Genomic DNA, 52,959 nt, shown 5'->3' on the forward strand with positions numbered 1-52,959 from the left:
AGGAGGACCTCGGGCCTGAAGCCGCTCATCTCGGGCTGGTGCGGCTCGAAGTAGAAGACCGGCGGGGCGCCGATGATCTCGCCGGGGCCGGGGTAGCCGATGGCCTGGGCCAGTACGCGGGCCTCCAGCGCCATCCGGTTGGCGGCCGGATGGTCGCCGTTGTACGGATCCTCGGTCGGGTGCGTGAGCACGACGTCCGGCTGGGTGGCGCGGTAGACCTCGACCAGCTTGTCGGTCAGTTCCTGGGAGGCGAGCAGCGGGTAGTCCCCTGCGTCGAAGAAGAGGACCTCGGCGCCGAGGGTGTCGGCGGCGCGCTCGGCCTCGTCCCGGCGGATCGCCTTGATCTCGTCCAGCGTCCTGCCCTCACGCCAGGCCTTGGCGGACTCGCCGCGCTCGCCGAAGGTGAGGCACGCGATGGTGACCTTCTCCCCCCGGGAGGCGGCGAGGGCTATGGCTCCGCCCGCCCGCCACACGAAGTCCCCGGCATGCGCGGTGATGACGAGTGTCGATCGTGGGGTGTCGGGCGCCTTGCCGTGCGTCATTGATCAAATCTCCTTGGTGGACAGGCCGATCGCCCCCACCCCACGGCGTCATTCGCGCAACGCGGCGATCACACCCTCGAGGTGGGCGCGGACGGCCGCTTCGGCCGCCTGCGGGTCCCGGGCCCTGATCGTCTCGATCATGGCCAGGTGCTCGCTCAGGGACTGCTGCGGACGCCCCGGTCGGAGCGCCAGCTGGAACCGGTGGCGCACCAGCTGGGCGTTGAGCCGCTCCAGGAGCTCCACGGCCACCGGCTGGTCGGAGAACTCCCTGATCCTGGTGTGCAGTTGCTGGTTGAGCTCCGAGTAGGTCACCGGCTCGCCGTCGGCCACGGCCTTCGACATCGCCGTGCCCAGATCCGCCAGCTCGCTCAGCTGCTCGTCGCTGGCCGCGACAGCCGCCTTCGCCGCGCACAGCCCTTCGAGGACCATGCGGCACTCGGTGATGGCGACCGCTTCCTCCACGGTCACCAACCGCACCCGCGAGCCGCGGTTGCGGATCCGCTCGACCAGTCCCTCCGATTCCAGCTCGATCAGCGCCGCCCGGACGCTGGCCCGCGTCACACCGAACTGCTCGGCGAGTTCGTTCTCCACCAGCCGCTGAGCCGGTGCCATCTCGCCGCGCAGAATCGCCTGCCGCAGCTGCGCCAGTGCATGCTGCTTGGCCTGCTCTCCGGTGCCCGGACGGGCTTCCTTCGGCATGCGTGCCCTCCCTGAGTGAGTGCCTGTCGAAGCTAAATCTAGGGCAACAGGATTGTCAACAATTTTGTTCTCCATATTGCCGAGGTGCTTCGGTGACGGACTTCCGCCAGGTGGCGGTGTGAGGTCGGCAGGTGAGGGCGTCAGGCGCGCGACGCGAGGATGCTGATGGCGTTGGCGGCGACGACGGCCGCGATGGCGGCCCACTCGACCCACCCCAGGCTCTGCCCGAGCACGATCCACCCGACGACGGCGGCGAGGACGGGGTTGACGCTCATGAAGAGCCCGAACGCCCGCGCCGGTACGCGGCGCAGGGTGAGCAGGTCCGCGAGGTAGGGAACCGCCGAGGAGAGGACTCCCGCGGTGACGGCGTACGCCACGGACCCCGCGGTCGGCGGATGCGCGACGACGACGAGGATGCCGACCGGCAGGAACATCAGAGCGGAGAGCCCGGCCGCGGCCGCCGACCCCTGAGCCCCGGGGATGCGCCGGCCGACGGTGCGGTTGAGCAGGATGTAGGACGCCCAGCAGACGGCGGCCAGCAGGCCGAGGCCCATCCCGAGGCAGTCGGCGGAGGGCTGAGGACGCATCAGGGTGACGACGCCCGCCGCGGCCAGCGCCGCGCAGCAGGCGTCCAGCCGGCGGCGGGAGGCGGCCAGGGCGATGCTGAGGGGGCCGAGGAACTCCAGGGTCACCGCCAGCCCGAGACCGATGCGGTCGATCGCGCTGTACAGGGACAGGTTCATCGTTCCGAACACCAGAGCCAGCAGCACCACAGGCCACCACTGATGCCAGGTGAACGTGCGCAGCCGGGGCCGGCCGACGGCGATCAGGACGATCGCGGCGACGTACTGGCGTACCGCCACGACACCGACGGGTCCGAGCACGGGGAAGGCGAGGGAGCCGGTCGCGGCGCCGATCTGGTTGGACAGGCCGCTGCCGACCATGGTGGCGACACCGGCGAGGCGCTTTCCACTTCCACCCGTCTCCCCAGACTCCGGGGACTCCGGGGACGAAGGCACCCGGGCGGTCCGGTGCGTTGAGGCTGCTGAGCGTGCGGGCGCAGGATGCATGCCACCGATCGTGAGACCACACGGCTCTTGCACAAAATGCATTGTCCGAGGCATCTATACGCTTGAGTCATGGATGTGGAGCTACGGCAGTTGCGCTGCCTCGTCGCGATCGTCGATGAGGGCGGGTTCACGGATGCCGCCATCGCGCTCGGGGTCTCCCAGGCAGCCGTTTCCCGTACGCTCGCCTCGCTCGAACGCGCTCTCGGGGTACGGCTGCTGCGGCGGACCTCACGCGAGGTGACACCGACGGGGACAGGGCTGCGCGTGGTCGCGCATGCCCGGCGGGTGCTCGGCGAAGTCGACGACCTGGTCCGGGAGGCCACCTCGGGTCATGTCCGTCTTCGCCTCGGCTACGCCTGGTCGGCGATCGGCCGCCACACGCTCCCCTTCCAGCGCCGGTGGGCGGACACACATCCGGAGACGGACCTGCAGTTCGTACGCGTCAACTCCGCCACGGCCGGCCTGGCGGAGGGTGCCTGCGACCTCGCCGTGGTACGCAGGCCGCTGGACGACCGCCGCTTCGGCTCGGCCATCGTGGGCCTGGAACGGCGCCTGTGCGCCATGGCCGCCGACGACCCGCTGGCCCGGCGCCGCTCGGTCAGGCTCGCCGACATCAGCGGGCGGAAGCTGGTGATCGACCGGAGGACAGGGACCACCACCACGGCGCTGTTCCCCCCGGACTCCGAGCCCGCGACCGAGGAAACACACGATGTCGACGACTGGCTCACCGTGATCTCCACGGGCCGGTCCGTGGGCATCACGGCCGAGTCCACCGCGAACCAGTATCCGCGCCCCGGCATCGTCTACCGGCCGGTGCGCGACGCCGAGCCCATCGCCGTACGGCTCGCCTGGTGGCGGGACGACCCGCACCCCGCCACACAGGCCGTGATCGAACTGCTCACGGAGCTCTACCGCTAGGCCCTGTCGTCAAATTCCCGTCGTCGCCAGAGGAAGCCTGATGGTCAAGGTCGTGGAACCGGGACGGCTGCTCAGCTCCAGGGTGCCGCCATGCGCCTGCACCAGTGACCGCGCGACCGCCAGGCCCAGCCCACTGCCGCCGCGGTCGCGGCTGCGGGCCTTGTCGACGCGGTAGAAGCGGTCGAAGACCCGCTCCTGGTCGGCGGCCGGGATACCCGGTCCTGTGTCGGAGACCCGCACCACCGCCGCCCCGTGCGAGACGGACATCTCCAGAGACACCTTCGTGCCGGCCGGGGTGTGCACGGCGGCGTTGGTGAGCAGGTTGTCCAGCACCTGCCGGATGCGCAGGGGGTCGAGACGCAGCCTCACCGGTTCCGGACCGGCCGCCACGGACAACGGATGGTCCGGCCGGCCCGCGCGGAACGCGTCCGCCGCCTGGTGCACCAGCTCCACCAGGTCGGTCTCCTCCAGACGCAACGGCGTCTCCACCTCCGCGGCGTCCAGGCGGGCGAGCAGCAGCAGATCGTCGAGGAGGACGCTCATCCGGGCCGCCTCGGCGCGCAGCCGGGCCAGGTGCTTGTCCCGTTCCTCGGGCGCGTTGGCGGCCGCGTACTGGAACAGGTCCGCGTAGCCGCGCACCGACATGAGGGGTGTGCGCAGCTCGTGCGAGGCGTCGGCGACGAACCGGCGGAGCCGCTGCTCGGCCTCCGTGCGCACGGCGAGCGATTCGTCGATGTGTTCCAGCATGGTGTTGAACGCGGTACGCAGCTCCTCGACCTCCGGCCCGCCCCTCCCGCCGTCGGCACGCACCGGCAGCCGGGCCGCAGAGTCGGTGAGGTCGTGCGAGGTGATGTCGTGGGCGGTGTGGGCCATGTCGCTGAGCGGCTTCAGGCCGCGCCGCAGCATCGCCCGCCCGAACACCACCAGGGCCAGCAGCGCGAGCCCGAAGGCGACGGCCTGGAGCGTGATCAGCTGCCGCACGGTGGCGTCGATGTCGTCCATGGGCGCGGCGCTGACCAGGACCACACCGGGCTCCACCTCGCAGGCGCGCAGCCGGTACACGCCCGCGCCCTCGAGGTGCTCGGTGCGCAGGACCTCGGTACCCGCGGCGGTCTGCGCCCTGGCGATGGCGGTGAACTCGGCGACGTCCTCCGGCAGGTCGGTGGCGTCCTCGGGCTTGCGGAGCACGGGGGTGCCGTCGGTCACGTCGTACACGGCGTAGTACCAGCGGTAGTACTTCTTTCCCGCGAGGGTGCCCTGCTCCTCGATGTTCTTGGACTGGGCGACCTGGGCCAGCGTCAGCTGCTGATTGAGCTGGGCCGACAGGTAGTCCCGCATGTACGTCGTCAGCGCCGTGCCGACCACGGCGAACACGACCAGCGCGAGCACGCCCAGGCCCAGGGCGAGCCGGGTGCCCAGGCGCAACCTGCCGTAGGTCTCCCGCAGGCGCCTGATCACTCGGCGGCCTGTCGTACGACGTATCCGAATCCGCGGACGGTGTGGATCAGCGGCGGGCCGCTGTCGTCGAGCTTGCGGCGCAGGCGGCTGATCACCAGCTCCACGACGTTCGAGCGGCCGCCGAAGCCGTACTCCCAGACGTGGTCGAGTATCTGCGCCTTGGTGAGCACGGTCGGCGACTTGCGCATCAGGTAGCGGAGCACCTCGTACTCGGTCGGAGTGAGCGTGAGCAGCCGGTCGCCGCGGCGCACCTCGCGGGTGTCCTCGTCCATGGTCAGATCGGCCACTTTCAGTACGGACCGCTGGAACCCGGGGCCCGTGCTGCGCCTCAGCACGGTCCGCAGCCGGGCCATCAGCTCCTCCACCGCGAACGGCTTGACCAGGTAGTCGTCGCCGCCCCGCGTCAGGCCCGCGACCCGGTCGGCGACGCCGTCGCGCGCGGTGAGGAACACGACGGGCACCATGGTCCCGGACCGGCGCAGCCGGTCGAGCACGCCGAACCCGTCGATGTCGGGCAGCATCAGGTCGAGCACCACGATGTCCGGACGGAACTCGGCGGCCAGGCGCAGCGCCTCCTCGCCGGAGTACGCGGTGACCGCGTCCCAGCCCTCGTAGCGGGCGACCGTGGCGACGAGGTCGGCGATGGGCGGGTCGTCGTCCACGACGAGGAGTCGTACTTTTTCCACCCGCTCATAGTGCTTCATGCGGCTCGCGACGCCAGACCCGCCTGCCTGCCGCTTTCACATCGATACGCACTTGAAAGCCCGGCGACAGGCAACCGACAGCTCCCGGCAGCGAAGCTCGGTGTACGAGGACCCGATCAAGGAGTTGCCGGCCGTGACGACCGTCGAATCGCCTCCCGCTCCGCCTGCGGCGATACGCCCCAGGGTGGTGGCCCGCACCGGCCTGTACGCCGTGCTGGCCGCGAACGCGGCCACGGTGGCCGTCTTCTTCGTCCAGGCCGGATTCGCCGGCTCGAACGCCCTCATCCTGCTGGGACGGCTGGCCGGGCTGTACGGCGCGCTCCTCATGGCCTTCCAGTTGCTGCTCGTCGCCAGACTGCCGTGGCTCGACCGCCGCATCGGCATGGACCGGCTGACCTCCTGGCACCGCCGGGTCGGCTTCGGTCTGCTGTGGACCCTGGTGACCCACGCGGTGTTCATCACCTTCGGCTACGCGCAGGCGTCCTCGCTGGGGCCTGTGGACGAGTTCGTGGAGCTGGCCACGACCATCGAGGGCGTACTGCGGGCCATCGTCGCGCTGGTGCTGATCATGCTGGTCGGCGCGGTGTCGGCGCGCTTCGCCCGGCGCAGGCTGGCATACGAGACGTGGCACTTCATCCACCTCTATACCTACGTGGCGGTGCTGCTGGCGTTCACGCACCAGGTCGCGGTGGGCACGACCTTCACCACGTCGCCCGCCGCCACCGCGTACTGGTGGGGCCTGTGGGGCGTGGCGCTCGGCTCGGTGTTCCTCGGACGGGTGGCGCTGCCGCTCTGGCGGAACCTGCGGCACCAGCTGCGCGTCTCGGCCGTCGTACCCGAGTCCGACAACGTCGTGTCGATCTACATCACGGGCCGAGACCTCGACCAATTGCCCGCGCGGGCAGGCCAGTTCTTCCTGTGGCGGTTCCTGACCCGGGACCGGTGGTGGCAGGCCAACCCGTTCTCGCTGTCGGCCGCGCCGGACGGCAGGACGCTGCGGCTGACCGCGAAGACGGCCGGAGACGGCACCGCGGCCCTGCGGCACATCCCGGTGGGCACGCGTGTGTTCGCCGAGGGCCCGTACGGCGCTTTCACCACCCTGCACCGCACCCGCCCCGACACCCTGCTCATCGCCGGCGGCGTCGGCATCACGCCGATCCGGGCCCTGCTGGAAGAGCTGCACGGCCACGCGGTGCTGGTCTACCGGGTGGCGAGCGACCGGGACGCGGTGCTCTACGGCGAGCTGCTGGAACTCGCGGCCGCCAAGGGCGCCGAGCTGTACCTCGTCACGGGCCCGGCCACGCCGGACAAGCTCGGGCCGGAGGCGATCGCCCAGCTCGTGCCGGACGTGCGCGACCGCGACGTCTTCGTGTGCGGCCCGCCCGGGATGACCGGCGCGGTGCTGCGCACCCTGCGCGACCTGGGAGTGCCCAGGCAGCAGATCCACTTCGAGCGCTTCAGCCTGGCGGGTTGAGAGGGACATCGTGAAACGAGCACTGCCTGTTCTCGTCCTGACCGTCGCGGGCCTGATCCCGGTGTGGCGCTACGCACCGCCCACCAGTACGACGACCACCGAGGCCGCCGAGCCCGCCCCGACGCCCTCGTCGTCCTCGTCGTCCTCGTCGTCTTCGCCTTTTTCGTCCACTTCGTCCTCGGCCTCGCCGTCCGCCTCTTCGTCACCGTCCGCGTCGGCCGCCGCCTCGCAGGTCGTCAAGGGCAGCACGGTCGACACGTCGAAGGGCGCCGTGCAGGTGGAGGTGACCTTCACAGGCGACAAGATCAGTTCGGTGCGGATGCTCCAGCAGCCGAACCACCCGCAGACCACTGCCGCCGTGCCGAAGCTGATCGAGGAGACGCTGCAGGCGCAGAGCGCCGACATCGACACGGTGTCCGGCGCCACGATCACCAGCGAGGGATACGTCCAGTCGCTCCAGGCCGCCATCGACGCGAAGGGCGCCTGACGTGCGGCGCGTCGAGCACCTCATGGGATTCCCCGTGTCGCTGCGGATCGACGACGATGACGTCCCCGAGGAGGCGGTGGACTCGCTGTTCGCGTGGCTGCGCGAGGTCGACGGGCGGTTCAGCCCCTTCAAGCCCGACAGCGAGGTGTCCCGGCTGGACAGGGGCGAGCTGGCGGCCGGTGATCTGAGCGCGGATCTGGTGGAGGTCCTCGGTCTCTGCGAGCTGTACCGCGTCGCGACCGGCGGTGCGTTCGACGCCCGGTTGCCGGGCCGGGGCCTGGACCCCTGCGCGGTGGTCAAGGGCTGGTCGGTGCAGCGGGCGGCGGAGCTGCTGACGGCCGCGGGAGCCAACCGGTTCTGCCTGAACGCCGGCGGTGACGTGATCACTGCCGGCGGTCCATGGCGGGTGGGCGTGCGGCACCCGGAGCGGGCCGACCGGCTGTGCACGGTCCTGGAGATCACCGACGGCGCGGTGGCGACCTCCGCCCGGTACGAACGAGGCGACCACATCCTCGACGGGCGCACCGGCCGTCCGGCGACCGGACTCCTCAGCCTGACCGTCGTGGCGCAGTCGCTGACCGAGGCGGACGCGACCGCGACGGCGGCTTTCGCCATGGGCGCCGAGGGCATCGAATGGGCCGCCGCGAGGGAAGGGTGCGAGGTGTTCGCCGTGGATGCCGAGCGCCGTGTCGTGCGCACCCCGCGGCTCCCCGTCGCCGCCTGATCGCTCTCACTCGCGTCGCGCCCGGCCGGTGGAGAAATCCGGTCGACGGATGACCCGCCATCAGACTGTGATGGTGCGGCTGCCCGCCGATCGGAGCGGGCCGACGCAGGAGCGCCCTTGACGACGGAGAAGACCGCCGAAGCCCGTCCCGCGATCGACGCCGCACTGGCCAGGCGCCTGGTCGACACGCAGTTCCCGCAGTGGGCCCAGCTGCCCCTGAAGCTGCTCGACCCGGCCGGCTCGGACCATGTGATCTACCGGCTGGGCGAGGAGCTGTCCGTCCGGCTGCCCCGCCACGCCGGGGCCGTCATGCAGGCCCGGAAGGAGTCCGAGTGGCTGCCCAGGCTCGCCCCGCATCTGCCCCTGGCCATTCCGGTGCCGGTGGGAGTGGGTGAGCCCGACTTCGGCTATCCGTGGCAGTGGGCGGTGGCTGGACGGTGAGGTGGCGACCGTCGAGGCACTGGCCCACTCGACCGAGGCCGCCGTCGAACTGGCGGGGTTTCTGACCGCGCTGCAGCAGTTCGATCCCGAGGCCGTCCCGGCCATGGCCATCCGCGACGACCTCACCGCGGGGTCCCTGGCGGACCGGGACCTCTCGACCCGGGCCGCCATCACACAGGTTGACGGTGTCTTCGACACCGCGGCCATGACCGAGCTCTGGGACGCGGCGCTCAGCGCCCCCGGCTGGGATCGCCCTCCCGTCTGGTTCCACGGCGACTTCCACACCGGAAACCTGCTGACCGTCGACGGCCGGCTGAGCGCCGTCATCGACTTCGGCGGGCTCGGCATCGGCGACCCGGCCCCCGACCTGATGATCGCCTTCACTCTGATGTCGGCCGAGAGCCGGGCCGCCTTCCGCGCCGCGCTCGGCGTCGACGACGCCACCTGGACCCGGGGCCGGGGCTGGGCCCTGACCACCGGCCTGAACGCCTACGTCAGCTACGCCGCGGTCAGCCCCCGGGTCGCCGCGCAGACCACCCGCCAGATCACCCAGGCCCTCATCGACCGTGCCTGAGGCGTCGATTTGCGACGGCCTCGCCGGGCGGCCGTCTGATCTGCGACGACGCCTCGCGGGTTTTTCTCAGCGGTAACACTCAATGCAGTCCGGGGTGTTGCTCACCCCAGAAGTGCATGCAAAAGTGTATTCGTTTCTTGGGGAGTGCGTTCTTCGGAGGTCTCAGTGGGAGTACTGGACGGGCAGGTGGTGGTGTTCACCGGCGCCGGATCGGGCATCGGGCGCGCCGTCGTCACGCGATACGCGGCCGAGGGCGCGCGCATCGTCGCCGTGGACGTGTCCGGCACGGTGAAGGAACTCGCTGACGAGCTCGGCGACGCGGTCGTCCCGGTGGTCGCGGACGTGCGGTCCTGGGAGGGCAACGTGCAGGCGGTCGCCGCGGCCACCGGCACCTGGGGCCGAGTCGACGTGTTCGTCGGCAACGCCGGCATCACCGACGCGGCCCGGCCGCTGGAGGACATCCCCGGATCCCAGCTCACGGCCGGTTTCGAGGAACTCTTCGGGGTGAACGTCCTCGCCCCGCTGCTCGGCGTGCGGGCGGCTCTGGACGAACTGGCCCGCTCCCGCGGCTCGGTTATCCTCACCGGCTCTTTCGCGGGGGCCAACGCCGCCGGCGGCGGGGTTCTCTACACCGCGTCCAAGCATGCCGTGCAGGGGCTGGTGCGCCAGCTCGCCTACGAACTCGCCCCGGACGTACGGGTGAACGGTGTCGCTCCGGGTGTGGCCCCGACCCGGCTGAAGGGCACCGCCGCACTCGGGCAGTCAGCGACCGACTCGGTGCTGGACGGCACCCGTGAGGTGCTGCCGCTGCAGGAGATACCGGGTGTCGACGCCTACAGCGGCATCTTCACACTGCTCGCATCCCGCTCCCAAGCCGCCGTGATGACGGGGACGATGGTCACTGCGGACAGCGGGCTGTCCATCCGCGGCCTCGCCCGGCCCGGCGGCCGGGTCGGTCGGGCGGACGCGTCCGGCGGGGAGCGCCGGTGACCGCCCCGCAGCTGTTCGGGCGCGTGGCGGTGGTCACCGGCGCCCGGCGAGGCATCGGCGCAGCGATCGCGGCGGTGCTGCTCGACCACGGTGCGACGGTGGTCACCAGCGGCCGCGACGAGGCGCAACTCGTCGAACAGGCAGAGGTGTTGGGCAAGCGCGGACATGTGATCCCCTGCGCGGGGGACCTGCGCACCGCGGAAGGCCGGGCGCGGCTGCTGGAGACTGCGGGCCCGGTGGACATCCTGGTCAACAACGCCGGGGGCTTCACCCACGCCTCGACGACGCTCGGCTCGACGCCCGAAGACTGGGCCCAGCAGATCGAGGTCAACCTGACCGTCCCCTTCCTCCTGTGCCAGGCCGTGCTGCCGGGCATGGTCGAGCGGCGGTGGGGCCGCATCCTCAATATCGGCTCGGTGGTCGCCTCGGCCCCGCAACTCGGCAACGCCATCGGGTATGTGGCGGCGAAGTCCGGGCTGGTCGGTTTCACCCGGCAGCTCGCCGCGGAGGTGGCCGGGCAGGGCGTGACCGCCAACGTGCTCAATCCGGGGACCGTGAAGACGGAGCACCTGGAGGAGTACTTCGCCGCCTCGGACACCGTCTCGGAACGGACCCTCAGCTCGGCGATCCCGGTCGGGCGGCTGGGGCGCCCCGACGAGATCGCCGCCCTCGTCCCGTACCTGGTCTCGGAGGCGAGCGGTTTCCTCACCGGTTCGGTGATCGACATCAACGGAGGAGCGATCCATGCGTAGTGCCGTACAGGACGGGCGTAGCGCCGCGGAGGACGGGCGTGGTGCCGCACAGAGCGGCCCGCTGCCGCTGGCGGGGAAGGTCGCCCTGGTCACCGGGGGCGCGGCCGGTGTCGGACGGGCCGTGGTGCAGGGATACGTGGAGGCGGGTGCGAAGGTCGCCGTACTCGACCGCGACGCGGACCGCCTCGGCAAGGTATGCGCGGAGTTCGGCCCCGACGTCCACGGCACGGTCGGATCCGTGGAGAAACTCGCCGACAACCAGCGCGCCGTCAGCGAAGCGCTGGAGGCGTACGGCCGCCTCGACGTCTTCGTCGGCAACGCGGGCGTCGGAGCGGGCAACCTGCCACTCGCCGAGGTGCCGGCCGACCGCCTGGAGGCGGCGATCGACGAGATCTTCGCGATCAACGTCAAGGGCTATCTGCTCGGGGCCCGCGCCGCCCTCGCCCCGCTGCTGCGCACCAAGGGCAGCATGATCTTCTCCTGTTCCCTGGCCAGCTACCGCGCGGTCGACGACGGCGTCCTCTACGTCTCGACCAAGCACGCCAATCTCGGCATCGTGCGCCAACTGGCCTGGGAGTTCGCGCCGCACGTGCGGGTCAACGGCGTCGCGATCGGCGTGGCCCGCACCCGTATGGAGGGCCTGCACAGCCTCGCCCAGGAGACGGTCGACGCCGTCCTGCCGGGCGCAGAGCAGGTCATCCCGCAGGGCTTCATCCCCGAACCGGAGGACTACGCGGGCGCGTTCGTCTTCCTCGCATCGGACGCCGCCCGGGTCGCCACCGGCGAATGCCTGTGGGCCGACAGCGGGTTCGGCGTGCGCGGCATCGGCAGCCCGGCCGGAGGAAGGGAGCTGCTCGCCGACGCGGTGGAGCTGTGATCACGGCCGCGCGAGCACCCGTCCGCTGATCGCCGACGTGCGCTGGGCTGCCCGGTTTCCGCGATGTGCCGGGCAGCCGTCCGGCATGCCCTCACACCGCCGCTCCGAAGCTTGTTTTCCCTGGTCAAAGGCTTGTTTCCGGCAGGGAAATTCCTCTGCACGACCATTGACGCGACTTCCGTCAGCCGCGAAGTATTCATTTCTGCATACATTTTCGTGTGCACTCTCCGATCCCTTCTCCCTTGGAGCGAGCATGTCGCTGGCCCAGGAAGTCTCCCCGTGCCCGCTGCGGACCAGATCCACCGACGATCCCGACGTCGTCGCCGAGCAGCGGGCCGACGACTACAGCAACCATGTGGTCCCGCTGACCGCCCGTCTCGGGCGCTGGCAGCTGACGATGTCGTACTGGTCCCTACTCAGCGCGATGGTCTGGCTGTTCTACGGCGCGCTGGCGGCCAGCCTGTACGGAACGGCCGACGCTCTGATCGCCATCGGCGTCTCCGTCGTGACCTACTCACTGATCAACGCCGTGTTCACCCGCTGGGGCCTGCGCAGCGGCCTGAACAGCACCCTGCTGTCGCGCCGGATGTTCGGGGTGCTGGGCGCCTCGCTCACCGCGCTGCTCATCGCGGCCAACACCACGTACTACGCGGTCTTCGAGAGCAGCACGCTCGCTGTCGCGTTCCACCACTACACCCCCGGCTGGGACATCCGGATCTGGTACGCGATCATCGTGGCCGCCATGCTGCCGCTGATGCTCGGCGGTGTGCAGACCTGGATGGCGCGGCTCAACGGCGTCCTGCTGCCGCTGTACATCGCGGGCATCATCGCCGCGGTCGTGGTCGCCGCCGTCCGCTTCCCGGACAGCTCGCACTGGCTCTCCTTCGGCGGTGTCGTCCCGCCCGAGGCGCGAGCCCTGCCCGGCTGGCTGCTCGGTGCCGTCCTCTACATGGGCATCTATCTGTGCATGCCGACCACGGTGGACTTCGCGCGGTTCGCCAAGGTCGAGGACGACGGCTTCCACCGCAACGTCACCTTCGGCTGGCTGTTCTACATCTGGCTCTTCGCGGCGAACGGTGCGGCCGGCATCTTCCTGGTCCGCGCCGCGATCCCCGACGAGCCCACCGCCGAGACGGGCGTGGTCCAGGCGATCCTGGCGAGCCTCGGCGTGGCCGGACTCATCCTGATCGTGGTGTCGCAGGCCCGGATCAACAGCCTGAACTACTACCAGGCGTCCGCGAACTGGGAGCGGCTGATCACCAACCTGACCGGCATCCGGCTCAGCCGCATCCCGCTGGTGGTCGCCACCTCAGTCGTCGTGTTCCTGCTGATGCTCACCGACGTCTTCAGCTACCTGCAGAACGCGCTGACCTGGCAGGGCGTGTTCCTGGTCAGCTGGGTCGGGATCGCACTCACGCACTATGCGCTCGTACCCGAGGACCGCGCCGCCGGGCCGGAGTTCCGCGCGCTGCGGCTGCCGCGGGTCACCTGGGGACTCGGGGCGTGGGTGCTCGCCTCCGCAGTCGGCATCTACCTCGTCGAGGCACCCGGCGTGCCCGCGGTGCTCACCGGTGCGGCGCAGTTGGTCGCACTCGTGGTCAGCGCCGCGCTGTACGCGGTCGTGGTGAAGCTGCGCCCCGTGGTGGAGCACGTCACCGCCGACCCGCGCGGCGAGGTGATGGACCCGGCCGCCACCTGGGCCGAGTGCCACCGCTGCGAGAAGGCGTACGTGGTCCTGGAGATGGACCGCGAGCCGGCCGCCGGCGGCGCACCGGTCTGCGACGCCTGCGCCACGGCGAGTCTCGTCCCCGGACGTTCCTGACCCTCCCGAAGACCCGTCCGACGGTCCTCCCGAAGACCTTCGCGAAGGCCCGTCCGACGACCTGCACGAAGATCTGCCCGACTTCACAGGAGAGGTACTCATGGCTTTCGACAGCCTGTTCCGCCCTGGCAACATCGGCGGCCTGACGCTGCGCAACCGTGTCGTCAAGTCACCCAACACGACCGCCACGTCCAACGCCGACGGCACGGTGAGCCGGCGCACGGTGAACCACTACCGGCGGCTCGGCGAGGGCGGGACCGGCCTCGTCATGGTCGAGTACACCTACGTCGACGACGATGCCAGCAAGTCCATCCACGGGCAGCCCGGCGCGAGCAACCAGAACCAGGTCGCGGGGCTCGGCTGGCTCGCCGACGAGGTCCGCTCGACCGGCGCGGCGATCGGCCTGCAGCTGGTACACGCCGGGCGGCAGCGCTTCCTGGGCACCAGCCCGATGAAGTCCGCGTCGTCCTCGTCCTGGAACGTGGCCGAGATGCCGTTCGGCGTCGTCCCCACCCCGATGACGGTCGACGAGATCGCCGGTGTGGTGCGCAGCTTCGGTGAGGCGGCCGCGCGTGCGTACGCGGCGCGGTTCGACCTGGTCGAGATCCACGCCGGCCACGGCTACATGATCACGAACTTCCTGTCCCCGCACACCAACGACCGCACCGACGACTACGGCGGCTCCTTCGAGAACCGCGCGCGGATCCTGCTGGAGATCGTGGACAGCGTCCGCGCACACGTGCCGCGCAGCTTCCCGCTGAGCGTGCGGCTCTCGGTGAGCGACTACGAGCCGGACGGCATCGTCATCGACGAGACGGTGGAACTGTGCCGGCTGCTGGAGCAGCACGGTGTGGACGTCATCCACGCCTCGGGCGGGCACCACGCCAAGCAGGAGTGGGAGGCCAGCTCCTGGTACATGCCGCGGCAGCCGCACCGCTGGGGCTGGGAGAAGATCAAGCCGGCGGTGTCCATCCCGGTGATCGCTTCGGGCTCGCTGGTCACTCCTGAGATCGCCGACGACATCCTGTCCTCCGGCAGCGCCGACTTCGTCTCGCTCGGCCGCGCCATGCTGGCCGACCCCGAGTGGACCAACAAGGCGCGAGAGGGCAGGCAGCTGGAGATCGTGCCGTGCATCCGCTGCAACGACGGCTGTCTGGAGCGGGGACTCGACCAGAAACGCAGCGTGGGCTGCACGGTCAACCCGGAAGTGGCGGAGGAGGGCCGGTTCCCGCTCGGCACGGCCCCGGCCGTGAAGCGCGTGGCGGTCGCCGGGGGCGGCCCGGCCGGGCTGCGCGCGGCCGCGGCCCTGTACGACCGCGGACACTCCGTCGTCCTCTTCGAACCGGGCGAGCTGGGCGGGGCGTTGAACCATGCCCGAGGGTCCACCGTGAAGCAGGATCTCGCCGGGCTGCGGGAGCACCTGGTGCACGAGGTGACCCGGCGCGGGATCGAGGTCCGTCCGGTGGCCGCCGACACCGCTTCTCTCAAGGACGGGTTCGACGAGGTCGTGGTCGCGACCGGAGCGCCGCAGCGTACGTTCGACGGTCCGGTCGCCGACGCGGCTCTCGTCGTGCAGCCCGGCGACATCTCGGCCCGCGGCGAGGACCTGGCGGGGCGCCGGGTCGTGGTGGTCGGCGGTGGCTTCCAGGGCTGTGAGTCGGCGCTGCGTCTGGCCGAACTGCCCGGTACCACCGTCCTCGTCCTCGAGCGCGGCGAGCAGCTGATGCGCGGGGACGAGGTGAAGTACGACGCACTGGTGCTGCCCGGCCGGCTCGCGGAGGCGGGCGTCGAGGTGCGCACCGGTTGCGAGGTCGTCGCAGTCGAGGACAAGGGCGTGCGCGTGCGCGGTGCGGACGACTCCGAGGAGACCGTCGAGACGGACGCGGTGGTGCTCGCCCTCGGCCGGAAGCCGTCGACCGGTACCTTGGCGGCCGAGATCCGCGAGGCGGGCGTGCCGGTCGCGACCATCGGCTCGGCGGCGGTGCCGGGCCGGGTCTACGACGCCCTGCACACGGCGTACTTCACGGCCCGCCGGATCTGACGGGCCCGTAACCGAGAGCGGGTTGTCCGCTGGATCGCGCCTTTCGAGGAACGCGGTGACAGTCCCCCGGCCCGGCACTGCCGGGCCGGGGGCGCTCCACGTTCGTCCATGGGGCGCGGGAACACACCAGTACCACCGAATCACGCACTCCCCGACGCCCGGCGGGAGACGATCGTCCTGGTACTCGGGGTGGGCTTCCCGGGTACCGCAGGTACGAGACCACAGGACGGCCGGCCGACCCCCGCCGTACCGCCAAGCTCGCCGAGGAGGACGTATGACCACCCTTGCCGATCCGGTTCCCGGCGGGCGTCCGGGCGATGTCGCCCGGGCCACATCGCTCGGCGCGGAGCTGTCCGGACGCGGCGTGCACGGCATCGTGCTGGCCTACGTCGACACCGCGGGCATCTGCAGGGTGAAGACCGTCCCCACGGCCCGGCTCGCCTCTGCGGCCGCCTGGGGTGTCGGCATGTCGCCGGTGTTCGACACGTTCCTGGCGAACGACTCCATCGTCTCGACCGATGTGCTCGGCTCGCCGGACGGCGATCTTCGCCTCTACCCCGATCTCGACGAGTTGGTGGTACTGGCCGGGCAGCCGGGCTGGGCGTGGGCCCCGGTCGACCGGATCACGCAGGAGGGCGAACGGCACCCTGGGTGCAGCCGCACCTTCCTGCGCCGGATCGTCGCGGACGCGGCCCGCCACCACGGCGTCACATGCAAGGCGGGCATCGAGGTCGAATGGGCCATCGGACAGGGATCGGCGCCCGGTGACGAGTTCGTCCCCGCGACCTCGGGTCCGGCCTACGGCGCCACCCGGCAGGTCGAACTGAGCGACTACACCGCCGAGTTGATGGCCGCGTTCGCGGCTCAGGGCGTGGACGTCGACCAGATCCACCCCGAGTACGCGGCGGGTCAGTTCGAGATCTCGGTGGGCTCGCTCGACCCGGTGGCCGCGGCGGACCGGAGCGTGCTGGTGCGGCAGACGATCCGCGCGGTGTCGCAGCGCCACGGGCTGAAGGTGTCGTTCTCCCCCGCTGTCTTCGCCGAGGGCGTCGGCAACGGCGGCCATGTGCACCTCTCGGCCTGGCGCGACGGGGTGAACCTGCACTCGGGTGGTGACCGCCGGTACGGCATGACGGCGGAGGCCGAGTCGTTCGCCGCCGGCGTGCTGGACCACCTGCCGGCTCTCACGGCCGTGACCGCCCCGAGCCCGGCGAGCTATCTGCGGCTCAAACCCTCGCAGTGGGCCGGGGTGTTCACCGCCTGGGGCCGCGAGACGCGCGAGTCGGCAGTCCGCGTCATCACCGGCACGGCGGGATGGCGCGACCAGGCGGCGAACCTGGAAGTGAAGCCGGTCGACCTGGCAGCCAACCCCTATCTCACGCTCGGCTGCATCATCGCCACCGGGCTCGACGGAATGGAGTCGTCCGCGCCGCTGCCCGAGGAGATCACCGGGGATCCCGCGCGGTTCGGCGCCGAGGAAGCGGCGGCCCGGGGCGTGCGCCGCCTGCCGACGTCGCTGGACGAGGCCGTGGAGGAGTTCCGCAAGGACGAACGGCTCCGCACCGCCCTCGGACCGGTCCTGGCCGACGCCGTGATCGCCGTGCGCCTCGGGGAGACCGCGGCCGTGTCCGGCCTGGCCGACGAGCTCGTGGCAGCGGCCTACCGGTGGAAGTACTGACCCCGTGAACACCCCGTCATCCGCAGCCGGGCCGGTACACGAGGCCCTGGCGGGCCTTGTTCTCGTGGACCACCACTGCCACGGAGTCGTCACCGCCGATCCGGGCCCGGAGCGGTTCGAGTCGCTGATCACCGAGGGTGAGGCCTGGCCCGGCAGCGGAATCAGCTCTTTCGACAGTCCCGTGGGCGTGGCCATCCGCCGGTACTGCGCTCCCGTGCTGGGCCTGCCACGGCACGCGCCCGCCGCCGAGTACCTGGCGCGGCGGGCCCAACTGGGCTGGCGCGAGGTGAACCGGAGGTTCGTCTCCGCCGCGGCAACCGGCGTGTTCTGCGTGGACACCGGGTACACCCCGGACCGCCTCACGACGCCCGCCGAACTCGCCGCCTCAGCGGGCGGTGCGGCCGCCGCGTACGAGGTCGTGCGCCTGGAAAGCGTCGCCGAGGCCGTGGCGGACGAGGGGGTGGAACCGGGCGAGTACGCCGCCGTGTTCCGCGCGGCCGCACAGGCGGCCGTCGAGCGGCCGGGCACGGTGGCGGTGAAGTCCGTGGCCGCCTACCGCACGGGATTCGACATCGACCCCAGCCGGCCTTCGGACGCGGACGTCACCGAGGCGGCGAGGCGCTGGCTGCACACCGGGGAAGCCGTGACGAAGACGCACGGGCCCGCGGCGGAGTCACCTGTGCCCCACCGGCTCGACGACCCCGTACTGATGCGGCACCTGCTCTGGACAGCCGTGGACCTCGGGCTCCCTCTCCAACTGCACACCGGATTCGGTGACAGCGACATCCGGATGCACCGGGTGGACCCCACCCACCTCACGGACTGGCTGCACATGACCTCGGGCACCGTTCCGGTGCTGCTGCTGCACTGCTGGCCCTACCAGCGCCAGGCGGGCTACCTGGCGACGGTCTTCGAGCAGGTGTATCTCGACGTCGGGCTCACCCTGCACCATGTCGGCCCGGCCCGCGCCCGGGCGATCCTGGAGGAGGCGCTCGAGACCACCCCGTTCCGCAAACTTCTCTACAGCTCCGACGCCTACGGGGTGGCGGAGTTCTACCAACTCGGCGCGCTGGCCTTCCGGCAGGGCATGGCCGCACTGCTCCAGGACCGGGTGGACTCCGACGATCTGAGCCTGGCCGACGCGCTCCGGATCGTGGCGTGGACGGGGCGCGACAATGCCGTGCGCGTCTATGGACTTCCCGAATCCGAACCCGGCGCCGGCACCGGCACCACCCCCGATACGGCTGCGTCGTAATCACTCACTCGGGGCAGTACTGGGGGGCTTGGTCCAGGTTGTCCTTGGTGATCAGGGCCAGTGGGATCTCGGCGATCTTGTCCGCCTTGTTCTGGCGCCCTGACCGGCATCCACACAGCGGAGACCGTCCTTACACTCCGCCGCGTCAAGACCCTCACCGCCGGCCGACGGCGAGCCCCACGGCTGTGCGGTGTCGTGATCTGCTTCCCGACCAGTGGCGCGGCTGGCAGGTGCAGACAAGAACCGACGGGCCACAATAATAGGCAATACAGGCAAATCGCACGCTTTAGGGCGCACGATGGCGTCGAAGTGTCCCGTGTCGCGCCCTGAGGGGTGGGGGTCTTCGTCCGCCATCCCACATGCGCCGCGCCCGCACCTACGACGAGGGCGGTCGAGGACTGCTTCTGGTCGCACAGCTGACCAAGCGCTGGGGCACCCGGCACACCGCGAGGGGCAGGACGATCTGGGCGGAGCAGCCCCTGACGTGACGCGATTCCGCGGCACGCGCCCCCGACGAGGGGGATGAAGCCGTGTACGCCACCGCCGCGGACCTAAGCTCGGCGTATGGCGAAGTACTTCGACGTGCATCCGCAGAATCCGCAGCGACGGACCATCGGCCAGGTGACCGAGATCATCCGCACGGGAGGTCTCGTCGTCTACCCGACGGACTCCTGTTTCGCGCTCGGATGCCAGCTCGGCAACCGCGACGGGCTCGACCGGATCCGCTCGATCCGTCACCTCGACGAACGGCACCACTTCACGCTGATGTGCCAGGACTTCGCGCAGCTCGGGCAGTTCGTACGCCTCGACAACGCGGTGTTCCGCGAGATCAAGGCGTTCACTCCCGGCAGCTACACCTTCATCCTTCCCGCGACGAAGGAGGCACCGCGCAGGCTGCTGCACCCGAAGAAGAAGACCGTCGGAGTCAGGATCCCCGACCACGTCGTCGCTCAGGCGCTCCTCGCCGAACTCGGCGAGCCGCTGCTGTCCAGCACCCTGCTGCTGCCCGGTCAGGAGGAACCGCTCACCCAGGGCTGGGACATCAAGGAGGAACTCGACCACGTGGTGGACGCGGTGATCGACTCCGGTGACTGCGGCACGGAACCGACGACCGTCGTCGACTTCTCCAGCGGGGAACCCGAAGTCGTCCGGCGAGGCGCGGGCGACCCCGCACCCTTCGAGTAGCGGGCCTCAGGTTCGGGGTCCCGGTCGCCCTGCCGCCGCCGGCCGCTACGGGAGCAGGGCCAGCGCCTCCCGGAGATTGTGTTCGGCGATCCCCCGCATGGCCTCCCGATCGGGGAAGTCTCCGTCCAGGAGGCTGAGGGGGCCGGCGACCAGCGAGAGACGCATGGCCAGCATGTAGAGGCCGAGGCGGCGCGGATCGAGACCGGGCCGTTTGACGGCCTCGTAGCGCTCGTTGAAACGGAGGCTGAGGAAGACGTGCTCCCACTCGGCGTCGAAGTACATCAGGCCCTCGATGTCGATGAGGACGGCACGCCCGTCGGCGTCCACCAGGACGTGGTCGGGGCCGAGTTCACCGTGGATCAGCGCGTACTGGCTGCGTGGAGTCACCAGCGCCGCCAGCTCCTGCAGACGCTCGTCGAGCCGGCTGCGCGCCGCCTTGATCCTGGTGTCGCGGCCCGCCGCCTGTTCCAGATGCCGACGAGCGCGGTCGAGAACGAGCTGCTCGCAGGAGCTTCCGCGGGCGACGCCGCCCTTCTCCAGCAGGCCCACCTTGCCGTAACGCGGGGCTTGGTGACCGTGCATCAGGCCCAGTGTCCGAGCCAGGTCGTCGAGGGTCACGGCCGCACGACCGGGGTCGGTTTCGAGGAGTGCTTCCAGCGTGTCACCGGGAATGTCCTCGACCACGGCGACGTCCGCCGCGAACCGCCGTCTGCTGTCGTCTGCCAGCAGTACACGCGGAACCCGCACCCCGAGAGCGTCCAGCTTGCGCTGCGCGGTGAGAAACGGCTCCAGGCCGGAGGCCGCCGAGAACGGGTCCGCCGGATCTTCCGCGGCGGCGCCGGGCCAGAAGTTCTCCCCCTCCGCCCACCGGTAGACGATCACACTCGCATCCCCGCCTCCGCCGAGCCGGACCCGGTACACCCCTTTCTTGGTTCCGCCACGCAGCCGGTCCACCCCGGCGATCCGGCATCCCGCCCCGAGCGCGTCTCGCACCACTGCTGACAGGTCCTCGGTCTCAGCGAATCTACGCATCCGCAGAACGTACTGAAAACCGCACCGATGCGCGCACTGATATTCAGCGGGCCTCGGGCCGCACGCGGTCTGCCGCGGTCACCGCCGACGCGCCGAGCAGGGGCGGGCGGTGGTGTTCAGGGGGACGACCCGGTTCCCGCCGCCGGGCTGGTGCCGCGCGGGGCTACTGCGGTCGCATCAGCGTCAGGTCATCGCCCCACGCGTCCAGCACCGCGCCGTGCCCTGCGCCACGGGCCACGTCCTCGACACAGGCGAAGAGGCTCCGCTGGAGGGTCGGGTCGCCCGTTCCAGAGATGCGGTCCACGGACTCCAGCAGCGGGCCGGTGTCCCAGCCCGGCAGGGGATACCGGGCGAGCTCCCACTCCAGGTACTTGTTGTAGGGGCGGGGCCGACAGTCGAGCGCGAAGAGCAGCTCGAGCAGAAAGCGGACGCTGTCGGCGGCGTCGAGTCGGGCGGCACGTGCGTGTCCGTCGCGGTCGTTCTTCAGGGAGCGGTACAGGGAGTTGGCGTAGGCGTCGAGCCACTGACCGGCGTCCTGGAATGCTTGATGGGCGTCGAGCCGTTCTTCGGCGGCCAGGATCTTGCCGATTTCTCCGTCGAGCCGGTCCAGCACGACCCGCGCGCGGGCAAGTGCGTAGCGCTCGAAGCCGGGCATTTTGGCGGACCTGAATTCAGCAAGCGTAACGATGATCAGGTCGAGTTCGGGCGTGCGGTGGCCGGCGAACCGGGTGAGATCCGTCGTGGTGCGGTCGGCGAGGACGACGTACAGGTCATGGTCCGAGTACTCCGTGGTCATGCCCTGGTGGGCGCGGGAGCCTTTGAGGACGAGACCGACGACGGCCGGGTCGGCGGTGGCGAGTTCGACGAACTGGCCGTAGGTGAGGGGCTGCTGAGCAGTCATCGGGAACTCTCCGGTGGGACGAGGAAGGCGACGGGTATGCCTGCCGGGCGACCCCGTCCGGCAGGGTCGCCCGCACGTCCGCGGCGGCACTCGGCCGCCGCCCTGGAGATCAGCGCACGGGTCGACGGTATCGCCCGGGGCGGGCACGTGCTACGGAGTTCCGGCGGCCTTCAGAGGGATGAGGTGACCCCCTCCCGGATCCCCTCACGAACGTAGGCGCCCTGCTCGACCAGTTCACGCTGCACCAGCGCCGCCGGGACGTCACGTGGGCCGCAGTTCAGGTGTACCGCGAGGGCCGCGCACACACCGGCGGCCTGTCCGGTGGCCATGGCGATGGGCATCACCCGGTAGGACGAGTGGGCCACGTGCGTACCCGAGATGCAGCGGCCGGCGACCAGGATCCGGTCGGTATCGCGGGGCAGGAGGCAGCGCAGCGGGACGTCGTACATGCTGCCGCGCGGCACACGCCGCAGCGTGGTGCCGGTGCCCCGCGGATTGTGGATGTCGACGGGGTAGGCACCGTGGGCTATCGCGTCCGGGAAGGGCCTGGCGGCGAGGATGTCGTGGCCGGTGAGCTGGTAGTCGCCCAGGATGCGGCGGCTCTCGCGTACGCCGATCTGTACGCCGCTCTGCGCAATGTACGAGCGTTCGAAGCCCGGTACGTGGTTGCAGAGGAAGCGGTCGATCTGCTCCATCTGGCGGCGCGCGACGTACTCGGCGCGGGTCAGGTCCCAGACGCTGGTGCCGAACGCCCGGGTGACGCGGGTGCTGTTGACGCTGACCTCGTGGGGGTGCGGTGTTGCGAAGAAGAGGATGTCCTCGCGCGGCAGTACCAGTTCGCCGTGCTCCGTCGCCTCCTTGACGAGGTCCCACAGGCCATGGACACCACGCCACTGGTCGGGGTGTTCATGCACGTATGCGGCGAACTCCGGCTGCATGAAGTCCACGACGCGGAACATCAGTGTCATCGGCTGCGTCAGGTGGTCCTCGGGCCGCCCGATCTCGTACCGGGCACCGGCGGCCGCCGCGACGTCGCCGTCCCCGGTGCAGTCCACGACCACCTGTGCGTCGATCACGACGGGGCCGGACTTGGTCTCGAAGACGACGCGGCGGCCGTCGGCCAGCGGCAACACAGTGGACGCGAACGCGTGGAGCAGCAGCCGCACCCCTGCCTCGTCGAGCAGGTCCAGCGCGACAAGTTTGAAGGTCTCCGGGTCGAACGGCACGGTGTAGCCCGTGTCGAGCGACGGCGGGATGCCGCCGCCGCGCTCGGCGAGCCGGTCGAGGAGCAGTGACACGACGCCGGCCACCACGGGGTCACCCTGGCCGTGGTCGGTGGGCAGCAGGCGGGTGGAGTCTCCCCCTACGGCCTGCTTCTTCTCGTTGTGGAACGACATCAGCGGCATGACGAGGGCCACGGTGGCGTTGCCCCCGAGGAAGCCGTAGCGCTCGACGAGGATCACATCAGCCCCGGCGTCGGCGGCGGCGAGCGCCGCTCCGAGGCCGGCCGGCCCGCCGCCCACGACGAGCACGTCGGCCGTGCCCGCGTGCGCGGCCTCGCGGGGCGGCAGCACGACGGTGCGCGGCCGGTCAGGTGGCTTGAGGACCGGCATCGGCGTCTCCCTCCACAAGGGCCGGAGCTGCGACGCTCAGATCGGACACGTGCGGGCCGGGCACCGCCGAGGGCGGATTCGGATCGCCCCGGGCTCCGGCGCCTGCCTCGTACATGTCCGCACCGACGCCCGGCGCCCCCGGGGTTCCCGCACCCGACACGACCGGTGCGGGAACCCCGGGGCTCAGCTCCGGTTCGTCCGGACCGACCGGCGGCCACCCTCCCGAGCCGCCCAGAGACCGCTCGCCCGCAGCAGCCGACGGCCTCGCGTCCCGGCCCACCGCAGACCACTCATCAGTGCCGGCCTGGGACCGCCTGGCGACGAACCGAGACCGCTCAGCTGAACTGTCCTCGGAGCGCCGGACCGAGCCGGCCACCGGCCGCCCGCCGGCGACCGCCACCGACCGCTCCCCCAGGCCCACCACTGAACCCCCACCCGGCCCGCCCCCCGGCCGCTCGCCGACACCTGCCGGAGCCCGCTCACCGGGACCCGCCAAAGACGCCTCACCGGGACCCGACGGAGCGCGGTCGTCCGGTCCTGCCGACGGCCCCTCGCCCGGCCCGGGCATGGGCCATGCCCCTGCCGCCGCGTCGATGTCCGCCAGCAGTGCCGCGCAGCGCCCGCAGGTCACCCGGGACAGCTCGCGCAGCTCCGCGACCCGCGTACGAACCTGGTCACGCTGTTTCGGGTACTCGTCCCAGAGCCGGTCCAGCTCCGCGATCAGCAGCCCCGCCTGCTCCCTCGCCACCCCGACCAGCGCCGGAGCCCCCAGCCTGCGGGCGAAGTCGAAGACCTTGCCCGCGTACGGAAGCGGCAGAAACGGCACCCCGGACAGCGCCGCGAAGATCAGGAAGTGCAGCCGCATCCCCACGGCCAGATCCACATGGCGCATGAACCCCAGGAACTGCGGGGGACTGTACTCGCCGTGCAGGATCCGCCCCTGGTCCGGCGCGGTCATGTGCGAAAGGACCGCGTGCGCATGGCGTACGTCCTGCCGCTCCATCGGCATGAAGACCACGTGCGCCTCCAGGCGGCGCACCAGGAAGTCCGCGACATCGGCGAGCAGCGCGTGATAGTCGCTCACGTCCAGATGCTCGGCGGCCCGGCCCGGCTCCCGTACGGACATCGCCACCAGGCGCGCACCGTCCGGAATGCCCTCGTACCGCAGCATCCGCTCGCTGAACTCCGCCGGCGCGAGCATCATCGCCGGGTCCGCGGTGACCGCGATGTCCCGCTGGACACCCGCCTCCTCGAGGACCAGCCGGGACTCGTCGTCACGCACCACCACGTCGTCCATCCCGGCCAGAGCCGTGCGTACGGCCTTGCGGTCGTCGGGCTCGCGCAGCGGTCCGGCGCCGACGGCGTAGGCGAAGGTGCGTACGCCCAGGTCCTGCGCGGCGCTCACCAGCCGCAGATAGCGGCGGGCCTCGCTGTCGTACAGGACACCACCGCCGCCGAGAACCAGCAGGTCGAGGCCGGACAGCGACTGTCGCATCTGCTGCTGGCTGATCCCCTCCCAGCACGTCACGGCGTCCGCGGCGCCGTGATGTGCCCTGGTGTGCTCGGGATTGCGGCTGAAGACGACCAGCCGCGCGTCCGGCCGGCAGGCGCGCAGGCAGCCGAGCACGCAGGTGAGGATGGATTCGTCGCCGATGTTGATGCCGCCGTACGAGCCGAGCACTCCGATGGCGGGTGCTCGTGCGCCGGCTGTCCCTGTGCCCTGGTTCCCGGTCATCCGTACCTCCGACACGTGGCTCTGGGGTGGGGTGGTCGGCTCCCTGGCACCTCCTGCCATGCCGGCCGGCTACTCAGCCGGGCCGGCTGCTCAGCCGCTGCTGAGGCGCTCTGCGCGGGCATCGTCTGCGTCGGTGGTCGGCTGTCGATGGATCGGCTGGTCGATGAGGCGGCTGGAGGGGCGGCGGCCTGCACAGTGGTCCGCCGCGCGGGGAGAGCGGGTCCGCAGCGTGAGGAGGAGCGAGCCCACTGCATCCTCTTCGTGAACCTCGGCTCCGGACCGACACCCGACGGCTGCCCCGTCGACGCACTCGGAAACAAGACATACGGGTCGGGAACGGGTTGACCTCAAGCCTGGTTGAGGTTCGAGACTGGCACCCCGACCGAGCGGACGGCGCTGCGGGCGGGCCGATTCGAGGGGTGTGGAGCGCGTGCGTGCGATACGAGTGGCCGAACACGGAGGACCCGAGGTCCTGGTACCGGTGGAGCTGCCGGACCCGACCCCAGGAGAGGGAGAGGTCGTCGTACGCGCCGAGGCCGTCGACACCATCTACGTCGAGACGCAGATCCGCCGCGGTGACTGGGGCGAGGCGTTCGGCATCACCCCGCCGTACGTGCCGGGCGGCGCGGCCGCGGGGACCGTCGTCTCCGTCGGCCCGGGCGTCGACGCGTCATGGGCCGGGCGCCGGGTCGTCGCCGGGGCCGGCACGAGGGGTTCCTATGCCGAACTCGTCCGCACCGGCGTGGACCGGCTGGTGCCCGTACCGGACGGCCTCGGTTCCCGGGAGGCGGCCGCGCTCGCGCATGACGGCGTGACCGGCATCGGCATCATGGAAGGCATCGCGGTCAAGCCGGGCGACCGGGTACTCATTCTGGGAGCCGCGGGAGGCATGGGCACGCTGCTGGTCCAGCTCGCGCACGCGGCCGGAGCACACGTCGTGGGCGCCGCGCGAGGCCCGCGGAAGTTGGCGCTGGTCAGCCGGTTGGGCGCCGACGCCGTCGTCGACTACACGGAGGACGGCTGGACACAGCAGGTACGGAACGCCTTCGGCGGACTGCCCGTGGACGTGCTGCTGGACGGAGTCGGAGGTGAACTCGGCACCGGGGCTTTCGAGTTGGTCGCCGACGGCGGGCGCGTGTCAGCCCACGGCGCGCCGAGCGGCGCATTCGCCGGGCTCGATCAGGAGCGCGCACGGCGGCGCGGTATCACCCTGCAGGGCATCTCAGATGTGCAGTTCGACGCGCCGGAGATCGTACGGCTGGCCACGAAGGCGCTCGGGGAGGCCGCAGCGGGGCGGCTGCACCCGGTGATCGCACAGGAGTTCCCGCTGTCCCGGGCCGCCGACGCCCACCGCGCGATCGAGGCCCGCTCGGTTCTGGGCAAGGCCCTGCTCATTCCGTGACCCGCGGCCCCGTCCCGCATCGTGGGGCCCGCCTCGCGAGCCCTCGCTGTCGGAGGGCTAGTTGACCGCCAGCCGGGTGCCGGGGTCCAGGCACCAGTCCAGTGCCGACGGCCAGGGACCGTACCCGTCCGGGATGGCCAGGTGCCCGGCGCTCGTCAGCAGATCGACGTCACAGCCCAGCGGCCGGCCGAAGACCTCGGCGGCGCCCTCGGGGCAGTACGGGTCGTTGTCGGAGCACACCAGCCGGGGCGTCGCCACGGCGAGCTTCAGCTTGGACAGGTCGAGGGGCTCGGGTGTGAACCCGGCGATGGTGTCCCAGGAGAAGGCGCTCGGTCCCGGCGGGCCCACCAGGAGGACGCGGTCGGCGGCGGGCGTGTCGCCGTGCCTCGCCGAGAGGTGGAACCATGCCGCGCATCCCAGGCTGTGGCACACGACGACGCGCTCACCGCGCATCATCCCGAGCTCGGCCTCGATCGCCTCCACCCATGCGTCGAGCGAAGGCTGGTCGGGATCGGGCAGTTGCGGATAGAAGACCTGCTCCCCGTGCTCCCTCAGCCGCAGTGCGAGGTCGTACTGCCAGTGCGCGGCCGGGCGCCGGTTCTCGACGCCGTGGAGTATCAGAAAGCTACGGTTCCACATGGGCGCACTCTACGGCAGGCCCCGACCGCGTTCTGTGGGGCTGTGGCGGTTCACCGCGACGGCGACGCCGAGGAGGCCGTCGTGGGCGGCAGGTCGTAGACGTTGCCGGGCGTCACGATGCCGGTGACGGCCTCGGCGAAGAGCGTGCTGTTCTCGTTGCCCTGGTAGGGGGTGTCCGTGTTGGTGAGGATCACCAGGGTCGCCTCGGCCGAGGGCAGGTAGACGGTCACCGACTGGTAGCCGGGCAGTGATCCGTTGTGGCCGAGCCAGCCGTGGCTGTTGAAGATGCCGAGGCCGTATCCGGTCCCGGGGAAGCCGGTGGGCAGGGTCCGCAGCCGCTGTTCCTGCGTGGCGGGCTTGAGCAGCGTGCCCGTCGCGCAGATCCGGGCCCATTCCCGCAGGTCGGACAGGTCCGAGATCATCGCTCCCGCGGACCAGGCCCAGGACGGGTCCCAGTTCGTCGCATCGGCCACCTCACCGCTTGGTGTCTGGGTGGTGTAGCCGTGTGCGTGCGGCTCGGGGAACTCGGTTCCGGTGGGGAAGAGCGTGCGGTCCAGGTGGCCCGGCTCCAGGACCTGCTTCCGCAGATAGTCGCCGAAGCGCTGACCGCTCGCCTTCTCCACGACGAGTCCGAGCAGGATCGCGTTCGTGTTGGAGTACTGGAACTTCTGCCCCGGCTCGAAACCCACGGGGTGCCTGAAGGCGTAGTCGAGCAGTTGCTGCGGCGTGAACCTTCGATCGGGGTCGGCGAGGAAGGCTTTGACGAAGTCCGGGTCGTCTGTGTACGGGTACAGCCCGCTGCGCATCTCGGCGAGTTGTCGCAGTGTGATCCGGTCCCCGCCCGGCACACCGTCCACGTATTCCGACACCGGGTCGTCGAGACCGACCTTGCCCTCGTCGACCAGCCGCAGGATCGCGGTGACCGTGAAGGTCTTGGTCTCGCTGCCGATCCGCATCCGCAGCCCGTCCGACATGGGGGTGTTGTTGCTCTTGTCGGCAACACCGAACGCACGGACGTAGTTACCTTTTCCGGGAATCCACAGCCCCACGATGACACCGGGCACGCCCGCCTGACGCATCGTACGGGTGACGGCCTTGTCGAGTTGTTCCGCCACCGCCGGGGTGAGTTCGCGGACCGTGGCACCGGGAGAGGGCCTCCCGGTGGTCGCGACCGCCGCAGCCTGCGGGACCGACGCCGGGGTGCCGGAGCACGCCCCGGATGTCAGCAGCGCACCGACGGCCAGCGCTGCCGCTGTGATCCTGCCGTGTCCGCGCATGCGCGACAACGTACGTCGGTGACATGCGCCCCACGGCGTGACGGCGCGCAGGACCGACCCGTTCGGCCGCACGGTCACAGCGGCCACCCGGCCCGGCGTCAGCACGGTCGTCCGCCGACCGGATTGCTCGCCGGGCGCGTCTTTCGCGGCGGAGCCGGCATACACGTATGTTGATCTCAGGCGCCTGAGGAAAACGGTGCCGCCTCGCGTTGGTGGTCCAAAGAAAGACGCTCCGCCCCCGGCGGGGAGATGCAGGTGCAAGACCTGCCCAACGCTCCACAGCTCACGACGCCGAACGGTCCCCGGGGTTCTCCGAACCCGGGGCCGTCGGCCTGTCCGGCAGTGGCCAGGGGCCGCCGGCTCGGCCGGGTGGACGGCTCGTCGGTCAGGTCATCCGGTGAGCCCGGCCTTGTCGCAGGCGGACCGGTACTCCGGGGTACAGATCTCGTCGAGCGTGTACATGCCGTCCTTGACGAGGGTCTCCTTGACGTTGCCGGCGGTCACGGACACCGGAGCGAGCAGGACGGCCGGGATGCCCTTGGTCGTGGCGCTGTCGACAGTGGTCTTGGCGATGCCGTCGATGTTCTCTCCGCGGCCGAGGGCGACGGCCATCGCGGCGGCGGCGTCGGCCTCGGGCTTGAAGGGCTTGTAGACGGTCATGTACTGGTCGCCGGTGACGATGCGCTGCACGGCGGGGAGATCCGCGTCCTGCCCAGTGACGGGTGGAAGGGGAGCGACATCGGCGGCCTTGAGAGCGGCGATGACGCCGGAGGCGAGCCGGTCGTTGGCGGCGTAGACGCCGTCGATGCCGTCGACGCCCAGGGCGGCGATGGCATCGGACATGTTGGCGTGGGCGTTCTCCTCCCGCCACTCCACGGTGTCGTACGACCTCGCGATCTTCACCTTGTCGTCGAGGACGGACAGCGCGCCTCTCTTGAACCAGCCCGCGTTGGGGTCGGTGACGGCGCCGTTCATCATCACGATCCGGCCGCCGTCCGCCTTGTCGCCCATGCCCTCCAGAAGCGCCTCGGCCTGGACCTTGCCGACCTGCGCGCCATCGAAGGTGACGAAGCCCGAGATCGGGCCCTCGGCGAGGCGGTCGTAGGCGACGACCGGGATGCCCACGTCTTTCATGTCCTCGACGGACGAGCGCAGCGCCATGGGGTCGACGGCATCAAGGATCACTACTTTGACCCTTTTGGTGATCATCGAGTTCATCTGCTGACGTTGAATCGCCGCATCGCCGCCGGCGTTGACGTATTCCACCGTGCAGTGGCCGCACAGTTCCTTGATCTTCTTTTCCATCAGGGGCTTGTCGAACCTCCCGAACCGTGAGGTTCCGTCGACGGGGAGCAGCAGGCCGATGTCGAAACCGCCGTCTTCGGAGACCGAGCCGCTGGTGCCGCTACAGGCGGCGACGCCGACCGCCATCGACAACGCGGTCACGATGACGGCAGTACGACCCGGTCGGCGTTTCATGCGGGGCACCTCCCTGAGGTCGTCTCCCACCGCTAACCAGACAATAGACCCATAAAGGACCCGGCCGCGGGCTCCGCGGCCGGGTCCTCAGGTGCTTCGGAAGCGCAGGACGTGGGTCCCGGTCCGCGTGGTCGTGTCAGTCCGGCCGGACGTACTCCGTCGCCGCGTCCAGCAGCCAGTCCGTCAGATACCCGGCGAAGGACGATCGGACCAGCACCCAGAAACCGTCCTCGGGCTGTTCCCGGGCGATCAGTACGACCTGTGTGCGGGCCAGCGTGGTCTGGGCGCAGCGTCCGGCGCGGAAGGCGCGCGGGTGCAGGTCCAGCGGACAGCCGTGGGCCAGCAGGTCGCGGGCGCGCGGACCCGAGACAAGCAGGGTGGTGCGCTGCGCCGAGACGTCGGTGACGGCTGCGGGGTCGTCACCGGTGGCGGCGCGGATACGGGTCTCCAGGTCCGTCAGGCCGCCGGGCGGGCCCACGACGAGCCACTCGTCGGGGCCGAGCCAGAGGGCGGCGAGGTCCCCGGCGCGTACCCCCGTGTCGGGTTCGATGGGCAGGTGGAGGCCCAGGGCGAGCCCGACCGCGTCCGCGGCCGGTCCCTTGGGGTCGAGGCGGATATTGATCTGAGTGAGGAAGGGGACCTCGGCCAGCCGTACGGCGCCACCGGAGGCGCTGGAGGCGGCGGCGAGGCGGTCGGCGGCGCCCGCCAGGGGGCTGCGGCGGGGGGTGCGACGTGCGGTGTCAGCCATCGCGGCGGGCTCCCTCGGGGTCGTAGAGGACGGGACTGGCTACGGTCACCGGGACCAGCTGGTCGCCCACGGGCGCGTAGAGCCGTTCGCCGATGCGGTCGCGGCCGCCCTTGATCAGGGCCAGGGCGAAGGTCCTGCCGAGCGCCGCGCTGCGGTAGCTCGAGGTGACATGACCGAGCATCGGCACGGGCGGCTCGGGCAGCACACCGTCGGCGACAAGCTGCGTGCCCTCAGGGAGGAAGGTGCCCGGGTCCTCCGGGAGCAGCCCGACGAGGTGCTTGCGGTCGGGGCGGACGGCGTCGGCGCGGGCGTAGGAGCGCTTGCCGATGAAGTCGGGCTTCTTCTTCGACACCGCCCAGCTCATGCCGAGGTCCTGAGGGGTGACGGTGCCGTCGGTGTCCTGCCCGATGATCGGGTAGCCCTTCTCGGCGCGCAAGACGTGCATGGTCTCGGTGCCGTACGGGGTGATGCCGAACGGACCTCCGGCCTCGTACAGCGCCTCCCAGAGGGCCAGGGCGTCCCACGGCGACACGTTGATCTCGTACGCCAGTTCGCCGGAGAAGCTGATCCGGCAGACGCGGGCCGGGATGCCGACGACCGTCGTCTCGCGCCAGGCCATGAACGGGAAGCTGTCGTTGTCGACGGCGAGGTCCGGCGCGAGGGCGCCGAGGAGTTCTCGGGAGCGGGGGCCGACGAGGGCGACGGTGGCCCATTGTTCGGTGACCGATGTGCAGTGGACGCGCAGGTCGGGCCACTCCGTCTGCAGCCACTCCTCCATCCAGTCCAGGACGGCGGCCGCGTTGCCGGTCGTGGTCGTGACGAGGAAGCGGTCGTCGGCGAGGCGGATGACGGTGCCGTCGTCGAAGACCATCCCATCGGGGCGGCACATCACGCCGTAGCGGATCATGCCGACCTTCAGGGTGCTCATCATGTTGGTGTACAGCCGGTCCAGGAAGACCCCCGCGTCCGGCCCCTGCACGTCGATCTTGCCGAGCGTGGAGGCGTCCATGAAGGCCACGCCCTCGCGCGCGGCGCGGCACTCGCGCAGGACGGCCGTCTCCATGTCCTCGCCGTCCTGGGGGTAGTACCAGGGGCGCTTCCACTGGCCGACGTTCTCGAACAGGGCGCCGTGGGCGGTGTGCCAGTCGTGCAGGGCGGTGACCCGGACCGGGTCGTGGAGCACGCCCCGGTCACGGCCCGCGAGGGTGGCGAAGGAGACCGGCGTGTACGGCGGGCGGAAGGTCGTGGTGCCGAGGGCGGAGATGTCGACCCCGAGGAGGTGGGCGACGGTGCCGCTGGCGAGTACGCCTGAGGTCTTGCCCTGGTCGTTGGCGGTCCCCGCGGTCGTGTAGCGCTTGGTGTGCTCGACCGAGCGCATTCCCGCACCGGTCGCGCGGGCCAGGTCGTCGACGGTGACGTCTCGCTGGAGGTCCACGAAGCGCGGTCCGTCGGCGGCGCCCGGGACGACGTAGACGTGCATGGGCGGGGACTGCGGGTCGGCGGCCACGTCGGGGAGCCCGGGCGTCTGCGCGGTGTACCCCTCGGCCTCGATGGCGCGGGCGCCTGCCGCCGCGCCCTCGGCGAGTACGGCGGGCAGGTCGAAGACGCCGTTCGCGGAGCCCGCGACCTCGACCGACTGACGGCAGAAGTCGGGGACGAACGTGCCGAGCGCCTCGTCGTGGCGCAGCTTTCCGCCCGCCTGGCTGAACAGATGCGCTACGGGGTTCCAGCCGCCGGAGACGAGGAGCAGGTCGACGGCGAACTCGCGGTTGCCTGCGGCGTCACCGTAAGGGGCGACGGTCACCGTGGTGAGACGTGTCTCGCCTTCAGTGCCGGTGACGGCGTGCCCGGTCAGCACCTCGATTCCGGCGGCCTGGGCGCGGCGCGCCCAGTCACCCGGTTCCGGGCGGGTGTCGATGATCGCGGCGATGTCCACGCCCGCGGCGGCCAGGTCGAGGGCGGCCGCGTAGGCGCTGTCGTTGGTGGTGAAGACGGCGGCGTGTCGGCCCGGGAGGACGCCGTAGCGGTTGGCGTACGTGCGGGCCGCGGCGGCCAGCATGATGCCCGGGCGGTCGTTGCCGGGGAAGGCCAGCGAGCGCTCGTGGGCACCGGTGGCGAGGACGACGCGGCGGGCGCGGATGCGCCAGACGCGCTCACGGGAGACGTCCTCGGGGGCCTGGGCGCCGAGGTGGTTGGTGCGGCGCTCGACGGCGAGGAGGTGGTTGTCGTCGTAGTAGCCGAAGACGGTGGTGCGGCGCAGCACGCGCACCTCGGGCTCGGCGTCGAGGAGCGCGCCGGTCTGCTCGGTCCAGTCCGCGAGTCGGCCCGTGCCGAGCAGGCTGCCGCCCAGCTCGGGCTGGTCGTCGGCGAGGATGACGCGCGCGCCGCTTCGCGCGGCGGCGGCCGCGGCGGCCAGCCCCGCCGGGCCCGCGCCGACGACCAGGAGGTCGCAGTGGGCGTGGACGGCGTCGTAGCGGGCGGGATCGGGTTCCGTGGCGAGCCGTCCCTGGCCGGGGAGGCCGGTGGCGACGAGGCCGTCGTACAGCTCGACGGTCGTCGCGGGGAGCATCGGCTCGGGGAAGGGTTCCTCGATCTGGACGACGGCGTTGGGTTCCTCTGCGCCGGCGGAGAAGATGCCGCGGGGGCGGCCCAGTTTGATGCTGGTGCCGGTCTGGATGACGCCGTTGGCCAGGAGGGCGGAGGCGAGGGTGTCTCCTCGGTAGCCCTCGTACCGGGTTCCGTCGAAGACGAAGGTGAGGGGTTCGTTGCGGTGGACTCGGCCGCCTGTGGTCAGGCGGAACGGCTGGGTGCCGGTGCCCGTGGCCGGGGCAGCTGTTCTCTCCCCCACCCCGCCCCTTCCCGCTGCATCCGACATGCGGCTGCCGCCGCGTGGCAAGGGCTCCGCCCCTGGACCCCGCTGGGGGCTCCGCCCCCAGACCCCGGATCGCCCTTCGGGCTCGTCCCCAAACGCCGGACGGGCTGGTTGTACCGGTCGCGGCTCGCCCGCCCTGTACACCGTCAGGATCTCGTTCGTCGACGTGTCCCTTACCGCGTTGAACCAGCGGCGGCAGCCCGCCGCGTGGCTCCAGCGTTCGGCGAACGGGCCCTTGGGGTTGTCTCGGAAGAAGAGGTAGCGCGCCCACTCCTCGTCGGTCAGGGCAGCGGGGTCCTCGGGATAGGGGACGTGTGCCTGGCCGCCGTAGTGGAACTCGGCCTCGTCACGGGGCCCGCACCAGGGGCATGGGATGAGCAGCATCGGTTCGGGCTCCTCAGTGGGCCACCGCGGCCGCGCCGTGCTCGTCGACGAGCGCGCCGGTGGTGAAACGGTCGAGCGAGAAGGGGGCGTTCAGCGGGTGGGGCGTATCGTGGGCGATGGTGTGGGCGTAGACCCAGCCGACGCCGGGGGTCGCTTTGAACCCGCCGGTCCCCCAGCCGCAGTTGAGGTAGAGGTTGTCGACCGGGGTGAGCCCGATGATCGGTGAGGCGTCGGGGCTGACGTCGACGATGCCGCCCCAGGTGCGCAGCACATGGGCGCGGGCGAAGACCGGGAAGAGTTCCAGGGCGGCGGACATCTGCTGTTCGATGATGTGGAAGGCGCCGCGCTGGGTGTAGGAGTTGTACGCGTCGATGCCCGCGCCCATGACGAGTTCGCCCTTGTGGGCCTGGCTGACGTACACGTGCACCGCGTTGGACATGACGACGGTGGGGTGGACGGGCTCCAGCAGTTCGCTCACCAGCGCCTGCAACGGGTGGCTCTGCAGGGGCAGTTCGATGCCGGCCATGGCGGCGAGGACCGACGTGTGGCCGGCCGAGCACAGCGCCACCTTGCCGGCCGCGATCGGGCCGAGCGTCGTCTGCACTCCGACGACCCGGCCGCCGACGATGTCGAGGCCGGTGACCTCGCAGTTCTGGATGATGTCGACCCCGGCCGCGTCGGCGGACCGGGCGAGGCCCCAGGCGACGTGGTCGTGCTTGGCGATGCCGGCCCGCGGCTGGTAGGTGCCGCCCATCACCGGGTAGCGGACGTCAGGTGAGATGTTGACGATCGGGCAGACGTCCTTGACCTGCTGCGGGTCGAGCCACTCGGCGTCGACGCCGTTGAGCCGGTTGGCCTCGACGCGGCGGACGCTGTCGCGGACGTCCTGCAGGCTGTGGGCGAGGTTCAGCACGCCGCGCTGGGAGAAGAGGATCGGGTAGTCGAGTTCCTCCGCCAGTCCCTCCCACAGCTTGAGCGCGTGCTCGTAGATGCCGGCGCTCTCGTCCCACAGGTAGTTGGAGCGGATGATGGTGGTGTTGCGGGCCATGTTGCCGCCCGCGAGCCAGCCCTTCTCCAGTACGGCGACGTTGGTGATGCCGTGGTTCTTCGCCAGGTAGTGGGCGGTGGCGAGGCCGTGTCCGCCGCCGCCGACGATCACCACGTCGTACGACGCCCTGGGCTCGGGCGTGCGCCACAGCCAGTCGGGGTGCTCGGGGAGGTCGGCACCCGGGGTACGGGGGCTCATCGGGCGTCTCCTGAAGGGTGCGGAGGAAGCGAGTACTGAGTGCCGGGCATCGACTCGGCCCCTAGCCGCGCAGTCGGGACATGGACGGGTCGAACAGGGGCTCGTCGGCGACGACGGCCGTGACGCGCTGGCCGAAGTAGCCGATGTCCACGGTGCGTCCGGTCGTCGCGAGTTCGGCCGGCAGCCACGCGTACGCGATGCCCTTGCCGATCGTGTAGCCGTACGCGGCGCTGGTGACGTAGCCGACGGGACGATCGCCGTCGTACACCGGCTCCTTGCCCATCACGACGGCCGCCGGGTCGTCGATGGTGAGGCACGTCAGCCGGCGCCGGACGTCGGCCTTGCGCCGCTGAAGCGCGGCCTTGCCGATGAAGTCGTCCTTGTCGAGCTTCACCGCGAAGCCGACACCCGCCTCGTAGGGGTCGTGTTCGTAGGTCATGTCGGTGCCGAAGGAGCGGTAGCCCTTCTCCAGGCGGAGGCTGTTGAAGGCGCCGCGGCCGGCGGCGATACCGCCCAGCGGCCGGGCCGCCTGCCACAGGGTGTCCCACAGCTTCAGGCCCATGTCGGCGGTGGTGTACAGCTCCCAGCCGAGTTCACCGACGTACGACAGACGCATCGCGGTCACGGGGACGGACCCGATGTGGGCGCGCTTGGCGCGGAAGTACTTCAGGCCGTCGCCCGAGAAGTCGGAGTCGGTGAGCGGCTGCAGGACCTGGCGGGCCAGCGGGCCCCACAGGCCGATGCAGCAGGTGCCGGCGGTGATGTCGTGGACGGCGACCGAGCCGTCGGCGGGCAGGTGCCGGGTGAACCAGTCGAGGTCCAGGTTGCCGTTGGCGCCGACCTGGAAGAGGTCGCGGGCGAGCCGGGCGACGGTGATGTCGCTGCGGATGCCGCCGTCCTCGTCGAGCAGCAGCGTGTACGTGACCGAGCCGACGGACTTGTCGACCTTGCCGGTGGACATCCGCTCCAGGAAGGCGGCGGCGCCGGGCCCGCTGACCTCGACCCGCTTCAGGGCCGTCATGTCGTACATCGCGACGGTCTCACGCGTCGTCTGCGCCTCGGCGCCGACGATCGGGGACCAGTACTGCGCCGCCCAGTCGTTGGGGGTGGGGATGGAACGGCCTTCGACCAGGCCCGCGTTGTCCTCGTACCACTGGGGGCGCTCCCAGCCCGTGGCCTCCAGGAAGAACGCGCCGAGTTCCTGCTGGCGGGCGTAGAAGGGGCTGGTGCGGATGGGGCGCGGGTGTCCCGACGGCTGGAGCGGGTGGAGGATGTCGTAGACCTCGACGAAGTTCTGGCAGTCGCGGGCCAGGACGTACTCCGGGGAGAGCTGGTGCGGCTCGAAGCGGTTGACGTCGCACTCGTGCAGGTCGAACGACGAGCAGTGGCCGTCGACCAGCCATTCGGCGACGGCCCGGCCCACGCCCGCGGAGTGGGTGACCCAGACGGCCTCGGCGACCCAGAAGCCCTTGACGTCCGGTGACTCGCCGAGGAGCGGGTTGCCGTCGGTGGTGAAGGAGAAGAGGCCGTTGATGCCCTCCTCGACCTTGGCCTCGCGGGTGGCGGGGAGGAGGGACTGGGTCTCGGTCCAGGCGTCCTCGAAGTCCTCCTCGGTGAACTTCAGCACCGAAGGCATCGCCTCGGCCTCGTCCACGGAGAGGATGTCGTCGGCGGAGACCGGCATGGGGCGGTGGCCGTAGTAGCCGATGCCGAGGCCGTCGAAGCGGTCGCGGTAGTAGAGGTCGGCGTCCTGGTGGCGCAGGATCGGGCGGACCGCTTCCTGTGTCTGGCCCGCCAGTGCCGGTACGGGGCCCGTCCAGGCCAACTGGTGGGCGAGCGGGGTGAGCGGCAGGTTCATGCCGACCATGCGGGCGATCTTCGGGCCCCAGATGCCGGCGCAGCAGACGACGATGTCGGCGGGGATCTCGCCCTGGTCGGTGAGGACGCCGGTGACTCGGCCTTCGCTGTGCCGCACGTCGAGGACTTCGTGGCGGGCGAGGAAGCGTACGCCGCGCTCGGTGGCGCGGCGGATCTGCGCCTCGACAGCGAGGACGGCCTTGGCGAGTCCGTCCGTCGGGACCAGCAGGCCGCCGAGGATCTTGTCCTTGTCCACCAGCGGATGCTGCTCGACGCACTCCTCCGGGCTGAGGAGCCGGCCCTCGACACCCCAGGCGGTGATCCAGCCGTGGCGGCGGTGCAGCTCGGCGAGACGCTCGGGCGTCGTGGCCACCTCCAGGCCGCCGACCTGCAGGAAACAGGGCTGCCCGTCGACGTCGAGCGAACAGAACTTCTCGACGGTGTAGCGGGCCAACTCGGTCATCGTCTTGGAGGAGTTCGTCTGGAAGACCAGGCCCGGGGCGTGCGACGACGATCCCCCGGTGGCGGGGAGCGGGCCCTGGTCGACAACCGTCACTTCGGTCCAGCCGCGCGCGGAGATCTCGTCCGCCAGCGCCGCACCCACGACGCCCGCTCCGATGATCACCACTCGGGGTCCCGCCATCGCCGCACCTCCGATTGAAAGCACTTGAAAGCAATTGAAAGCGATGCAGTTGCTGTCTGCGCAACATGCTTCAGGTTGCGCAACTCAATGTGCCTGTCGTGGGGATGGGTGTCAAGGGCTCCGTGACGTCGGAAAACAGCCCGAAACACGGCGACGCCCGGCGGGCCGTGCGCACAGTTGCGCACGGCCCGCCGGGCACCTCCGAGGCCTTCCGCTGCGGTGCTACTTGAGCCAGGCGTCGACCTTGTCCTTGTTGGCCTCGACCCACTTCTTCGCCGCCGCATCGGCCGACATCTTGTCCACCGCGATGTACTTGGCGACGGTGTTCTGGTCGTCGTTCGTCCAGTTGAAGTTCTTCACCAGGTCGTAGGCGGGGCTGCCGGACTTGGCGAACTTGGCGCTGACGATCTTGTCGAGGTTGTAGACCGGGTAGTCGCAGGCGATCTTCGCCGCGTCGGCGTCGCAGCCCGTCGTGTACTTCGGCAGATCGATCTTCACCAGCGGCACCTCGGACATGAACCACTGAGGCTCGTAGAAGTAGCCGATCACCCATTCCTTGTTCTTCTCGGCCTTGCGGTACGCCTGGATCAGCGCGGTCTCGCTGCCCGCGTACACCACCTTGAAGTCCAGCTTCAGGTTCTTCACCAGCGCCTCGTCGTTGGTGACGTACGACGGGTCGCCGTCGAGCAGCTGGCCCTTGCCGCCCGACTCCGAGGTCTTGAACTTGTCCGCGTACTTGTTGAGGTTCTTCCAGTCGGTGATGTCGGGGTGGGCCTTGGCCAGCCACGGCGGCACGTACCAGCCGATGATTCCTTTGTTGCCGGTCTGGCCGGCCTCGACGGCGGTCTTCTGCTGGGTGATGTACTTCTTCTTCAGGTCGTCGTGGCCCCAGTTCTCCAGGACGGCGTCGACCTCGCCCGTCCCGAAGCCCTGCCAGGCGATCTCTTCCTTCAGATCCTTCTTGTTGACCGTACAGCCGAGTTCGTGCTGCGCGACGTACGCGACGACCGCCGCGTCCGCCTCGTAGCCGACCCACGGGTTGACCGCCAGGTTGAAGGTGCCGCACTTGCCCGAGCTGCCCGAGCTCGCGGAGCTGTCGTCGCCGACCTTCGCACCGCCGCACGCGGTGAGGGTGAGGCCGAGGACCGCCATACCGGCCGCGCCGGCTCTCCAGTGTCTTGCTTGCCTTGCCATGGTCCGTGCTCCTTATGCCCTGGTGCGTCGTGCCGCAGCCTGAGTGATCCGGTCGAACATGACTCCGAGCAGTACGATGGCGAGCCCCGCCGCCAGCCCCTTGCCGTACAGCTCTCCCTGCGAGAATCCGGCCACGACGTCGTAGCCGAGGGCGCCGGCACCTACCAGGCCGCCCACAACAACCATCGACAGCACATAGATCAGGCCCTGGTTGGTCGCGAGGGTCAGGGCGCTGCGTGCCATCGGCAGTTGGACCTTGGTGATGATCTGCCAGGTGTTGCACCCGGCGGAGGTCGCCGCCTCGACCGTGGTCTCGGGCACCTTCCGCACCCCGTCCGCGATGATCTTCATCGCGACGGGCGCGGCGTAGACGACGCCTGCGACGATCGCCGTGAAGCGCGTCGCGCCGAACAGCGCGAGGAACGGCACGAGATAGACGAACGGCGGCATGACCTGGGCGGCGTCGAGGGTGGGCCGCATGATCCGGTCCACGAGTGCGCTGCGCCCCATCCACACCCCGAAGACGACGCCGAGCAGCATCACCAGCACCGTCGCCACCACGGTGGAGGCGAGCGTCGTCATGCTGTCCGACCACAGCCCCGTGCCCACCAGGAGGCCGACGCAGACGGCCGCCGTGACGCCGGCACGCCAGCCGCCGAGCACCGCGCCGAGCCCGATCAGGGCCGCGCCGACCAGCCACCACGGGGAGTCGGTGAGCAGCGCCTGGAAGGGATTGAGCAGGCCGTTGGTGATGGCGTCGCGGAAGGCGTTCGTGATGCCGGACAGGTTGTCCTGGGCCCAGGTGGTCGCGGTGTCCGCCGCGTCGGCGATGGCGCTGCCGGTGCCGCCCTCGCCGGGGAACTCCGCGGCCCATACGTAGGTGTGGGACAGGTAGACGAGGACCGCGGCGGCGACTCCGCCCGCCCCGAGCAACGGCCGCCGCCACGTGGCGAACCGGTTCCCCGAGCGCCGGGCGTACTCCTCCCGTGTGCTGGCTGCGGTGGTGACCCGGTCCAGGACGATGGCCATGACGACGATGGCCAGGCCCGCGTTGAAGGCCGTGCCGACATCCAGGGACTGCAGCGCCTGGACGACGGTCTTGCCGAGGCCGGGAGCGTCGATCAGCGCCGCGATGGTGACCATGGCGAGCGCGGCCATGATGGTCTGGTTGACGCCCATCACCACGGTCCGCTTGGACATCGGCAGCAGGACCTTCAGCAGCGCCTGCCGCCGCGTCGAGCCCAGCGAGTCGGCCGCCTCGACCGTGGTCTCCGGCACGGAGCGGATGGCGTGCGCGGTGATACGGATCGCGGGCGGTGCCGCGTAGATCAGTGTGGCGATCGTGGCGGAGGCCGGGCCGATGAGGAAGAACAGGGTGAGCGGGGCCAGGTAGACGAAGGTCGGCATCGTCTGCATGAAGTCCAGGAACGGCGTCATGATCCGGTTGACCCGGTCGGAGAGACCGGCCCACACGCCCAGCGGGATCCCGATCAGCAGCGCCACGAAGACCGCCGAGACGGTCAGCGCGAGGGTGTCCATGCTCTCCTGCCACAGGCCCTGCAGCCCGAGGAAGGTGAAGCCCGCCACGGCCAGGAGCGCCACCCGCCAGTTGCCGACAGCCCAGGAGACGTAGCCGACGAGGCCCACGACGCCGAGCCAGCCGATCTGCGGGACGGGACGGCCCGCGGAGGGCTGGGAGATCAGCGCCTGGATGAAGGTCACCAGATTGTCGATGACCAGGCGGATCTCGTTGAAGAAGTAGAGGAAGAGCGGGTTGGAGTTCCGGTCGGCGCCGATCGCGTCGTTGACGTCGTTGAACCAGCGGTGCAGATCGGTGAGGTCGGCCGCCGCGAGGGACAGCGTCTGCTTGCCGCGCAGCACGGTGAAGAGCAGCAGCCAGGCGATGAGGATCGCGGCCACGACGACGCGGCGGGAGACGGTGCGTACGGCCGCGACCGGCGGGGTCTTCTCGATGGCGACGGCCATCACGCGCCGCCTTCCTGCCCGGCGACGACCGCGAGGATCTCCTCGTCGCCGACGATGCCGAGCAGCTTGCCGTTCTCGACGACCTTGACCGGCTTCTCGGCCGCGAGCACCGCCCGCGTGGCTTCCCGCACGACCACGTCCGGGCCCAACTCCGGCCCGTCGAGGGCGTCTTCGGGCGATACGGGACGCATGATCCAGCGAAGGGTCAGTACGTCGCCGCGCGGCACGTCCTTGACGAATTCGCGTACGTAGTCATCGGCCGGGGCACCTACCAGTTCGTCGCCGGTGCCGCACTGGACCATCTTGCCGTCGCGCATGATCAGGATGCGGTCGCCGAGCTTGAGCGCCTCGGAGAGGTCGTGGGTGATGAACACCATGGTCTTGCCGACCTCGTGGTGCAGGCGGATGACCTCGTTCTGCATGTCGCGGCGGATCAGCGGGTCGAGCGCGGAGAACGGCTCGTCGAAGAAGAGCACGTCGGGGTCGCCGGCCAGGGCGCGGGCGAGGCCGACGCGCTGCTGCATGCCGCCGGAGAGCTGGTCGGGGTAGGAGTTCTCGTATCCGGCGAGGCCGACCAGTTCGACGACCTCCAGGGCCCGCTTGGTGCGTTCGGCCTTCGTCATGCCGCGGATCTCCAGGCCGAACGCCACGTTGTCGACGACCTTGCGGTGGGGCAGCAGCCCGAAGTGCTGGAAGACCATGGAGAACTTGCGGCGCCGCAGGTCGCGCAGGCGTTTCGCGTCCGCGCCGCGAATGTCCTGGCCCTCGAAGACGATCTCGCCCGAGGTGGGTTCGATCAGCCGGGTGAGACATCGCACCAGCGTGGACTTGCCGGAGCCGGACAGGCCCATGACGACGAAGACCTCGCCGGGCGCCACCTCGAAGTTCACGTCGCGTACGGCGGCGGTGCATCCGGTGCGGTCCATGAGCTCGCGGCGGGTGAGACCGCACAGCTCGTCGGAGCCCGGCACCTGGTCGGCCTTCGGCCCGAACACCTTCCACAGCCTGCGCACGGATATGACCGGAGTGGGGGCCGAGTCCTGGGGTGTGCCGCGCCGCTGCGGCACCTCGGTCTGTGCTGGGGTCACGATCGACCTCTTTTCGGCGTTCAGCCGCGGAACCAGTGCTGCGGCCGGGGTTGGATGTTCTGCCAGACGTGCTTGGGCTCCCGGTACTCGTCGAGGCCGGTCGGTCCCAGCTCCCGGCCCACTCCGGAACTCCCGAAGCCACCCCATTCCGCCTGCGGCACATAGGGGTGGTAGTCGTTGATCCACACGGTGCCGTGGCGCAGCCGCCGCGCGACCCGCTGGGCCTTGCCGGCGTCCTGCGTCCAGACGGCTCCGGCGAGTCCGTACTCGGTGTCGTTGGCGATACGGACGGCGTCGTCCTCGTCGGTGAAGCGCTCGACGGTGAGCACAGGGCCGAAGGACTCCTCGTGCACCACGCGCATGTCCTGCCGGCACTCGTCGAGGACGGTGGGCGGGTAGTAGTAGCCGCCCGCGAGCGCGGGGTCCTCGGGGCGTTCGCCGCCGCAGCGCAGGACGGCGCCCTCCGCGATCCCCGCCGCGACATACGCCTCGACCTTCTCGCGGTGCTGTGCGGAGATCAGCGCTCCGGTCTCGGCCTCGGGGTCGAAGGGCCCGCCGAGCCGGATCTGCCCTGCCCGGCGCACGAGTTCGTCGACGAAGGCGTCGTGGAGGGAGTCCTCGACGATCAGGCGGGCGCCGGCCGAGCAGACCTGCCCGGAGTGCAGGAAGACGGCTGTGAGGGCGAAGTCGACGGCCGTCTCGAAGTCGGCGTCGGCGAAGACCACGTTCGGATTCTTGCCGCCGAGTTCCAGCGCGACCTTCTTCACCGTCGAGGCGGCCGTGGCCATGATCCTCTTACCGGTCTCCAGGCCGCCGGTGAAGGAGACCATGTCGACGGCCGGATCCTCGGAGAGCGGCGCGCCCACTTCGGGGCCGGTGCCGAGCACGAGGTTGGCGGCGCCCGCCGGGAGACCCGCCTCCTCCAGCGCCCGCATCAGCAGGACCGAGGTGGAGGGGGTGAGCTCGCTCGGCTTGAGGACGATCGTGTTGCCCGCGAGGAGGGCCGGGGCGACCTTCCACGAGGCCTGCAGCAGCGGGTAGTTCCAGGGCGTGATCAGCCCGCATACACCGACCGGTTCGTAGGTGACGCGACTGAGGGCGTCGTCGCGCCCGGTGTCGACCACACGCCCCGCGCTGGTGCCGGCGATGCCGCCGTAGTAGCGGAAGCAGGAGACGACGTCGGCGATGTCGTACTCGCTCTCCACCAGCCGCTTTCCGGTGTCCAGCGACTCGGCGCGGGCGAACTCCTTGGCGTCGCGCTCGATGAGGTCGGCGGTGCGCAGCAGCAGCGCGCCGCGCTCACGCTCGGGGGTGCGGGGCCAGGGTCCGTCGTCGAAGGCCCGGCGCGCGGCGGCGATGGCGGCCTCGGTGTCGGCGCGCGTTCCTTCGGATACGGTCGCGGTGAGCGTGCCGTCCGCGGGACAGCGGATTTCCCGGCGGCCTCCGGCCACCGGCTCGCGCCATTCTCCGTCTACATACAGGTCTGCCACGGGTGGAGCCCTTCGACCAGAATTCGTTGCGCATCGTGCATTGAATTGCTCGTGGTGGAACACCCTGGCCGAATGAACAGACATACGTCAAGGGGTCAGAGGATGACGATTTCGGCATGGGAGTACTTGCCCGGCGACTCTTGACCGGGGACCGCACCGAGCCCAACCATGTTGCGTATCGCTCACCTTGTTGTGCAATACGCACCGACGGAGGCTGTATATGTCCCCTCGACCGCAACCTGGCCGTGAGTACGTCCTCACCCTCTCGTGTCCGGACACCGCAGGACTGGTCCACGCCGTGAGCGGCTTCCTCGTCAGGAACTCCGGCAACATCCTGGAAAGCCAGCAGTTCGATGACCGGCTCCAGGGCCGTTTCTTCATGAGGGTCCATTTCGACGTGTCCGACCCGGACGCCGATTTGAAAAATCTGCGTTACCGATTCGGTCCGGTCGCCGAGGCCTACGGGATTTCGTGGACCCTCCGCGACGCCTCCACGCCGACCCGGGCGCTCATCATGGTGTCCAGGTTCGGGCACTGCCTGAACGATCTGCTCTTCCGCCGGCGCGCCGGCGCCCTCAACATCGAGATTCCCGCGATCGTCTCCAACCACCGGGACTTCGAGGGCCTCGCGGAGACCTACGACATCCCCTTCCACCACATCCCGGTGACCAAGGAGACCAAGCCCGAGGCCGAGGCGCGACTGATGGAGCTGGTGCGCGACCTGGACGTCGACCTGGTGGTGCTGGCCCGCTACATGCAGGTCCTCTCGGACGACCTGTGCAAACAGCTGGAGGGCCGCGCCATCAACATCCACCACTCGTTCCTGCCGAGCTTCAAGGGCGCGCGCCCCTACCAGCAGGCGTACGAGCGCGGCGTGAAGCTCGTCGGCGCGACGGCGCACTATGTGACGCCCGAGCTGGACGAGGGACAGATCATCGAGCAGGACGTGGTCCGCGTCGACCACTCCCTCGACCCGGACGAGCTCGTCACGGTCGGACGGGACGTGGAGGCGCAGGTGCTGGCACACGCGGTGAAGTGGCACAGCGAGAGCCGCGTGATGGTGCACGGGAACCGCACGATCGTGTTCCGCTGAGCGCTGGGTCGTATACGTCGTGGGGCGGGCCGGATTCCGGTCCGCCCCACGACGTACTCGTACTCAGCCGCCGAGGCGGTCGAGCATCGTGCGGCGCCACCGCTCCGTCTCCGCGATCTGGTTGAACGTGAACAAGTGCAGGCCCGCCACCGCCGCATCCGGCGCGGTGAGCGCCCCGGCGCTGCGGGTCAGCAGCCGCTCGGGCGAGTAGCCGCCCGGTGCCGCGAAGCGCAGGAACCACGAGGCGTGCTTGGTGAGAAAGCGCGTCGACTCCCCCACGCCGATCTTCGCCGCCATGGACAGCAGTTTCGCCCGCTGGACGGGTCCCGCGACGCCCACATGGACGGGCAGGGTGACGTCACGGCGCCGAATCCGCGCCACCCAGTCGCCGAGCACGCGCGGATCGAAGCAGAGGTTGCTGACGATGTACGTGGCGTGCGTCCGCTTGTCCCACATCGCCTGGATGGTGAGGTCGTCGTGGATGAGCGGATGGCTCTCGGGATAGCCGGTGATGCCGACATGTGTGAAGGGGCCCCCGAGCTCGCTCAGGCGGCGGAGCACGGGCAGGGCCCCGTCGTACGCCCCGGCCGGCGGATCGGCGTCCCCGGCCGGCACGAAGACGTCGTCGACGCCCACCGCGCGCAGCCGTTCGACGACCTCCTTCAGGTGCGCGTCGTCCCGCAGCAGCCGCGCGGGCACATGCGGGACGACGCGGTAGCCGTGCCCCGCGAGCCGGGTGGTGAGGTCGAGCGTGGGCTCCAGGCCCTTGACCGGCGACGCGGTCACGGTGACCGCGATGTCGCGCGGCACGTGGGCGAGAACCTTGTCCTCCGTCGACTTCGCGGGCAGCACCTCGTAGCGGACGCTGTCGAGCAGCGCCCGGAAGCTGTCGGCGCCCAAGGCCTACCCTGCCTGCGTCGGGGCGCCGGCCTGCTTCTCGGCGTCGCGGTGCCGGTAGTACGCGGCCTTGGAGGGCGCCAGCGGCTCCTTGCCGAGGATGAGGTCGGCCGCCTTCTCGGCGATCATCATCACCGGCGCGTAGATGTTGCCGTTGGTGACGTACGGCATCACCGACGCGTCGACGACGCGCAGCCCCTCCAGGCCGTGCACCCGCATGCTGGCCGGGTCGACGACGGACATCTCGTCGGTGCCCATCTTGCAGGTGCAGGACGGGTGCAGGGCGGTCTCGCCCTCCTTCGCGACCCAGGCGAGGATCTCCTCGTCCGTCTCGACGGACGGTCCGGGTGAGACCTCCCCGTCGTTGTACGGGGCGAGCGCGGGCTGGTTGAGGAGCTTGCGCGCCACACGGATCGCCTCCACCCACTCGCGGCGGTCCTGTTCGGTGGAGAGGTAGTTGAAGCGGAGGGCCGGGTGCTCCTCCGGGTTCTTGCTCTTGATCTTCACGGAGCCGATGGCGTCGGAGTACATGGGCCCGACGTGCACCTGGTAGCCGTGCCCGCCGGACGGCGACGAGCCGTCGTAACGGACGGCGATGGGCAGGAAGTGGAACATCAGGTTGGGGTAGTCCACGTCCTCGTTGCTGCGCGCGAAGCCGCCCGCCTCGAAGTGGTTGGTGGCGGCCGGGCCCTTGCGGAAGAGCCACTGCAGGCCGATGAAGGGGGCGCGCCACTTCGCCAGGTACGGCTGCATGGAGACGGGCTGCTTGCAGCCGTACTGGACGTACACCTCCAGATGGTCCTGCATGTTCTCGCCGACGCCCGGGAGGTCGTGGACGACGTCGATGCCGAGCGCGCTCAGCTCCTCGGCGTTGCCGACGCCGGAGAGCTGCAGCAGCTGCGGGGAGTTGATGGCGCCGCCGCAGAGGATGACCTCGCGGGCGCGCACCTGCTGGGTCTTGCCCCTGCGGCGGTACTCGACGCCGACGGCGCGCTTGCCCTCGAAGAGGACGCGGGTGACCAGGGCGCGGGTGGTGACGGTGAGGTTCGGCCGCTTCTTCACGGGCTTCAGGTACGCCTTGGCGGCGGACAGCCGGCGTCCCCGGCTGACGTTGCGGTCGAAGTGCGCGAAGCCCTCCTGCCGGTAGCCGTTGACGTCGTCGGTGGGCGCGTAGCCCGCCTCCTGGGTGGCCTTGAGGAACGCGCCGAAGAGCGGGTTGGTGGCCGGGCCGCGTTCGAGGACGAGCGGACCGTCGTGGCCGCGGAACTCGTCGTCGGGATCGGCCGCGAGACAGTTCTCCATGCGCCTGAAGTACGGCAGGCAGTGCGCGTAGTCCCAGGTCTCCATGCCGGGGTCGGCGGCCCAGCGCTCGTAGTCCAGGGGGTTGCCGCGCTGGAAAATCATGCCGTTGATGCTGCTGGAGCCGCCCAGCACCTTGCCGCGGGCGTGGTAGACGCGCCGGCCGCCCATGTGGGGCTCGGGCTCGGACTCGTACTTCCAGTCGTAGAAGCGGCTGCCGATGGGGTACGTCAGCGCCGCGGGCATGTGGATGAAGACGTCCCACGGGTAGTCGGGCCGGCCGGCCTCCAGTACCAGCACGCGGTTGTCCGGGTCGGCGGAGAGCCGGTTCGCCAGTGCGCTGCCGGCCGATCCACCGCCGACGATGACGAAGTCGTACTGCAGGGGAGCCATGGTGCCTCGTCTCGCTCGCGCCGTCGATGTGCGCCGCATGCTAGTACGAGTAGCGCTATACGCACTAGGTTGCGAGAGGCGCAACTTGCAACATTTGGGCTTCGCACTTGTTACTTGCCTCGTCGTTGTTTACTGCGCGTATAGTTTCGCCATGAGCAACTACGGTTCAGATACCGAGATGACGAGTTCAGGGAGCGGCGGCGTGCAGTCCGTCGACCGCGCCATCAGCGTCCTGGAGATCCTCGCCCAGCGCGGCGAGGCGGGCGTCAGCGAGGTGGCTGCCGAGATCGATGTTCACAAGTCCACCGCGTTCCGGCTGCTCGGCGCCCTGGAGGCGCGCGGTCTGGTGGAGCAGGCGGGCGAGCGCGGCAAGTACCGGCTCGGCTTCGGCATCGTACGCCTGGCGGGCGCGGTCACGGGACGCATCGACATCACCCAGCAGGGCCGCCCCGTCTGCGAGCGCCTCGCCGAGGAGGTCGGCGAGACCGTCAACATCGCCGTGATGCAGGAGCACTACGCGATCAACCTGTACCAGGTGCGCGGCCCGGCAGCCGTCACCGCCCACAACTGGGTCGGCCAGCTGACCCCACTGCACGCCACCTCCAGCGGCAAGATCCTGCTGGCGCATCTGCCCGCCAAGGAACGCGCCGCGCTGCTGTCCGACGCCGGCCTCGAGAAGATCACGCCGCACACGATCACCTCGAAGACGAAGCTCGAGAAGAACCTCGCCGAGGCCCGGGAGCGCGGGTACGCGTACACCCTGGAGGAGCTGGAGATCGGGCTGCACGCCGTGGCCGCGCCCATCCGCAACCGCGACGGAGAGGTCATCGCCTCGCTCAGCGCCTCCGGCCCCTCGTACCGCTTCACCGAGGAGCGCATGCACGAGCTGTCCGCGTTGCTGCTCAAGGGGGCGGAGGAGATCAGCCACCGGATGGGCTTCCTGGGCTGATCCCCCACGCTATGCCCTGCAGAACCGCCGCTACTCGGGCTGCCGCGTGCCGAGGCGCTCGTGGATCCAGTCGTGGAACGCGCCGATGTGGTGCTCGCTCGGTACGAGGACGCCGCCCTTGGCGTACAAGCGGGAGCTCATCGCGGGCTGGCAGCGCTCGCACGCGTCGAAGTCCTGGCGGTTGACCCGGTCGAAGAGCTCGACGGACCGGCTGACGTCCTTGCCGCTGTCCACGACGTGCTTCAGATAGAGCCAGTCGCACTCGACGATGGTGCGGTCGGCGGCGACCGGGTACATGCGGTGGAAGATCACGTGGTCGGGGACGAGGTTGATGAACACCTGCGGCTTGATGGTGATCGCGTAGTAGCGGCGGTCCTGGTCCTCGGTGACGCCGGGGATGCGGTCGAGTCCCTCCGAGCCGTCGACCGTGAAGCCCTTGACCTCCGCGCCGAACTCCGCGCCGTGGCCGACGTAGTACTGGGCGGCGTAGCCGTCGGCGAACTCCGGCAGCACCTCGGTGAGTTCGGGGTGGATCGTGGCGCAGTGGTAGCACTCCATGAAGTTCTCGACGATCAGCTTCCAGTTCGCCTGGACGTCGTAGACGATCCGCTTGCCGACCTCGAGGTTGTCTATGTCGTAGTGCTCGATCGACTCGGTGTCGCCGAGCCGGGTGACGACCTCGCCGATCACCTGCTCCTCGAAGGACGGCGGGTTCTCCGCGAGGCAGACCCACACATAGCCGAGCCATTCGCGGGTCGCCACACTCACCAGGCCGTACTCGGTGCGGCCGACGTCGGGCATCTTGGTGAGGTTGGGCGCCGCGACGAGCTTGCCCGTCAGGTCGTACGTCCACGCGTGGTACGGGCACTGGAAGGCCCGCTTGACCTCGCCGGACTCCTCCGTGCAGATCTTGGCTCCGCGGTGCCGGCACACATTGAAGAAGGCGCGGATCGAGTTGTCCCTCGCGCGGGTGACCAGGATGCTCTCGCGGCCCACCTCGACGGTCCTGAACGCTCCGGGCTTGGCCAGCTCCGAGGAGCGCACGGCGCAGAACCACATGTTCTCGAAGATCCGCTCCTGCTCCTGGGCGAAGATCGCGGGATCGGTGTAGTACGAGCCGGGGAGAGTGGCGATCAGGCTGTCCGGCAGGCTGGTCGAGGTCACAGTGCACTCCTCGCGGGAAACGTCGTGGATCGGTCGTGAACGCGCCGGTGAAGGGCAAGACCGGACGGTGTGGTGCTGGGAGGGAGCAGCGTGCGTGATTCGTTGTGCATTGAGCAACGCTGCGTGTGATACGCAACTGCAGCATCTGATGCCGCACGGGCGGTGTCAAGACATGGAGGCTGCGAGGTCAAGACATGGAGGCTGCGAGCTGCTTGCGCCAGCGGGTGAAGAGCCGCGGCTGGTTCATTCCGAGCACCGCGACGGGGTGTCCGGCGCGGCGGTAGACGGCCAGGAAGCTCCGGCTGTCCGGGGAGCCCTCCTCGACCGTGACGCTGTCGGCCCCGGCGGAGTGGCCGGCGAACTGGATCTTCACGCCGTACTGGTCGGACCAGAAGTACGGCGGTTTGGGCACGCCCGGTTCCGCGGCACCACCGGAGAGCAGTGTGGCCACGGCCGCATCGGGGCGCTCCAGGGCGCCGGTCCAGTGCTCGACGCGGCGGTGGATCCCCGCGACCGGGTCGTACCAGTTGGCGCAGTCACCGACGGCGACCACACCGGCGAGGCTGGTACGGCCGTCCGCTCCGCACTTGACGCCGTTCTCGAGTACGACGCCCGACCCCTCCAGCCAGTCGACGCAGGGTCGGGCGCCCACTCCGACGACGACGATGTCGGCGGGCAGGGTGCGGCCGTCCTCGAGCAGGACCGCGTCGACCCGGGTCTCCCCGCTCAGCCCCTTCACGCCGACGCCGCACAACAGCCTTACGCCGTGGTCGGCATGGAGCGCGGAGACGACGCCGCCCATGGTCTCGCCGAGCGGACCCGCCAGCGGGGTGGGCGCCGCCTCGACGACCGTCACTTGAAGACCCATGCCATGGGCGGTGGAGGCCACTTCGGCGCCGATGAACCCGCCGCCGATGACGACGAGCCGCCCGCCCAGGGCGAGTTCGTCACGCAGGGCGCGTGCGTCGTCCAGTGTGCGGAGCGTGTGCACTCCGGCGAGTCCGTCGGTACCCGGCAGGGTGCGGGCGGCCGCGCCGGTGGCGATGACGATGCCGTCGGCTTGTACGGAACGGCCGTCGGCGAGCCGCACGGAGCGGGTCTCGCGGTCGAGTCCGGTGGCCCGGGCCCCGAACAGCCATTCCGCCTGCAGGTCCTCACCGTCCGTCTCCAGCGCGAGATCCGCCTCGCCCATGGCGCCGGCGAGGAACTCCTTCGACAGCGGCGGCCTGTCGTACGGGCGGTGCTGCTCGTCGCCGATGACGACCAGCCGGCCGTCGTACCCCCGCTTCCGCAGTGAGCGCGCCGCCGACAACCCGGCCAGCGAGGCGCCCACCACCGCCACCGTCCTCACGCGGCTCCTCCGGCGAGGCGGGACGCGACGCAGGGCGGCAGGTTCGGCGCATCGGCGGACGGCTGGACGTAGATCATGCCGTCCTCGACCAGGACCTGGTGGGTGCGGACGGGGAGCTTCGCCGGCGGTGCGTCGACAGCGCCGGTCCTGAGGTCGAACTTCGAGGCATGCAGCGGGCATTCGACCTCGCAGCCCTCCAGCCAGCCGTCGGCAAGCGAGGCGTCCTGGTGGGTGCAGGTGTCGTCGATCGCGAAGACCTCGCCGTCGTCGGTGTGGAACACCGATATCGGCGGGTCGATGTCGAGCCGGAAGGCCTCGCCTCGCGGCAGATCTGCGAGACGGCACGCGGGAATCATCATGACACCTCGGTGCGTATAGCGAAACGGATTGCGGTTAGCGCAACATTAGTCTGGGGTGCCCCCAAACCCTTGTCAAGGAGTTCCGGAGGCCGGTGCGAGCACCGCTCGAGGTTGCTCAAAAGGCGGACGGCGGCCTCGCCGTCGGCGTCGTCGAGCGCCCGTGTGCGGGCGTCGTCGAGCGTCGGGCGAGGCCGCCGTCGTCGCGTGCGGAATCCAGCCGTCTCAGCGGGCTCGGGTCTCAGAAACCCCTGTCGATCCACTCCTGCAGATGCGGGGCCTCGGCGCCGATGGTGGTCGTCTCCCCGTGGCCGGTGTGCACGACGGTGTCGCCCGGCAGTGACAGCAGCCGGTCCCGGATGGAGTCGACGATGGTGCCGAAGTGGCTGTACGACCTTCCCGTCGCCCCCGGTCCGCCGGAGAAGAGGGTGTCACCGCTGAACAGCGCGTTCAGTCCCGGCGCGTACAGGCAGACCGCGCCCGGGGCGTGGCCCGGAGTGTGCAGCACGGTCAGCTCGACGCCCGCCACCGTGATGACCTGGCCGTCGGCCAGCGCACCGTCGGGCGAGCGGTCGGCGTGGGTCTGTTTCCAGAGCACCATGTCGTCGGCGTGCAGCAGGACGGGCGCGCCCGTACGGGCGGCCAGTTCGGGTGCCGCGTCGATGTGGTCGTTGTGGGCGTGGGTGCACACGATGGCCCGCAGGGTGCGTTCGCCGACGGCTTCGGCGATGGCGTCGGCGTCATGGGCGGCGTCGATGACGATCGCCTCGCGGTCGTCACCGATGATCCAGACGTTGTTGTCGACGTCCCAGGTGCCGCCGTCCAGGGAGAACGTGCCCGAGGTGACAAGGTGTTCGATGCGGGCGCCGGCCATCAGAAGACCACCACCGAGCGCAGCACGTCTCCGCCGTGCATCCGCTCGAAGGCCTTCTCGACCTCGTCCAGCGCGATGGTCTCGGTGACGAACGCGTCCAGGTCCAGGCGGCCCTGCAGATAGAGGTCGATGAGCATGGGGAAGTCGCGGGAGGGCAGGCAGTCGCCGTACCAGCTGGACTTCAGGGCACCGCCGCGGCCGAAGACGTCCAGGAGCGGCAGTTCGAGCTTCATCTCCGGGGTCGGTACGCCGACGAGGACGACCGTGCCCGCGAGGTCGCGGGCGTAGAAGGCCTGCTTGTACGTCTCGGGGCGGCCGACCGCCTCGATGACGACGTCGGCGCCGAAGCCGCCGGTGAGGTTCTGGATCGCCTCGACCGCGTCGGCCTCCCGGGAGTTGACGGCGTGGGTCGCACCGATCTTCTTCGCGGTCTCGAGCTTCCGGTCGTCGACGTCGACGGCGATGATCTTCGCCGCTCCGGCAAGCCGGGCGCCCGCGATCGCCGCGTCCCCGACGCCGCCGCAGCCGATGACCGCCACGCTGTCGCCGCGCCCCACGTTGCCCGTGTTGATGGCGGCACCGATGCCGGCCATCACGCCGCAGCCGAGGAGGCCGGCGGCCGCCGGGGACGCGGCCCGGTCGACCTTCGTGCACTGGCCCGCCGCCACCAGCGTCTTCTCGGCGAACGCGCCGATGCCCAGTGCCGGGGACAGCTCGGTGCCGTCCTCCAGCGTCATCTTCTGCTTCGCGTTGTGGGTGCTGAAGCAGTACCACGGCCGTCCGCGCAGACAGGCCCGGCACTGCCCGCACACCGCACGCCAGTTGAGGATCACGAAGTCGCCGGGAGCGACATCGGTCACGCCCTCGCCCACCGACTCCACGACGCCCGCGGCCTCGTGGCCCAGCAGGAACGGGAAGTCGTCGTTGATGCCGCCCTCGCGGTAGTGCAGATCGGTGTGGCAGACCCCGCAGGCCTCGACCTTCACCAGCGCCTCGCCCGGACCAGGGTCGGGCACGTTGATCGTTTCCAGGCTGACAGGGGCGCCCTTTCCTCGCGCGACGACAGCACGGACCTGGTGAGCCATGACCACTCCTCGACTGGTACGAAACCTGGTGGTGCGAAACATGGACCTGATGTTGCTCATTACGGTACTGATCTCACGTTTCGCAACAGTGCCCAGCATCGTGGAGGTCCGATCAGCGGTCAAGGATCCCTACGTTCTTCTCCGGGACCGGGCGAGCCCTTCGTATGGTTGGTCCGCCCAGGGGCGTCGGGTGTGGCTTTCAAGGTTCTGCCGCTTGTGGC

The 52,959-nt window shown here is 70.3% G+C and carries 43 protein-coding genes and 1 pseudogene (1 of these 44 cut by a window edge); 17 read left to right on the forward strand and 27 right to left on the reverse strand.

Annotated elements, in window-relative coordinates; genetic code table 11:
- The 3 genes from ACWD4J_RS30620 to ACWD4J_RS30630 form a co-directional block, all read right to left on the reverse strand.
- On the reverse strand, positions 1-542 hold the 5' portion of the coding sequence (locus ACWD4J_RS30620; RefSeq protein ID WP_451398694.1) for a PIG-L deacetylase family protein. The gene continues 208 nt to the left of window position 1, outside the view; only the first 542 of its 750 coding nucleotides appear in the window; the start codon lies at positions 540-542; its stop codon lies beyond the left edge, outside the window.
- A gap of 48 nt (positions 543-590) precedes the next feature.
- On the reverse strand, positions 591-1,241 hold the full coding sequence (locus ACWD4J_RS30625) for a GntR family transcriptional regulator (RefSeq protein ID WP_451398695.1): 651 nt from the start codon (positions 1,239-1,241) through the stop codon (positions 591-593).
- A gap of 140 nt (positions 1,242-1,381) precedes the next feature.
- Positions 1,382-2,311 (reverse strand): EamA family transporter, encoded by a 930-nt coding sequence (locus ACWD4J_RS30630; RefSeq protein WP_451398696.1) that lies wholly within the window; start codon positions 2,309-2,311, stop codon positions 1,382-1,384.
- A gap of 69 nt (positions 2,312-2,380) precedes the next feature.
- Between ACWD4J_RS30630 and ACWD4J_RS30635 the strand changes: the two genes are divergently transcribed.
- Positions 2,381-3,229, forward strand: coding sequence for a LysR family transcriptional regulator (locus tag ACWD4J_RS30635; RefSeq protein ID WP_451398697.1), 849 nt, complete (start codon positions 2,381-2,383; stop codon positions 3,227-3,229).
- Between the two features lie 9 nt (positions 3,230-3,238).
- Here the strand turns inward: ACWD4J_RS30635 and ACWD4J_RS30640 are convergent, their stop codons facing one another.
- Together ACWD4J_RS30640 and ACWD4J_RS30645 are read right to left on the reverse strand one after the other, a co-directional pair.
- Positions 3,239-4,687 (reverse strand): sensor histidine kinase, encoded by a 1,449-nt coding sequence (locus ACWD4J_RS30640; RefSeq protein ID WP_451398698.1) that lies wholly within the window; start codon positions 4,685-4,687, stop codon positions 3,239-3,241.
- Positions 4,684-5,373 (reverse strand): response regulator transcription factor, encoded by a 690-nt coding sequence (locus ACWD4J_RS30645; RefSeq protein WP_451398699.1) that lies wholly within the window; start codon positions 5,371-5,373, stop codon positions 4,684-4,686. Before ACWD4J_RS30645 ends, ACWD4J_RS30640 begins: the two co-directional genes overlap by 4 nt.
- Positions 5,374-5,524: 151 nt before the next feature.
- Between ACWD4J_RS30645 and ACWD4J_RS30650 the strand changes: the two genes are divergently transcribed.
- The 13 genes and pseudogenes from ACWD4J_RS30650 to ACWD4J_RS30710 all read left to right on the forward strand — a co-directional run bounded on the left by ACWD4J_RS30650 (position 5,525) and on the right by ACWD4J_RS30710 (position 19,691).
- On the forward strand, positions 5,525-6,865 hold the full coding sequence (locus tag ACWD4J_RS30650; RefSeq protein WP_451398700.1) for a ferredoxin reductase family protein: 1,341 nt from the start codon (positions 5,525-5,527) through the stop codon (positions 6,863-6,865).
- Positions 6,866-6,875: 10 nt separating this feature from the next.
- Positions 6,876-7,352 (forward strand): FMN-binding protein, encoded by a 477-nt coding sequence (locus ACWD4J_RS30655; protein ID WP_451398701.1) that lies wholly within the window; start codon positions 6,876-6,878, stop codon positions 7,350-7,352.
- A 22-nt stretch (positions 7,353-7,374) separates the two neighbouring features.
- Positions 7,375-8,076: an FAD:protein FMN transferase gene (locus ACWD4J_RS30660; protein WP_451398702.1), complete on the forward strand. Its 702-nt coding sequence runs from the start codon at positions 7,375-7,377 to the stop codon at positions 8,074-8,076.
- A gap of 117 nt (positions 8,077-8,193) precedes the next feature.
- Positions 8,194-9,091, forward strand: a pseudogene (locus ACWD4J_RS30665) (aminoglycoside phosphotransferase family protein).
- Positions 9,092-9,256: 165 nt separating this feature from the next.
- Positions 9,257-10,081, forward strand: coding sequence for an SDR family NAD(P)-dependent oxidoreductase (locus tag ACWD4J_RS30670; RefSeq protein ID WP_451398703.1), 825 nt, complete (start codon positions 9,257-9,259; stop codon positions 10,079-10,081).
- On the forward strand, positions 10,078-10,833 hold the full coding sequence (locus ACWD4J_RS30675) for an SDR family NAD(P)-dependent oxidoreductase (protein WP_451398704.1): 756 nt from the start codon (positions 10,078-10,080) through the stop codon (positions 10,831-10,833). The genes ACWD4J_RS30670 and ACWD4J_RS30675 overlap by 4 nt, the downstream gene beginning before the upstream one ends.
- A complete protein-coding gene (locus ACWD4J_RS30680) occupies positions 10,826-11,710 on the forward strand; it encodes an SDR family oxidoreductase (protein WP_451398705.1) in 885 nt (294 codons plus the stop codon). The genes ACWD4J_RS30675 and ACWD4J_RS30680 overlap by 8 nt, the downstream gene beginning before the upstream one ends.
- A 253-nt stretch (positions 11,711-11,963) precedes the next feature.
- Positions 11,964-13,532, forward strand: a complete 1,569-nt coding sequence (locus ACWD4J_RS30685; RefSeq protein ID WP_451398706.1) for a purine-cytosine permease family protein — start codon at positions 11,964-11,966, stop codon at positions 13,530-13,532.
- 100 nt (positions 13,533-13,632) lie between these two features.
- A complete protein-coding gene (locus ACWD4J_RS30690) occupies positions 13,633-15,573 on the forward strand; it encodes an oxidoreductase (RefSeq protein WP_451398707.1) in 1,941 nt (646 codons plus the stop codon).
- A 274-nt stretch (positions 15,574-15,847) separates the two neighbouring features.
- The gene (locus ACWD4J_RS30695; RefSeq protein WP_451398708.1) at positions 15,848-17,251 is read left to right on the forward strand and encodes a glutamine synthetase family protein; all 1,404 of its coding nucleotides are present in this window, start codon (positions 15,848-15,850) and stop codon (positions 17,249-17,251) included.
- 4 nt (positions 17,252-17,255) lie between these two features.
- Positions 17,256-18,506 carry an amidohydrolase family protein gene (locus ACWD4J_RS30700; protein ID WP_451398709.1) on the forward strand — a complete coding sequence of 417 codons (1,251 nt, stop codon included), beginning with the start codon at positions 17,256-17,258 and terminating at the stop codon, positions 18,504-18,506.
- 359 nt (positions 18,507-18,865) lie between these two features.
- Positions 18,866-18,994 (forward strand): hypothetical protein, encoded by a 129-nt coding sequence (locus ACWD4J_RS30705; RefSeq protein WP_451398710.1) that lies wholly within the window; start codon positions 18,866-18,868, stop codon positions 18,992-18,994.
- A 76-nt stretch (positions 18,995-19,070) separates the two neighbouring features.
- A complete protein-coding gene (locus tag ACWD4J_RS30710) occupies positions 19,071-19,691 on the forward strand; it encodes an L-threonylcarbamoyladenylate synthase (RefSeq protein ID WP_451398711.1) in 621 nt (206 codons plus the stop codon).
- 45 nt (positions 19,692-19,736) lie between these two features.
- On the opposite strand, the gene ACWD4J_RS30715 is transcribed toward ACWD4J_RS30710, so the two are convergent.
- From ACWD4J_RS30715 to ACWD4J_RS30730, 4 genes are all read right to left on the reverse strand, one after another.
- Positions 19,737-20,723, reverse strand: a complete 987-nt coding sequence (locus ACWD4J_RS30715) for a phosphotransferase family protein (protein WP_451398712.1) — start codon at positions 20,721-20,723, stop codon at positions 19,737-19,739.
- A 163-nt stretch (positions 20,724-20,886) separates the two neighbouring features.
- The gene (locus tag ACWD4J_RS30720; protein WP_451398713.1) at positions 20,887-21,624 is read right to left on the reverse strand and encodes a hypothetical protein; all 738 of its coding nucleotides are present in this window, start codon (positions 21,622-21,624) and stop codon (positions 20,887-20,889) included.
- A 170-nt stretch (positions 21,625-21,794) separates the two neighbouring features.
- A complete protein-coding gene (locus tag ACWD4J_RS30725) occupies positions 21,795-23,237 on the reverse strand; it encodes an FAD-dependent oxidoreductase (RefSeq protein WP_451398714.1) in 1,443 nt (480 codons plus the stop codon).
- The gene (locus ACWD4J_RS30730; RefSeq protein ID WP_451398715.1) at positions 23,215-24,972 is read right to left on the reverse strand and encodes a polysaccharide pyruvyl transferase family protein; all 1,758 of its coding nucleotides are present in this window, start codon (positions 24,970-24,972) and stop codon (positions 23,215-23,217) included. The genes ACWD4J_RS30725 and ACWD4J_RS30730 overlap by 23 nt, the downstream gene beginning before the upstream one ends.
- A 430-nt stretch (positions 24,973-25,402) precedes the next feature.
- Between ACWD4J_RS30730 and ACWD4J_RS30735 the strand changes: the two genes are divergently transcribed.
- Positions 25,403-26,374: a zinc-binding dehydrogenase gene (locus ACWD4J_RS30735; protein WP_451398716.1), complete on the forward strand. Its 972-nt coding sequence runs from the start codon at positions 25,403-25,405 to the stop codon at positions 26,372-26,374.
- A 57-nt stretch (positions 26,375-26,431) separates the two neighbouring features.
- On the opposite strand, the gene ACWD4J_RS30740 is transcribed toward ACWD4J_RS30735, so the two are convergent.
- From ACWD4J_RS30740 to ACWD4J_RS30790, 11 genes are all read right to left on the reverse strand, one after another.
- The gene (locus ACWD4J_RS30740; protein ID WP_451398717.1) at positions 26,432-27,013 is read right to left on the reverse strand and encodes an RBBP9/YdeN family alpha/beta hydrolase; all 582 of its coding nucleotides are present in this window, start codon (positions 27,011-27,013) and stop codon (positions 26,432-26,434) included.
- A gap of 50 nt (positions 27,014-27,063) precedes the next feature.
- A complete protein-coding gene (locus tag ACWD4J_RS30745; RefSeq protein WP_451398718.1) occupies positions 27,064-28,290 on the reverse strand; it encodes a serine hydrolase domain-containing protein in 1,227 nt (408 codons plus the stop codon).
- Between the two features lie 390 nt (positions 28,291-28,680).
- Positions 28,681-29,769, reverse strand: coding sequence for a substrate-binding domain-containing protein (locus tag ACWD4J_RS30750; protein WP_451398719.1), 1,089 nt, complete (start codon positions 29,767-29,769; stop codon positions 28,681-28,683).
- A gap of 136 nt (positions 29,770-29,905) precedes the next feature.
- Positions 29,906-30,517 (reverse strand): sarcosine oxidase subunit gamma, encoded by a 612-nt coding sequence (locus tag ACWD4J_RS30755; protein WP_451398720.1) that lies wholly within the window; start codon positions 30,515-30,517, stop codon positions 29,906-29,908.
- Positions 30,510-33,773 (reverse strand): sarcosine oxidase subunit alpha family protein, encoded by a 3,264-nt coding sequence (locus ACWD4J_RS30760; RefSeq protein WP_451398721.1) that lies wholly within the window; start codon positions 33,771-33,773, stop codon positions 30,510-30,512. Before ACWD4J_RS30760 ends, ACWD4J_RS30755 begins: the two co-directional genes overlap by 8 nt.
- A gap of 13 nt (positions 33,774-33,786) precedes the next feature.
- On the reverse strand, positions 33,787-35,019 hold the full coding sequence (locus ACWD4J_RS30765) for a sarcosine oxidase subunit beta family protein (RefSeq protein ID WP_451398722.1): 1,233 nt from the start codon (positions 35,017-35,019) through the stop codon (positions 33,787-33,789).
- A gap of 61 nt (positions 35,020-35,080) precedes the next feature.
- Positions 35,081-37,519 (reverse strand): GcvT family protein, encoded by a 2,439-nt coding sequence (locus ACWD4J_RS30770; protein WP_451398723.1) that lies wholly within the window; start codon positions 37,517-37,519, stop codon positions 35,081-35,083.
- Positions 37,520-37,741: 222 nt separating this feature from the next.
- On the reverse strand, positions 37,742-38,713 hold the full coding sequence (locus ACWD4J_RS30775) for an ABC transporter substrate-binding protein (protein WP_451398724.1): 972 nt from the start codon (positions 38,711-38,713) through the stop codon (positions 37,742-37,744).
- Positions 38,714-38,725: 12 nt separating this feature from the next.
- Positions 38,726-40,699, reverse strand: coding sequence for an ABC transporter permease (locus ACWD4J_RS30780; protein ID WP_451398725.1), 1,974 nt, complete (start codon positions 40,697-40,699; stop codon positions 38,726-38,728).
- Entirely contained in the window at positions 40,699-41,787 is a 1,089-nt protein-coding gene (locus ACWD4J_RS30785) for a quaternary amine ABC transporter ATP-binding protein (RefSeq protein ID WP_451398726.1), read from the reverse strand. Before ACWD4J_RS30785 ends, ACWD4J_RS30780 begins: the two co-directional genes overlap by 1 nt.
- A gap of 20 nt (positions 41,788-41,807) precedes the next feature.
- Positions 41,808-43,277 (reverse strand): aldehyde dehydrogenase family protein, encoded by a 1,470-nt coding sequence (locus ACWD4J_RS30790; protein ID WP_451398727.1) that lies wholly within the window; start codon positions 43,275-43,277, stop codon positions 41,808-41,810.
- A 220-nt stretch (positions 43,278-43,497) separates the two neighbouring features.
- Between ACWD4J_RS30790 and purU the strand changes: the two genes are divergently transcribed.
- On the forward strand, positions 43,498-44,370 hold the full coding sequence (purU, locus tag ACWD4J_RS30795; protein ID WP_451398728.1) for a formyltetrahydrofolate deformylase: 873 nt from the start codon (positions 43,498-43,500) through the stop codon (positions 44,368-44,370).
- A gap of 63 nt (positions 44,371-44,433) precedes the next feature.
- Here the strand turns inward: purU and ACWD4J_RS30800 are convergent, their stop codons facing one another.
- Positions 44,434-45,270: a 5,10-methylenetetrahydrofolate reductase gene (locus tag ACWD4J_RS30800; protein WP_451398729.1), complete on the reverse strand. Its 837-nt coding sequence runs from the start codon at positions 45,268-45,270 to the stop codon at positions 44,434-44,436.
- Positions 45,271-45,273: 3 nt separating this feature from the next.
- Entirely contained in the window at positions 45,274-46,959 is a 1,686-nt protein-coding gene (gene betA / locus ACWD4J_RS30805; RefSeq protein ID WP_451398730.1) for a choline dehydrogenase, read from the reverse strand.
- 151 nt (positions 46,960-47,110) lie between these two features.
- Between betA and ACWD4J_RS30810 the strand changes: the two genes are divergently transcribed.
- Positions 47,111-47,908, forward strand: coding sequence for an IclR family transcriptional regulator (locus tag ACWD4J_RS30810; protein ID WP_451398731.1), 798 nt, complete (start codon positions 47,111-47,113; stop codon positions 47,906-47,908).
- Positions 47,909-47,938: 30 nt separating this feature from the next.
- Here ACWD4J_RS30810 and ACWD4J_RS30815 read toward each other — a convergent pair whose 3' ends face one another.
- The 5 genes from ACWD4J_RS30815 to ACWD4J_RS30835 all read right to left on the reverse strand — a co-directional run bounded on the left by ACWD4J_RS30815 (position 47,939) and on the right by ACWD4J_RS30835 (position 52,738).
- A complete protein-coding gene (locus ACWD4J_RS30815; protein ID WP_451398732.1) occupies positions 47,939-49,072 on the reverse strand; it encodes an aromatic ring-hydroxylating oxygenase subunit alpha in 1,134 nt (377 codons plus the stop codon).
- A 187-nt stretch (positions 49,073-49,259) separates the two neighbouring features.
- Positions 49,260-50,423 carry an NAD(P)/FAD-dependent oxidoreductase gene (locus ACWD4J_RS30820; RefSeq protein ID WP_451398733.1) on the reverse strand — a complete coding sequence of 388 codons (1,164 nt, stop codon included), beginning with the start codon at positions 50,421-50,423 and terminating at the stop codon, positions 49,260-49,262.
- Complete coding sequence (locus tag ACWD4J_RS30825) at positions 50,420-50,782, reverse strand: bifunctional 3-phenylpropionate/cinnamic acid dioxygenase ferredoxin subunit (RefSeq protein WP_451398734.1); 363 nt, start codon at positions 50,780-50,782, stop codon at positions 50,420-50,422. Before ACWD4J_RS30825 ends, ACWD4J_RS30820 begins: the two co-directional genes overlap by 4 nt.
- A gap of 238 nt (positions 50,783-51,020) precedes the next feature.
- The gene (locus ACWD4J_RS30830; RefSeq protein WP_451398735.1) at positions 51,021-51,653 is read right to left on the reverse strand and encodes an MBL fold metallo-hydrolase; all 633 of its coding nucleotides are present in this window, start codon (positions 51,651-51,653) and stop codon (positions 51,021-51,023) included.
- On the reverse strand, positions 51,653-52,738 hold the full coding sequence (locus tag ACWD4J_RS30835) for an S-(hydroxymethyl)mycothiol dehydrogenase (RefSeq protein ID WP_451398736.1): 1,086 nt from the start codon (positions 52,736-52,738) through the stop codon (positions 51,653-51,655). The genes ACWD4J_RS30830 and ACWD4J_RS30835 overlap by 1 nt, the downstream gene beginning before the upstream one ends.
- Positions 52,739-52,959: the final 221 nt, after the last annotated feature.

The organism is Streptomyces sp. NPDC002577, assembly GCF_053594815.1.

Excerpts from the sequence above, each read along its gene's own strand:
- ACWD4J_RS30625 (WP_451398695.1), bottom strand. The coding sequence starts at position 1,241 with ATGCCGAAGGAAGCCCGTCCGGGCACCGGAGAGCAGGCCAAGCAGCAT.
- ACWD4J_RS30630 (WP_451398696.1), bottom strand. The coding sequence starts at position 2,311 with ATGCATCCTGCGCCCGCACGCTCAGCAGCCTCAACGCACCGGACCGCC.
- ACWD4J_RS30635 (WP_451398697.1), top strand. The coding sequence starts at position 2,381 with ATGGATGTGGAGCTACGGCAGTTGCGCTGCCTCGTCGCGATCGTCGAT.
- ACWD4J_RS30660 (WP_451398702.1), top strand. The coding sequence starts at position 7,375 with ATGGGATTCCCCGTGTCGCTGCGGATCGACGACGATGACGTCCCCGAG.
- ACWD4J_RS30680 (WP_451398705.1), top strand. The coding sequence starts at position 10,826 with ATGCGTAGTGCCGTACAGGACGGGCGTAGCGCCGCGGAGGACGGGCGT.
- ACWD4J_RS30685 (WP_451398706.1), top strand. The coding sequence starts at position 11,964 with ATGTCGCTGGCCCAGGAAGTCTCCCCGTGCCCGCTGCGGACCAGATCC.
- ACWD4J_RS30690 (WP_451398707.1), top strand. The coding sequence starts at position 13,633 with ATGGCTTTCGACAGCCTGTTCCGCCCTGGCAACATCGGCGGCCTGACG.
- ACWD4J_RS30695 (WP_451398708.1), top strand. The coding sequence starts at position 15,848 with ATGACCACCCTTGCCGATCCGGTTCCCGGCGGGCGTCCGGGCGATGTC.
- ACWD4J_RS30705 (WP_451398710.1), top strand. The coding sequence starts at position 18,866 with ATGCGCCGCGCCCGCACCTACGACGAGGGCGGTCGAGGACTGCTTCTG.
- ACWD4J_RS30710 (WP_451398711.1), top strand. The coding sequence starts at position 19,071 with ATGGCGAAGTACTTCGACGTGCATCCGCAGAATCCGCAGCGACGGACC.
- ACWD4J_RS30715 (WP_451398712.1), bottom strand. The coding sequence starts at position 20,723 with ATGCGTAGATTCGCTGAGACCGAGGACCTGTCAGCAGTGGTGCGAGAC.
- ACWD4J_RS30720 (WP_451398713.1), bottom strand. The coding sequence starts at position 21,624 with ATGACTGCTCAGCAGCCCCTCACCTACGGCCAGTTCGTCGAACTCGCC.
- ACWD4J_RS30725 (WP_451398714.1), bottom strand. The coding sequence starts at position 23,237 with ATGCCGGTCCTCAAGCCACCTGACCGGCCGCGCACCGTCGTGCTGCCG.
- ACWD4J_RS30730 (WP_451398715.1), bottom strand. The coding sequence starts at position 24,972 with ATGACCGGGAACCAGGGCACAGGGACAGCCGGCGCACGAGCACCCGCC.
- ACWD4J_RS30740 (WP_451398717.1), bottom strand. The coding sequence starts at position 27,013 with ATGTGGAACCGTAGCTTTCTGATACTCCACGGCGTCGAGAACCGGCGC.
- ACWD4J_RS30745 (WP_451398718.1), bottom strand. The coding sequence starts at position 28,290 with ATGCGCGGACACGGCAGGATCACAGCGGCAGCGCTGGCCGTCGGTGCG.
- ACWD4J_RS30750 (WP_451398719.1), bottom strand. The coding sequence starts at position 29,769 with ATGAAACGCCGACCGGGTCGTACTGCCGTCATCGTGACCGCGTTGTCG.
- ACWD4J_RS30755 (WP_451398720.1), bottom strand. The coding sequence starts at position 30,517 with ATGGCTGACACCGCACGTCGCACCCCCCGCCGCAGCCCCCTGGCGGGC.
- ACWD4J_RS30760 (WP_451398721.1), bottom strand. The coding sequence starts at position 33,773 with ATGCTGCTCATCCCATGCCCCTGGTGCGGGCCCCGTGACGAGGCCGAG.
- ACWD4J_RS30765 (WP_451398722.1), bottom strand. The coding sequence starts at position 35,019 with ATGAGCCCCCGTACCCCGGGTGCCGACCTCCCCGAGCACCCCGACTGG.
- ACWD4J_RS30770 (WP_451398723.1), bottom strand. The coding sequence starts at position 37,519 with ATGGCGGGACCCCGAGTGGTGATCATCGGAGCGGGCGTCGTGGGTGCG.
- ACWD4J_RS30775 (WP_451398724.1), bottom strand. The coding sequence starts at position 38,713 with ATGGCAAGGCAAGCAAGACACTGGAGAGCCGGCGCGGCCGGTATGGCG.
- ACWD4J_RS30780 (WP_451398725.1), bottom strand. The coding sequence starts at position 40,699 with ATGGCCGTCGCCATCGAGAAGACCCCGCCGGTCGCGGCCGTACGCACC.
- purU (WP_451398728.1), top strand. The coding sequence starts at position 43,498 with ATGTCCCCTCGACCGCAACCTGGCCGTGAGTACGTCCTCACCCTCTCG.
- betA (WP_451398730.1), bottom strand. The coding sequence starts at position 46,959 with ATGGCTCCCCTGCAGTACGACTTCGTCATCGTCGGCGGTGGATCGGCC.
- ACWD4J_RS30810 (WP_451398731.1), top strand. The coding sequence starts at position 47,111 with ATGAGCAACTACGGTTCAGATACCGAGATGACGAGTTCAGGGAGCGGC.
- ACWD4J_RS30825 (WP_451398734.1), bottom strand. The coding sequence starts at position 50,782 with ATGATGATTCCCGCGTGCCGTCTCGCAGATCTGCCGCGAGGCGAGGCC.
- ACWD4J_RS30830 (WP_451398735.1), bottom strand. The coding sequence starts at position 51,653 with ATGGCCGGCGCCCGCATCGAACACCTTGTCACCTCGGGCACGTTCTCC.
- ACWD4J_RS30835 (WP_451398736.1), bottom strand. The coding sequence starts at position 52,738 with ATGGCTCACCAGGTCCGTGCTGTCGTCGCGCGAGGAAAGGGCGCCCCT.